Source organism: Paenibacillus rubinfantis (assembly GCF_001486505.1).
Classification (GTDB): domain Bacteria; phylum Bacillota; class Bacilli; order Paenibacillales; family Paenibacillaceae; genus Fontibacillus; species Fontibacillus rubinfantis.
This window is the reverse complement of sequence record NZ_LN909063.1, coordinates 57,672-114,859: the sequence shown is the minus strand read 5'-3', so window position 1 is coordinate 114,859 and position 57,188 is coordinate 57,672. Positions and strand designations below refer to the sequence as shown.

57 protein-coding genes and 2 pseudogenes (2 of these 59 cut by a window edge) are annotated in these 57,188 nt (G+C 51.3%); 22 read left to right on the top strand and 37 right to left on the bottom strand.

Features of this window, described 5'->3' with window-relative positions:
• The 3 genes from BN3277_RS25465 to BN3277_RS05560 form a co-directional block, all read right to left on the bottom strand.
• On the bottom strand, nt 1–95 hold the 5' portion of the coding sequence (locus tag BN3277_RS25465; protein WP_157688689.1) for a hypothetical protein. Its footprint begins 73 nt before the window's first position; 95 of the gene's 168 nt are visible here — the first part of the coding sequence; its start codon is at nt 93–95; its stop codon lies off the left edge, out of view.
• A gap of 22 nt (nt 96–117) precedes the next feature.
• Nucleotides 118–966, bottom strand: coding sequence for an SDR family NAD(P)-dependent oxidoreductase (locus BN3277_RS05565; RefSeq protein WP_059041301.1), 849 nt, complete (start codon nt 964–966; stop codon nt 118–120).
• 232 nt (nt 967–1,198) lie between these two features.
• Entirely contained in the window at nt 1,199–1,750 is a 552-nt protein-coding gene (locus BN3277_RS05560; protein WP_059041300.1) for a TetR/AcrR family transcriptional regulator, read from the bottom strand.
• 298 nt (nt 1,751–2,048) lie between these two features.
• Here BN3277_RS05560 and BN3277_RS05555 point away from each other — a divergent pair, with 298 nt between their 5' ends.
• A complete protein-coding gene (locus tag BN3277_RS05555) occupies nt 2,049–2,675 on the top strand; it encodes a DNA-3-methyladenine glycosylase I (RefSeq protein ID WP_059041299.1) in 627 nt (208 codons plus the stop codon).
• 88 nt (nt 2,676–2,763) lie between these two features.
• Here the strand turns inward: BN3277_RS05555 and BN3277_RS05550 are convergent, their stop codons facing one another.
• From BN3277_RS05550 to BN3277_RS05535, 4 genes are all read right to left on the bottom strand, one after another.
• Nucleotides 2,764–3,207 carry a cell wall hydrolase gene (locus BN3277_RS05550; protein ID WP_059041298.1) on the bottom strand — a complete coding sequence of 148 codons (444 nt, stop codon included), beginning with the start codon at nt 3,205–3,207 and terminating at the stop codon, nt 2,764–2,766.
• 69 nt (nt 3,208–3,276) lie between these two features.
• Complete coding sequence (locus BN3277_RS05545; RefSeq protein WP_059041297.1) at nt 3,277–3,630, bottom strand: DUF4260 domain-containing protein; 354 nt, start codon at nt 3,628–3,630, stop codon at nt 3,277–3,279.
• Nucleotides 3,620–4,057, bottom strand: a complete 438-nt coding sequence (locus tag BN3277_RS05540) for a MerR family transcriptional regulator (protein ID WP_059041296.1) — start codon at nt 4,055–4,057, stop codon at nt 3,620–3,622. The genes BN3277_RS05545 and BN3277_RS05540 overlap by 11 nt, the downstream gene beginning before the upstream one ends.
• Before the next feature lie 126 nt (nt 4,058–4,183).
• Complete coding sequence (locus tag BN3277_RS05535; protein WP_059041295.1) at nt 4,184–4,921, bottom strand: SDR family oxidoreductase; 738 nt, start codon at nt 4,919–4,921, stop codon at nt 4,184–4,186.
• Nucleotides 4,922–5,098: 177 nt separating this feature from the next.
• On the opposite strand from BN3277_RS05535, the gene BN3277_RS05530 reads away from it, so the two are divergent.
• Nucleotides 5,099–6,031 carry an AraC family transcriptional regulator gene (locus BN3277_RS05530; protein ID WP_187380037.1) on the top strand — a complete coding sequence of 311 codons (933 nt, stop codon included), beginning with the start codon at nt 5,099–5,101 and terminating at the stop codon, nt 6,029–6,031.
• 236 nt (nt 6,032–6,267) lie between these two features.
• Here BN3277_RS05530 and BN3277_RS24965 read toward each other — a convergent pair whose 3' ends face one another.
• Both BN3277_RS24965 and BN3277_RS05520 read right to left on the bottom strand, forming a co-directional pair.
• Nucleotides 6,268–6,672, bottom strand: a complete 405-nt coding sequence (locus BN3277_RS24965) for an SDR family NAD(P)-dependent oxidoreductase (protein WP_232436336.1) — start codon at nt 6,670–6,672, stop codon at nt 6,268–6,270.
• 22 nt (nt 6,673–6,694) lie between these two features.
• Nucleotides 6,695–7,144, bottom strand: a complete 450-nt coding sequence (locus tag BN3277_RS05520) for a YdeI/OmpD-associated family protein (RefSeq protein WP_059041293.1) — start codon at nt 7,142–7,144, stop codon at nt 6,695–6,697.
• Between the two features lie 425 nt (nt 7,145–7,569).
• Between BN3277_RS05520 and BN3277_RS05515 the strand changes: the two genes are divergently transcribed.
• The 4 genes from BN3277_RS05515 (at nt 7,570) to BN3277_RS05500 (ending at nt 9,748) form a co-directional block, all read left to right on the top strand.
• The gene (locus tag BN3277_RS05515; RefSeq protein ID WP_059041292.1) at nt 7,570–8,040 is read left to right on the top strand and encodes a pyridoxamine 5'-phosphate oxidase family protein; all 471 of its coding nucleotides are present in this window, start codon (nt 7,570–7,572) and stop codon (nt 8,038–8,040) included.
• Between the two features lie 235 nt (nt 8,041–8,275).
• Nucleotides 8,276–8,695, top strand: coding sequence for a MarR family winged helix-turn-helix transcriptional regulator (locus BN3277_RS05510; protein ID WP_059041291.1), 420 nt, complete (start codon nt 8,276–8,278; stop codon nt 8,693–8,695).
• Between the two features lie 20 nt (nt 8,696–8,715).
• Nucleotides 8,716–9,108, top strand: coding sequence for a rhodanese-like domain-containing protein (locus BN3277_RS05505; RefSeq protein WP_059041290.1), 393 nt, complete (start codon nt 8,716–8,718; stop codon nt 9,106–9,108).
• A gap of 163 nt (nt 9,109–9,271) precedes the next feature.
• Nucleotides 9,272–9,748, top strand: coding sequence for a PAS domain-containing protein (locus BN3277_RS05500; protein WP_059041289.1), 477 nt, complete (start codon nt 9,272–9,274; stop codon nt 9,746–9,748).
• 89 nt (nt 9,749–9,837) lie between these two features.
• Here the strand turns inward: BN3277_RS05500 and BN3277_RS05495 are convergent, their stop codons facing one another.
• Complete coding sequence (locus tag BN3277_RS05495; protein ID WP_082691368.1) at nt 9,838–10,359, bottom strand: TetR/AcrR family transcriptional regulator; 522 nt, start codon at nt 10,357–10,359, stop codon at nt 9,838–9,840.
• Nucleotides 10,360–10,509: 150 nt separating this feature from the next.
• Between BN3277_RS05495 and BN3277_RS05490 the strand changes: the two genes are divergently transcribed.
• Nucleotides 10,510–11,265, top strand: a complete 756-nt coding sequence (locus tag BN3277_RS05490) for an SDR family oxidoreductase (protein WP_059041288.1) — start codon at nt 10,510–10,512, stop codon at nt 11,263–11,265.
• A 38-nt stretch (nt 11,266–11,303) separates the two neighbouring features.
• Here BN3277_RS05490 and BN3277_RS05485 read toward each other — a convergent pair whose 3' ends face one another.
• Nucleotides 11,304–11,894 (bottom strand): TetR/AcrR family transcriptional regulator, encoded by a 591-nt coding sequence (locus tag BN3277_RS05485; protein WP_059041287.1) that lies wholly within the window; start codon nt 11,892–11,894, stop codon nt 11,304–11,306.
• Nucleotides 11,895–12,113: 219 nt separating this feature from the next.
• Here BN3277_RS05485 and BN3277_RS05480 point away from each other — a divergent pair, with 219 nt between their 5' ends.
• Entirely contained in the window at nt 12,114–13,286 is a 1,173-nt protein-coding gene (locus BN3277_RS05480; RefSeq protein WP_059041286.1) for an MFS transporter, read from the top strand.
• Nucleotides 13,287–13,348: 62 nt separating this feature from the next.
• Here BN3277_RS05480 and BN3277_RS05475 read toward each other — a convergent pair whose 3' ends face one another.
• Complete coding sequence (locus BN3277_RS05475) at nt 13,349–13,813, bottom strand: VOC family protein (RefSeq protein ID WP_059041285.1); 465 nt, start codon at nt 13,811–13,813, stop codon at nt 13,349–13,351.
• 99 nt (nt 13,814–13,912) lie between these two features.
• On the opposite strand from BN3277_RS05475, the gene BN3277_RS05470 reads away from it, so the two are divergent.
• Nucleotides 13,913–14,824: a helix-turn-helix transcriptional regulator gene (locus BN3277_RS05470; RefSeq protein WP_059041284.1), complete on the top strand. Its 912-nt coding sequence runs from the start codon at nt 13,913–13,915 to the stop codon at nt 14,822–14,824.
• Nucleotides 14,825–14,836: 12 nt separating this feature from the next.
• Here the strand turns inward: BN3277_RS05470 and BN3277_RS05465 are convergent, their stop codons facing one another.
• A complete protein-coding gene (locus tag BN3277_RS05465; RefSeq protein WP_059041283.1) occupies nt 14,837–15,667 on the bottom strand; it encodes a helix-turn-helix transcriptional regulator in 831 nt (276 codons plus the stop codon).
• 120 nt (nt 15,668–15,787) lie between these two features.
• Between BN3277_RS05465 and BN3277_RS05460 the strand changes: the two genes are divergently transcribed.
• Nucleotides 15,788–16,630, top strand: a complete 843-nt coding sequence (locus BN3277_RS05460; RefSeq protein WP_059041282.1) for an NAD-dependent epimerase/dehydratase family protein — start codon at nt 15,788–15,790, stop codon at nt 16,628–16,630.
• 23 nt (nt 16,631–16,653) lie between these two features.
• Here BN3277_RS05460 and BN3277_RS05455 read toward each other — a convergent pair whose 3' ends face one another.
• Both BN3277_RS05455 and BN3277_RS05450 read right to left on the bottom strand, forming a co-directional pair.
• Nucleotides 16,654–17,100 (bottom strand): DUF2269 family protein, encoded by a 447-nt coding sequence (locus BN3277_RS05455; RefSeq protein ID WP_059041281.1) that lies wholly within the window; start codon nt 17,098–17,100, stop codon nt 16,654–16,656.
• Nucleotides 17,093–17,821: an NAD(P)-dependent oxidoreductase gene (locus BN3277_RS05450; RefSeq protein WP_059041280.1), complete on the bottom strand. Its 729-nt coding sequence runs from the start codon at nt 17,819–17,821 to the stop codon at nt 17,093–17,095. Before BN3277_RS05450 ends, BN3277_RS05455 begins: the two co-directional genes overlap by 8 nt.
• Nucleotides 17,822–17,961: 140 nt before the next feature.
• On the opposite strand from BN3277_RS05450, the gene BN3277_RS05445 reads away from it, so the two are divergent.
• Entirely contained in the window at nt 17,962–18,312 is a 351-nt protein-coding gene (locus BN3277_RS05445) for a winged helix-turn-helix transcriptional regulator (RefSeq protein ID WP_198342948.1), read from the top strand.
• A 124-nt stretch (nt 18,313–18,436) separates the two neighbouring features.
• Here the strand turns inward: BN3277_RS05445 and BN3277_RS05440 are convergent, their stop codons facing one another.
• Both BN3277_RS05440 and BN3277_RS05435 read right to left on the bottom strand, forming a co-directional pair.
• The gene (locus BN3277_RS05440; RefSeq protein ID WP_232436335.1) at nt 18,437–18,667 is read right to left on the bottom strand and encodes a winged helix-turn-helix transcriptional regulator; all 231 of its coding nucleotides are present in this window, start codon (nt 18,665–18,667) and stop codon (nt 18,437–18,439) included.
• 273 nt (nt 18,668–18,940) lie between these two features.
• Nucleotides 18,941–21,121 carry an S-layer homology domain-containing protein gene (locus BN3277_RS05435; RefSeq protein ID WP_059041279.1) on the bottom strand — a complete coding sequence of 727 codons (2,181 nt, stop codon included), beginning with the start codon at nt 21,119–21,121 and terminating at the stop codon, nt 18,941–18,943.
• A gap of 363 nt (nt 21,122–21,484) precedes the next feature.
• Between BN3277_RS05435 and BN3277_RS05430 the strand changes: the two genes are divergently transcribed.
• Together BN3277_RS05430 and BN3277_RS05425 are read left to right on the top strand one after the other, a co-directional pair.
• Nucleotides 21,485–22,303: a helix-turn-helix transcriptional regulator gene (locus tag BN3277_RS05430; RefSeq protein ID WP_059041278.1), complete on the top strand. Its 819-nt coding sequence runs from the start codon at nt 21,485–21,487 to the stop codon at nt 22,301–22,303.
• Between the two features lie 103 nt (nt 22,304–22,406).
• Entirely contained in the window at nt 22,407–23,360 is a 954-nt protein-coding gene (locus BN3277_RS05425) for an aldo/keto reductase (protein WP_059041791.1), read from the top strand.
• A 97-nt stretch (nt 23,361–23,457) separates the two neighbouring features.
• Here BN3277_RS05425 and BN3277_RS05420 read toward each other — a convergent pair whose 3' ends face one another.
• Nucleotides 23,458–24,345 (bottom strand): LysR family transcriptional regulator, encoded by an 888-nt coding sequence (locus BN3277_RS05420; RefSeq protein ID WP_059041277.1) that lies wholly within the window; start codon nt 24,343–24,345, stop codon nt 23,458–23,460.
• Nucleotides 24,346–24,488: 143 nt separating this feature from the next.
• Here BN3277_RS05420 and BN3277_RS05415 point away from each other — a divergent pair, with 143 nt between their 5' ends.
• Nucleotides 24,489–25,508 carry an alpha/beta fold hydrolase gene (locus BN3277_RS05415; protein WP_059041276.1) on the top strand — a complete coding sequence of 340 codons (1,020 nt, stop codon included), beginning with the start codon at nt 24,489–24,491 and terminating at the stop codon, nt 25,506–25,508.
• Nucleotides 25,509–25,575: 67 nt separating this feature from the next.
• On the opposite strand, the gene BN3277_RS05410 is transcribed toward BN3277_RS05415, so the two are convergent.
• The 11 genes and pseudogenes from BN3277_RS05410 to BN3277_RS05375 form a co-directional block, all read right to left on the bottom strand.
• A complete protein-coding gene (locus tag BN3277_RS05410) occupies nt 25,576–26,400 on the bottom strand; it encodes an NAD(P)-dependent oxidoreductase (RefSeq protein ID WP_082691337.1) in 825 nt (274 codons plus the stop codon).
• A gap of 60 nt (nt 26,401–26,460) precedes the next feature.
• The gene (locus BN3277_RS05405) at nt 26,461–26,847 is read right to left on the bottom strand and encodes a MerR family transcriptional regulator (protein ID WP_059041275.1); all 387 of its coding nucleotides are present in this window, start codon (nt 26,845–26,847) and stop codon (nt 26,461–26,463) included.
• A 315-nt stretch (nt 26,848–27,162) separates the two neighbouring features.
• Nucleotides 27,163–27,348 carry a winged helix-turn-helix domain-containing protein gene (locus BN3277_RS25460; protein ID WP_148500982.1) on the bottom strand — a complete coding sequence of 62 codons (186 nt, stop codon included), beginning with the start codon at nt 27,346–27,348 and terminating at the stop codon, nt 27,163–27,165.
• A 67-nt stretch (nt 27,349–27,415) separates the two neighbouring features.
• The gene (locus tag BN3277_RS05400) at nt 27,416–31,468 is read right to left on the bottom strand and encodes a leucine-rich repeat protein (RefSeq protein WP_082691336.1); all 4,053 of its coding nucleotides are present in this window, start codon (nt 31,466–31,468) and stop codon (nt 27,416–27,418) included.
• 587 nt (nt 31,469–32,055) lie between these two features.
• Entirely contained in the window at nt 32,056–33,882 is a 1,827-nt protein-coding gene (locus BN3277_RS05395; protein WP_059041273.1) for an ATP-binding protein, read from the bottom strand.
• A gap of 270 nt (nt 33,883–34,152) precedes the next feature.
• The gene (gene rlmH, locus BN3277_RS05390; protein WP_059041272.1) at nt 34,153–34,632 is read right to left on the bottom strand and encodes a 23S rRNA (pseudouridine(1915)-N(3))-methyltransferase RlmH; all 480 of its coding nucleotides are present in this window, start codon (nt 34,630–34,632) and stop codon (nt 34,153–34,155) included.
• A gap of 132 nt (nt 34,633–34,764) precedes the next feature.
• Entirely contained in the window at nt 34,765–34,932 is a 168-nt protein-coding gene (locus BN3277_RS24960) for a CxxH/CxxC protein (RefSeq protein WP_082691335.1), read from the bottom strand.
• Between the two features lie 170 nt (nt 34,933–35,102).
• Nucleotides 35,103–36,524, bottom strand: a complete 1,422-nt coding sequence (locus tag BN3277_RS05385) for a CAP-associated domain-containing protein (protein ID WP_059041271.1) — start codon at nt 36,522–36,524, stop codon at nt 35,103–35,105.
• Nucleotides 36,525–36,661: 137 nt separating this feature from the next.
• Nucleotides 36,662–36,907, bottom strand: a pseudogene (locus tag BN3277_RS26395) (glycerol-3-phosphate dehydrogenase C-terminal domain-containing protein); the annotation flags it as partial.
• A gap of 353 nt (nt 36,908–37,260) precedes the next feature.
• Nucleotides 37,261–38,542: pseudogene (locus tag BN3277_RS05380) on the bottom strand (glycerol-3-phosphate dehydrogenase/oxidase); the annotation flags it as partial.
• A 105-nt stretch (nt 38,543–38,647) separates the two neighbouring features.
• On the bottom strand, nt 38,648–39,922 hold the full coding sequence (locus tag BN3277_RS05375; RefSeq protein ID WP_059041269.1) for a S1C family serine protease: 1,275 nt from the start codon (nt 39,920–39,922) through the stop codon (nt 38,648–38,650).
• A gap of 413 nt (nt 39,923–40,335) precedes the next feature.
• Here BN3277_RS05375 and BN3277_RS05370 point away from each other — a divergent pair, with 413 nt between their 5' ends.
• From BN3277_RS05370 to BN3277_RS05355, 5 genes are all read left to right on the top strand, one after another.
• Entirely contained in the window at nt 40,336–40,545 is a 210-nt protein-coding gene (locus BN3277_RS05370) for a hypothetical protein (RefSeq protein WP_059041268.1), read from the top strand.
• 558 nt (nt 40,546–41,103) lie between these two features.
• Entirely contained in the window at nt 41,104–42,096 is a 993-nt protein-coding gene (locus tag BN3277_RS05365; protein WP_059041267.1) for a LacI family DNA-binding transcriptional regulator, read from the top strand.
• A 6-nt stretch (nt 42,097–42,102) separates the two neighbouring features.
• Entirely contained in the window at nt 42,103–42,969 is an 867-nt protein-coding gene (locus BN3277_RS05360; protein WP_082691333.1) for an N-acetylglucosamine kinase, read from the top strand.
• A gap of 126 nt (nt 42,970–43,095) precedes the next feature.
• On the top strand, nt 43,096–43,227 hold the full coding sequence (locus BN3277_RS26210) for a hypothetical protein (RefSeq protein ID WP_262362865.1): 132 nt from the start codon (nt 43,096–43,098) through the stop codon (nt 43,225–43,227).
• A gap of 12 nt (nt 43,228–43,239) precedes the next feature.
• Nucleotides 43,240–44,553 carry a 6-phospho-beta-glucosidase gene (locus BN3277_RS05355; protein WP_059041266.1) on the top strand — a complete coding sequence of 438 codons (1,314 nt, stop codon included), beginning with the start codon at nt 43,240–43,242 and terminating at the stop codon, nt 44,551–44,553.
• A gap of 308 nt (nt 44,554–44,861) precedes the next feature.
• Here the strand turns inward: BN3277_RS05355 and BN3277_RS05350 are convergent, their stop codons facing one another.
• From BN3277_RS05350 to BN3277_RS05340, 3 genes are read right to left on the bottom strand one after another with little or no spacing between them, the layout of a single operon-like run.
• Nucleotides 44,862–45,707, bottom strand: coding sequence for a carbohydrate ABC transporter permease (locus BN3277_RS05350; protein ID WP_059041265.1), 846 nt, complete (start codon nt 45,705–45,707; stop codon nt 44,862–44,864).
• Nucleotide 45,708: 1 nt separating this feature from the next.
• Nucleotides 45,709–46,599 (bottom strand): carbohydrate ABC transporter permease, encoded by an 891-nt coding sequence (locus BN3277_RS05345; RefSeq protein WP_059041264.1) that lies wholly within the window; start codon nt 46,597–46,599, stop codon nt 45,709–45,711.
• A gap of 36 nt (nt 46,600–46,635) precedes the next feature.
• Entirely contained in the window at nt 46,636–48,003 is a 1,368-nt protein-coding gene (locus BN3277_RS05340; RefSeq protein WP_059041263.1) for an ABC transporter substrate-binding protein, read from the bottom strand.
• A gap of 262 nt (nt 48,004–48,265) precedes the next feature.
• Here BN3277_RS05340 and BN3277_RS05335 point away from each other — a divergent pair, with 262 nt between their 5' ends.
• Together BN3277_RS05335 and BN3277_RS05330 are read left to right on the top strand one after the other, a co-directional pair.
• Complete coding sequence (locus tag BN3277_RS05335) at nt 48,266–49,030, top strand: response regulator transcription factor (RefSeq protein WP_059041262.1); 765 nt, start codon at nt 48,266–48,268, stop codon at nt 49,028–49,030.
• Complete coding sequence (locus tag BN3277_RS05330) at nt 49,027–50,799, top strand: sensor histidine kinase (RefSeq protein WP_059041261.1); 1,773 nt, start codon at nt 49,027–49,029, stop codon at nt 50,797–50,799. Before BN3277_RS05335 ends, BN3277_RS05330 begins: the two co-directional genes overlap by 4 nt.
• A 24-nt stretch (nt 50,800–50,823) precedes the next feature.
• Here BN3277_RS05330 and BN3277_RS05325 read toward each other — a convergent pair whose 3' ends face one another.
• Nucleotides 50,824–51,705 (bottom strand): AraC family transcriptional regulator, encoded by an 882-nt coding sequence (locus BN3277_RS05325; protein WP_059041260.1) that lies wholly within the window; start codon nt 51,703–51,705, stop codon nt 50,824–50,826.
• Nucleotides 51,706–51,843: 138 nt separating this feature from the next.
• Here BN3277_RS05325 and BN3277_RS05320 point away from each other — a divergent pair, with 138 nt between their 5' ends.
• Nucleotides 51,844–53,241: a family 4 glycosyl hydrolase gene (locus BN3277_RS05320; RefSeq protein ID WP_059041259.1), complete on the top strand. Its 1,398-nt coding sequence runs from the start codon at nt 51,844–51,846 to the stop codon at nt 53,239–53,241.
• A gap of 302 nt (nt 53,242–53,543) precedes the next feature.
• Here the strand turns inward: BN3277_RS05320 and BN3277_RS05315 are convergent, their stop codons facing one another.
• The 4 genes from BN3277_RS05315 to walK form a co-directional block, all read right to left on the bottom strand.
• Entirely contained in the window at nt 53,544–54,350 is an 807-nt protein-coding gene (locus tag BN3277_RS05315) for an MBL fold metallo-hydrolase (protein ID WP_059041258.1), read from the bottom strand.
• A gap of 12 nt (nt 54,351–54,362) precedes the next feature.
• Nucleotides 54,363–55,112 (bottom strand): two-component system regulatory protein YycI, encoded by a 750-nt coding sequence (gene yycI / locus BN3277_RS05310; RefSeq protein WP_059041257.1) that lies wholly within the window; start codon nt 55,110–55,112, stop codon nt 54,363–54,365.
• Between the two features lie 538 nt (nt 55,113–55,650).
• The gene (locus BN3277_RS05305; protein ID WP_059041256.1) at nt 55,651–57,027 is read right to left on the bottom strand and encodes a YycH family regulatory protein; all 1,377 of its coding nucleotides are present in this window, start codon (nt 57,025–57,027) and stop codon (nt 55,651–55,653) included.
• On the bottom strand, nt 57,024–57,188 hold the end of the coding sequence (gene walK / locus BN3277_RS05300) for a cell wall metabolism sensor histidine kinase WalK (protein WP_059041255.1). Its footprint extends 1,659 nt past the window's final position; the window shows 165 of its 1,824 coding nt (coding positions 1,660–1,824); its start codon lies beyond the right edge, outside the window — the gene reads right to left on this strand; its stop codon occupies nt 57,024–57,026. Before walK ends, BN3277_RS05305 begins: the two co-directional genes overlap by 4 nt.

Sequence of the window (57,188 nt, the reverse complement as noted above, 5' to 3'; positions counted from 1 at the left end):
TTTGCGATTGAATTCGGATACCGCTTCATGGCGTCCATAATAGCAACCGTATCCTCAAGTGAGTCATCAAAGCCTGCGCCCGTCAACGCTGACATGACATCATTGGTCCTCCCGTTACTACAGGTTCATCTGGCTGCGGAGCATCCGATCGAGAAGTTTGTCTGGGAGAATACGGACCAGTCGGGTCAGCAGGGCCGAATCACGACCGACTGTATAGCGGGTGCGCGGCTTATTGATGTGGATTGCTCGTGAAACCACTGCCGCCACCTTCTCAGGGCGAATACCGTCTGTTGCCCATGCTTCGGCCTGAGCCTTCACGGCGTCAAAAAGACGATCATGGCGCCTATGCTGGTCCGGCGTCATTAACTTGGCCAACCGCTCCGCTGTCGCAATCCCTTGCTCCGATAGGCCCGTGCTGACACCACCCGGTGTGATCATGATGACCTTGAGGCCAAACGAGGACATCTCCCTGCGGAGACTGTCATTGATGGCTTCCATCGCATACTTTGCAGCCGAATAAATTCCGAAGCCGGGCATGGAGACCTTGCCCCCAAGCGAACCGATATTGACCACGCGCCCGCCGCTATTCAGCAAGGCCGGGGTAAGCGCCTGAATAACCGCGACCTGCCCGATCACGCTGACTTCGATCTGACGGCGAAACTCATCGAGGGGAACCATCTCAAGGGGTGCATTAACGGCGATGCCGGCATTGTTGACCACTGCCCTCAAAGGGCGACCAAGCGGATCTTGCTCCACCCGTTCGGCCAGCGCCTTTAGTGTGTCGACCTGGGTAACATCGACGATCACCGGCTCTATATTTTTGCGTTTGATTTTGTTGGCGTCTTCCTGACGACGAACCCCAGCTAAAACATGAAATCCTTCAGCGGCAAGCTGCTCTGCGGTAGCCCTACCGATGCCGCTCGACGTTCCTGTAACGACGACCAATCCTTGAGTTTGGAATGACATAGTAACCCTCCTAGGTTTGATAAGATACGGACCCCTCTATAGCACTGCTATACACGGATTATAGCACCGCTATACTCTGTTGTCTATAGCGGTGCTATATTTTTATTTTTCGAACAAAGCAATTTCATGGGATGTTATGCTCGCATCCACTTAACATAAAAAAGATCGCCCTCCTCCTGAAGTTCCAGGTTAGATAGACGATCCTTCTTATGCTTCCTTATTTTTTAAAGCTTCACTTCAAAATGATCTGCATTACGCTTTCTCGAATGAGATCAACAACTTCGGGCTGGGGTGGAGGTACTTTGCGGGTTTGGGCCGTTACATACAACCAAGAGGCTGTATTGGCAGAAGCCCAGACTAGATCTGCCGCAGCCTGCGTTGACACAGCCAATTTGCCTTCGTCGGCAACTCTGCGAACATTTTGCACTAGTACTTGGTACGACTGATCCGCCGCCTCGATATGAGCGCCCTCGAGCAACCGCCCCATCATCGCCGCATAAATCCGAGGACGGGCAGCCGCAAAGCGGACATAGTCATCCCATCCTTGCCGTAGAGCCACCTCAGGAACGGTGGACTCCACAGCGGTAATCTTACTTTCAAATAATTGCTTGAACGCTTCCACTATAGCTGCACTCAGGAGTCCATCGGCATTACCAAAATGGTGATAGAGCGTAGGAGCGGAAACTTGCGCGATCGCAGTTACGGCTCGAGTCGAAAATTGGGCTCCACCCTCCTCTTCGAGGACCTGAAGAGCAGCTGCTAATATTTTGTCATATGTGTTCATAGCTCCATTATAGCAGTGCTATATACAGGTGTCCATGACGAAGGTTGTGCGTATGGTTTTTTTAAATAACTAAAGCTTGAAATGATTATAAACATTGGCGGATCATTTTAAATGAGCCGATGGCCGTAACAAAGTGAGGCTGAAGCCAACGAATTTGCGATGCCCCTCCTTGCCCCTAGCTAAGGCGTCGCTACGTGGGCACAAGCTTTTCGGAACGAGAAGTTTATACGGTATGAAGTTGAACAGATGTGCGACTGGTTGAGCTCGCTGCTGGCACACTCGAATGAGGAGGAAGCCTATGAATACAATAATTGCAGAAACAGACGGCAGACCGCGTTGCAGATGGTGCGGCGCCGCCCCGGAATTTCTTGATTATCACGATACCGAATGGGGATTCCCGGTCGACGACGATCGCCGGTTATTCGAGAAGATCTGCCTGGAAGGCTTCCAATCGGGCCTGAGTTGGCGAACGATTCTTGTGAAACGTGAGAACTTCCGTGCTGCATTCCATGATTTTGACTTTAACCGAATCGCGGACTATACCGATCGCGACCTAGATCGTCTGCTCGGGAATAAAGGCATCATCCGCCATCCGGGCAAGATCGAGGCGGTCATCAACAATGCACGGAGGGCGCAAGAGATGGTCCAACGGGAGGGCTCGTTGGCCGCCTTCTTCTGGAAATACGAGCCAGACCGGAGTCAACTTGCGGAGCCGCAGACAGCATCCACTTCGACGCTATCGATCGCGCTGTCGAAAGAGCTCAAAAAGCAAGGCTGGAAATTCGTCGGCCCGACGACGTTGTACGCTTTCATGCAAGCGATGGGGTTGTTCAACGATCATGTTGAAGACTGCGTCATCAGGGCAGAGGTTGAGCTCGCGCGCCAACAGTTTCATCATCCCCGGACTGCAATGGGTAAACGTTAAGCGGCAACTGGCAAAACGCAGGCCGTCCCTGAAAAAAAGACAGTTAGGGCTACTCCGTGTGCCCTAACTGTCTTTTTGCTAACTAATTTTAAAACGTACTGTATACACTTGCGCATTCTTCCGCAGTCGGTTCATAGAAACAATGTTTCTTCCATCGACCTACAAACGGCTGGTTATACCAAGTTGGCGGACAGGGGCCGGGATTGTCATACGATCCTGGGCGGAAATACCATAGCGAAAATTTGGCGGGCCAACTCCGCTCCCCATTCACAACCCGTTGCGCCAGACGGCGTTCTCTATCTCTTGCTTTTTGATAGTACATCCCATGATGCAGCGCTTCGAACGCATGCGGCTGGTTAATCATTTGGGGAATGGTCCGGATTCCTGTAAAGTCGGAACAGTTCGCTCTGATTCGATTAATTCCCACAGCTCCAACATGGAGCATGCCCATTTCGCCTTCGGCCTCCGCCTCAGCGCGGAGCAACCTTGCCAACATATCGATATCCTGTTGCCTGGATTTTACGACTGCCATTTGCTCACCTCATTCGATTTCTAGACTCATCATATTTGAGGTGAAGCGGATATGTTCCCCAGGTATTCGTTAAAGCTTCTGGAGATGGGTGTTCCTAAATGAAGAATCCGGATATTTCAGCCCCGCACCAATGGCTCGATCCATACAGATATGAGCGATCCAGATCATCGACCCTAAGAGCAAATCGTCGTTTGACCAATATAAATAACCTAAAGCGAGGAGCAGCGGAAAAATCAGGGTATGACCGAGATTGTAAACCATCGCGCCTATTTTCTTATTTATGGTGAAACCCAACATAGTAAGATCCGGCACGAACAAAAGAGCCACAAACCACCATATCGGAAAGTGGAGATGCAGGTAAGTCAATAAGGCAAGCACAAAGGCAAGGGCATATTCAACATGGATAATTTGTTTATTCGTCATCCTCTCTCTCCTCCAAATCCTGTTGAAATAAACTAAGCAATCGCTCTTGAATATCGTCTATGTTTTCTAGATACTCCACTTCGCTGGCAAGTACCTTCATGGTTTGCACTACTTTTAATGCGCGTTGGTAAAACTGGATTTTCTCCTCGAGTCTCCTGATTTTCTGATTCAATAACGATACGGTTGTATCCTTACACTCAGTTGATAGGGATGGAATGACTCGTAATTGAAATAACTGCTGAATTTCTTTTATGGTAAAGCCTAATTGCTTTAATACGATGATCAGCTGGATCTGTTTTTCACAGGCATCATCATATTCCCGATACCCGTTTTCCCGGCGAATGGGGTTTAATAAGTTCTCTTTCTCATAATAACGAAGGGTATCCGTTTGAACTTGATATTTGCTCGCAAAATCCTTGATTTTCATATTAGCCCCCTTTCCAGTTCGATCATAACATTGGAGTAAGGTCCAGGGTCAATGGCTGCATCCTGATGATTCCGAAATTAAAAAAAGAGGAGAAAGATGACCCTTCTCCCCCTCTAACTTGACGATTCAATTGAACCCGCCGTTTACGCGGATCGTCTGCCCTGTGATCCAACGGGCCTTGTCACTGATGAGCAACTCGATCGCATTGGCAATGTCCTCCGGTTCTCCAAGCCGCCCAAAGGCATTCATTCGACGATAGGAGTCAATCAACTCCTCCGACTTCCCTTCCAGGAATAACTCGGTTGATACTTGCCCAGGCGCGATGCAATTCATGATGATATCCTTCGTCCCGAATTCTTTGGCTAATTGGCGGGTTAACTGCTCCACGGCACCTTTGGTTGCGGCATAGACGCTATAAGTCGGCAGCATGGCGCCCGACACCGAGGTCGAGAGGTTGATAATCGATCCGCCTTTTCTCATGTGCTTCATCGCTTGTTGGCAAGCGAAGTAGGTTCCTTTTACGTTAATATTAAATTGCCGATCAAACATCTCCTCGGTTACGTCCGGGATAGCCGCATTGAACATAGCGCCGGCATTGTTCACCAATATATCTATACCTCCGAATTGCTCAAGAGCCGCCGAAAATAAGGCTTCGACTTCGCTCACTTTACTTACGTCGCCTCGAACGGCTATCGCTTCGCCGCCAAGCGTCTCAATGATTTGGACGACCTCGTCGGCTTTCTCTTGGTTGGAGGAATAATTAACGACCACTTTTATACCTGACCGTGCCAATTGAATCGCCACTTGCCTCCCGATGCCCCGGGACGCACCTGTGACGATAGCCACTTTTCCACTCAAACTCATCTATATCTCTCCCTTATCCTCGCTTAGGCCGTAGGATGATCTAGCAACCTTATACCTGCATTGTAATCCATATCTGCATCATCCCGTTACATCATACCTATTCACTTCTTGCCTATTTCTCTTCCGATCGTTAATATATACAGCAAACCGCACCTTACGGGAAAGGAGCCTTCTGATTTGGAGGAATCACTGCATATTCAGCAACCTTTGCAGCAAATGGTTAGTTTGATACGTCGCCATGCCCCCTCGGGCGGTACGCATTCTACGCGGGTACCTTCTTTACAGCTCATGCATGCTACGGAGCTGGCAGAACCCTTAGAGTCGGTATATAAGCCATCCATTTGTGTCATTGCCCAAGGAGCCAAAACAGCAACGCTATCCAATGAAACCTACCGTTACGATCCATCCACTTACCTGGTCACTTCTGTCGAACTGCCCATTAAAGGCAGAATCACCGAGGCGTCGCTTGAAACTCCATTTTTAGGCGTAAAGCTAAGCTTTGATACCGATGTTATCCTGGATATGGTAAAAGGAATGGGGGACTCCCTGTTGATTCCCGATGAAACGTTACCAGGGATAACGATATCCCAGACGTCTCAAGACTTACTCCAAGCGATCGTGCGGCTCCTGCAGTTGCTGGACAAACCACGGGACATTCCTGTTTTGGCCCCTCTCGTTCTCCGGGAAATTCTATATCGCGTTCTCGAAGGCGAACACGGTAAACATTTTCACCAATTCGCGATCATCGGCAGCCATGCGCACAGAATAGCTCAAGCCATCCGACGGATCACCGAGCAATATCATCAACCCCTTGTCATAGAGCAGCTGGCCAAGTCCGTGAATATGAGCACATCGGCATTTCATAAACATTTCAAGCGTGTCACGACAATGAGTCCGTTGCAATATCAGAAAGTGATTCGTCTGCAGGAAGCTCGGCGATTAATGTTAACGGAATCGTTGCAAGCCTCCGACGCCGCGTTCCGGGTAGGTTATGAAAGCCCCTCCCAGTTTAGCCGAGAATACGCCCGTAAATATGGGAGACCTCCCATGTTAGATATTCAACAGCTTCTCAGCTCATCCAAAAGCAAACAAGCATTAGAGAACGATTAACGTCTCTAATGCTTGTTGCTTTTTTGACTCACTCATTTGGGAGGGTCGTTTATCACCAGGGAAGCGGACCATACACGTTTGAAAATGTGCCCGTTGGGCCATTCTCGTCAAGGAGCGCGAGGCGCACCGGTTCATGTGCGGCCTGTTCGACAGTTCGAGTCCCCGCGAAGTTATTAAAATCCGTCCCTGTAAAGCCCGGACATGCCGCATTTACCTTGATGCCTGTCGACTCCAGTTCAATGGGCAAAGGCAAGGGTTACAGCATTATGAGCCGCTTTGGAAGGGCTGTAAGTTGCGGTGAAAACCGAGCGATGCGGAAAATTCGGATCCGAGTTGGTCGTAAGGGATCCGGATTCGCTCGATATGTTGACGATCCTTCCTGCCGGTGCTTCACGTAGGAGCGGCAACATCGCTTGGGTAACGGCGATTACGCCAAATACGTTCGTCTCGAACACAGCTCGCACTTCATCGAGCTTCACAATACTTGGAAGGCTATCCTTTACTACCTCCTCTAGCGACTTGCCCGGCTTTCCGGCATGCGAGATGCCCGCATTATTGACAAGTACATCGAGAAAGGCCATCCGCTCTATTCTTAGGCTAAAAGGCCTTCTTGAAAGGTCCGGTATACGACTCGGTTGCATTCAAATCACACCCTATCCTCTTTCATTGTAGCTTGCCTTCGCGCAGCAATTCGATGGATTTTGCAATACGCCGCTGTCTGGTTTCGGGGCTTTTGGCCCCCTCAATATTCAATACGAACCGGCGCTTGTTGCTATAGGATAAGCCTTCGAAAAATGTCTTGGCCTCTTCATATGAATTTAGGGCCTCCTCGAAATCATTTGGCACGCTTAACTCACGTGGCGTGGTGTCAAGTTCAAGCTCAACCTCGATTTCATCACCCGCCTGAAGGCCCGCCGCTTCGCGATGCTCCTTACTAACCGGCAGCATGAATTTTCCACCCATCGTCCCAATCGTGCTGCGGTAGGTATAAGCACCAAGCGTCACTTTAACAGCCGGCTTCTTGCCTCCTCCGAGCGCCTCCACAATTCCTTCCGGGACTTCAATGCCGGTCGCAGTTTTCCGGCTGAGTTGAAGCGTCGCTTTAAATTTCATAAGGTTACCCTCCGTTTAATCACTTGCTATTCAAATAGCTGGCCGTATAGGCAACGAATTCATATAGCAAATAACCCTTGCTTCTCTTCCCATCGCCAATTATAACTGCGATTAAGTAACGTGACGTTACGTCACTTAAAAGACGAAGGTTCAGAGGGGATGAACTGTTACATGAATAATCAAAGGGTTGTCTTGGTCACCTGAGCATCAGCAGGGATCGGTAAAGCCAACGTGGAGTTGCTCTTTAGGACTTGGATGAAAAAGAGAAGACACCGGGGGAGGTGCCCGGCGTCTTCTTTGCGTTGTTGCGGATGACCAGCAAAAATGGCGACTTAGGATGTTTTCGTGTTATTTTTCACATGCACTAGAATTTTACAATGCTAAGTTAATATTGTATATCTTACCCTACTTTAGGAGGTAATAGAATGAGCAAGTACGATGAAGCCATGAAGTTGCTGGAAGAACAAGTGGGTAACAAGGACTGCCTGATCTCTCTGTCTACCATCGCACTGGAACCCGGGGCTAATGGCAACAGCCGTCCCGCCGCTCGCATTGTAGACGCCTATTATGAGGACGGTGCGTTCTTCACCGTTACCTACGCGACCTCAAACAAGATGCAGCAGATCGCCCAAAACCCCGAAGTTGCCATTTGTATTATCGTCGAGAACTTTACGGCTGATGGGATTGGTGAAAACCTGGGCTGGGTATGTGACGAGAAAAATGCGGAGATGATGACAAAGCTGCGCACAATATTCGCTACGTGGTACAACGAAGCCAATAACGACGATGACCCTAACACCTGCCTGCTGCGTATCCGCCTGACAAAGGGCCTGTGGAATGACGCCCATAAAGGGATCCGAACGGAGATTGATTTTGTCAATAAGACGGTAAATTAAGTAGACATTTGATAACAGACCCTATTAGCTCGAAGGGAGTGTGTGGACACTCCCTTTTTTTTGCCGTTTTTTATGATAGGGTTCCCGTGCTGGCCTGATATACTTCCAAGTGCGCTCGAATTAAGCGGCCCCGGTTTATCACAAAACGTCTTTTCCATAAACACTTGCTATTCGCAAATTAATCAGTTATGCTGATTATATAATAAACAGATTATTTATGGTGGTGATTATTAGGTTGAACAAATGGAATCAATCTTATGGTTTTCTGCTTGGAAAAGTTCTGCAACAAATGGAAAACAAGTTTGCGGAAGGACTGCTCCCCTTTCATATTAATGCAAGACAATATGGGGTGCTTTTATTTATCCAGGAAAACCCTCATTCGTCGCAAAAGGACATCTCAGACAACCTACAAATCGACAGGACTACGATGGTAAGCCACATTGACCATTTGGAATCTTTAGGATTTGTAGAGCGAGCAAAAAACCCTACGGATCGAAGATCCTATAGTCTTTTGATTACTGACAAGGGAAATGAAGTATTGGATTCACGTTGGGAGTTTTTAAGCCATATTGAATTAGGCGTTCTAGCCCCTTTAACTCTGCAAGAGAAGCAAATCCTTAAAGATTTGCTTGTTAAAGTTTGGAAATCACTATAAAGAAACGGAGTGTCGAGAAGATGAATGCACTTGATTATTTTAATGCACGGCTTGAAGCAACTATAAGCCCTATGGATTATATGAGATCCAAGCAAGCGGATCCGGAGAAATACTTCTTGATCGATGTTAGAAATGGTCCAACTCATGTGAGAAGTACAACCATTCAGGATGCTCATGTTATACCTGAACAAGAATTGGCAAACCGAGTAAATGAAATACCCAAGGATAAGGAAATTATCGTTTACTGCTGGGATGTCTGGTGCAATACTGCGGCCAAAGTAGCAAAGTCTTTGTTGGAACAAGGTTATACAGTTAAGGAGTTGACCGGAGGAATTGCGGCATGGCAAGAAATGAACTTCCCTGTCTCAGACACAACAAAGGTGGATCAAATATCTGATCATTGTGGATGTTAATTCAATGCACACGCACTCCTATTTGGAAGACGCCGGGCCCTTTCCCGGCGTTTCTTTTCGCAATTATTGTGAATCGAATCACAATTCGGATGATGATTAATGCTATCATTATTAACTATTAGATGCATCCCCTTAAGGGAGATTCCATAAAGGAGGCTTTTGCATGTCTACAGAAAAACTATCAGAACTAATTAGTCCTGATGCTGTCATAAATTTTGAAACGGGTGCGATTCAAGCAAGCACTTTGGATTCAATAATTAATCTATTACCGTTTGAAATGGGGTTTTGCGATGCTAACGATATTTTTCGCTGGTATTCCAATAATCCAAACCGTATCCATGGCCGTCGTAAAGAAGCCATTGGTCGCCATGTGCTTGAGCTTCACCCCAAAGTGGCCCATCACGTTGAAAAATTGTTGAATGACTTTCGTTCAGGAGCACGCGATGAATGGGAATTTTGGTTCCCCAAACGATCTGGGGAATCCGGCCAAATTTATCAAAAATTCATGGCTGTTCGGGATAAAAACGGAACCTATCTCGGCTGTATGGATGTTACCGTGAATATTGACCTTTTCCGAGGAAAAGAAGGTAAACATACGCCTGAAACGATTGACGAGTTTATAGCTGTTCATCCTAAATGAAAATAGCCGTCAACATCATAACTCTCGTGACCATTGCCGTTCGGATCCGCGACCGAATCGTCGATTGGATCCGATCGGTTTTGGTCACTTCATCCCTCGATTCCCGCCTCGATTAGCTTCCAGACACCCTCGAATTCCGCCTTGAAATCCATACGCGACCAATTGTCTGCATGAGCTGGCGAGGAAAAATAAGAAAAGGCCAGCAGAATAGCCTGCAGCCGTCCCATGTCTTCAATGCCGCTCGCCGCCTTAAGGCTGCGCAACAAATCACCGATGTGCCGAACGAGAGTTGCCGGATTTTGATCGATGTAGGTTGTATATAACTTAAACATTTCAGGCTCGCGAACATAGGCTTCATATTTTGATTGACTTAATACCCATAGCCATTCATGAACGATCTCCTTCTTGGACGAGTACATGCCCGTGTCAAATGGAAATAGCCGTGCCAGTTCATGGTCCAACCAGGACAGCGCAAGCTCAGTCCACAGTTCTTCCTTACCGGAAAAATACTTGTAGATCGCAGCATGCGTCGTCCCGAGCTCAGAGCCGACTTTGGACAGATTCACTTTCTCCATCCCGTGTTCAACAACCATTCGATGTGCGGTTTCCAAAATAAGTTCTCTGCTTAAAGTTTTCATAGCTTTATTATACAAAATGAAACCCTTGGTTACAAATGTTGACTTTTGTAACTCACCAATGTATATTTAGGTCATTCGCTAGTTACAAATTTCAAAAAACGTAACTCAAAAGGAGCGTTAATAATGAAGCTTTCGAATCGTACAATTGTTGTTACAGGCGGCACATCGGGTATCGGTCTTGCTTTCGCCTTGAACTTTTTGAATCGGGGGAATAAAGTTATCGTCATTGGCCGGAGCCAGGCAACACTTGATCAAGTGACGAGTAACCATAAAGGGCTTATCGGGCTGCAAGGCGATGTCTCGAATCCAAACTCCGTCCGTGAATTAGCCGCATTTCTTCGTGGACGCCATCCGGAAGTCTCTATTCTATTCAACTCGGCAGGTTTAATGCGCGCATTCGAAGTCCTGGACAATAACCCCGAATTGGAGCAAACTGTCGCAGAGGTTGAAACGAATTTAAACGGGACGATCTGGATGACGCAAGCGCTGCTCCCGCAATTGGCCCAACAAAACGAAGCCATGATCGTCACCGTAAGCTCAGGTCTTTCCTACGTCACTTCCCCCATTCATCCCATCTATTCAGCTACCAAAGCGGGAGTGCATATGTTTACCGATGCGCTGCGAATCCAACTCAAGAAATCGGGGCGTACTGTTCATGTGATGGAGCTTGTCCCACCTCTCGTTGCAGAAACCAATCTTCAACCTGACACGCAAAGCAACGCCGGCGTCCCCAATATGAGTCTAGATACACTTGTAAAGCAAGGGGTTCAAGGGATGGAGAAGAATAAAAAAAGGGTGGTTCCGGGTTTCTCCAAATTTTTGCGCTTTGCAGGAAAATATTTTCCGGATACCCTTTCAAATGCAATGGCGCGGCGCTAAGAACTAAGAACGTGCACGATACTTTTCATCATAAACGCCTATCCCAGCAGTTCTTTGGCTCCGTTCATCATTAAGGGCAGCGCCTGTTCAACGAACGATTCCGCACGGATTAGGCGCCCCTCCTTATTCCAATCATTAGCCGCACCATACATCCCCCAACTTAACAGAATAGAAGCGGTATTCATCAAGAATGGCACGTTGGGTTTCGATAGTATCTTGTCTTCGTCTAGCAAGGAAAGCAGGATCGTTTGAATTTTTTTCTTGATTTGAGTCTCGAATGCAGGCACAAGCGAGGGATTTCTTCTTTTGCATATTGTACCTAGTTCCTCATGAAATTCGCATAACCCCAGAAAAAGACTCCGAATGGTTTCCTCACTCAACCTTTCATGACCCCTGATTCTACGATCGATGATCTTCATAAAGGATTCCATGAGTCGGGCCTCAAGAATATCGTATTTATCTACAAAATGCGCATAAAAAGTCGCTCTGTTCACAGTAGCCCGCTCGGCAATATCCCTAACGGTTATCGTATCAAAGTCTTTTTCCTGAATTAAGGAATCAAAAGCGTCCTGAAGAAGCCGCCGCGTACGTATCACACGAGGATCGGCTTGATTCTTACTCATTGTCATGGTTAAGCCCCCAGTAAAACGACAGTTTAGAAGCGGTGTTGCCTATACAACGGATCATCGTGATTGATGATTGCGAACCGTTCCGTGGATAGTATAGCATACAAATACAACACGCGTTGTTCAGACGACAGTGTCGGTTTAACAAATGGAGGAGTGAACGGTGATGGTTTCTCGTTATCGACAAAAATATCATTTTTTACAACATCAGGAGTGTGAGTTATGAAGAGCACATGGAAAGTTTATGTTCTGGTCTTGATCACCTTTTTAGTGGGGACTTCCAATTATGTTATCTCGGGGATTTTGGACCGGATCGCAGAGGCATTAGGAACCAGCGTCGCGGCAGCAGGCCAGCTCATTACGGTCTATTCCCTGGCCTATGCGATTGGCACACCTATATTCATGGCACTGACGGCTAAAATGGACCGGCGTCAACTCCTCCTTTATTCGCTAGGCTTCTTCATTCTTGCAAATCTGCTGACATTTCTAGGGTCCGGCTTTGGCTTCTTCCTTACGGCGAGAATCATTACTGCGTTAGGCGCCGGAGTGGTGACGGTTAACGCGCTAAGTCTCGCCGCTAAAATCGCTCCACCAGGCAAGCAAGCCAGTGCGATCGCCAACGTCACCATGGGATTAACGGCATCGCTTATTATCGGAGTCCCGCTCGGCAGAATGGTCGCCTCGGCTTTTGGCTGGAAAGCTGTATTTCTGGCCATCGCCATCGTCGGGGTCATTGGGATGTTTGTTATTTCTGCTGTTTTCCCACGTATTCAGGGGGACAAGCCGGTTCGTTTGATCAAACAATTTGCCTTGTTAAAAAAACCTCCGGTTTTAATCGCCTTGGCGATTACTTTCTTCTGGTTAGGTGGATATTCTCTCGCTTATACCTATATCTCCCCATTCCTGCTAGAGGTGTCTCATTTAAATGAATCCTTGATCAGTGCAGCCTTGCTCGCGTTCGGTATTGCCAGCTTGATCGGGTCGAAAGTCGGCGGCTACAGCGCGGATCAACGCGGCATTCGATTCACACTCGTTTCAGGAATGGTGCTTCACGTCATTTCTTTGATTTTGCTATCCTTCGTCAGCCAATCGGTCATGGCCATATTCGCTATTTTAATCCTCTGGTCGGTTGCCGCTTGGTCGTCCGCTCCGGCACAGCAATTCAATCTGGTCACACTCGTTCCAGAATCCTCAAGCATTATGCTGAGCTTGAACAGCTCCATGATGCAGCTTGCCATGGCGGCCGGTGCAGGAATCGGCGGGCTGATCGTTGAGCAGACTTCTCTCGCATCCCTTACTTGGTTTGGGATACTCGGCGTACTCATTGCCATCATAGCCGTATTTGTCTTGTCCGCCATGTCCTCACGGTCATCGGCAGCGCAGTCAGCGAATTAAGAATGCAGAAAGAACTCTCCAAAGAGGGAGAGTTCTTAGTGTCCACGGGTGATGTGAGCCAACTACCGTTTGTTGGAGATGACATTGTCCAAAAACTGATCCGCATCACGATTAAACTTCCAGCAAACCCCAAATTTATCCACCAGCATCCCGAAGCAGGATGACCAAGGAGTACTGGATAACGGCATGATCACATAGCCGCCAACCGAGAGATGATTAAAGTAAGTCTCCAGTTTTTGTTTATCCTCATAGACCAAACTAATCCATACGTTGTTTCCTTTCACCAACTCACCTGTTGTGCTCTTCATAGAAGGCAACAAGTCCGACATCATGATTTTCCCACCTGCGAATTCGATTGAAGACTCCATAATCATATTTAATTCATTTTCGGGAAGCGGGTAGTTTGGATCTTGCGGGAAGTTCTTAAATTTAACTTTTTTCACTTCGGTAGCCTGAAGAGCCTCCGAATAAAATTCAATCGCTTGTTCGGCGACCCCATCAAAGTTCAAATATGCAATAGCAGACATCCAGTATTACCTCCTTTTTGTGATACCTGTAGTATAATAGACAAAAGGTGACATCTTATTGTCACCTTTCAGAAATGAAGTACAAAAAGAGGGCCCGCGATGGATAAAGTGGAAAGACTCATTTCGATAATCATGATTTTGCTAAAAAAAGAAGTTGTTTCGGCAACGGAATTTTCAGAGCTGTTCAATGTCTCCAAAAGAACCATTCTTCGCGATATGGAAACATTGAGCTTAGCAAACATCCCGATCTACTCGATCCAAGGGGTGAATGGCGGCTATGGCATCATGGATGAGTACAAGGTGGATAAACGCCTTTTAAGCAGCTCAGATTTAGAGAATATATTAACGGCGCTCGGTGGATTGGAACAAATTCTCTTGACCGGGGAAGTGGAAAGAACGATAAAAAAAATAGAGGCAATGGTCAGTCCATTGTCTCTACGTCGTTCCATTCAACTGTCGTTTTATGATTGGGAAGGTCGGTCCGAGATGCTTGAAACCTTAAAAATATGCCAAGACTCTATTTTGAAGAAAAGGCTGGTTTCGTTTGATTATACAGATAAAGACGGGGTTGTAACGAATCGAATGGTCGAGCCTTATGCGCTGCATTTTAGTGAATCGAGTTGGTACTTGAGGGGGTTTTGTTTACATCGACAGGGATATCGAACATTCAAATTATCACGGATCGATCATATCACTGTGGATGAACGTGGGTTTCAACCCAGAGACGATTGGTCAGAGCAAGGACACGAAGCCAATTATATCCCGCAGCTCGTCATGATTAAGGCATGGATATCGCCCAGCATAAAAGATCAAATCATCGAAAGGTATGGTCGAAAGAGTATTGAAGAGCCTGGTTCTGGACATTTCTTAGGCACCCTTTATGTCCCCCAAAACCCTACGGGCTTTCAATTTTTAGCAAGCTTCGGCACTCAACTTAAAGTTCTAGAGCCCACAACCTACGTAGAAGACTTTCGAAATTACCTATCTCAGATGATGGAGAACTATTCCTGAGGCGGTCTCGTCTTACAATCTGCTCTCCAATAGACTCCGCAAACGTACAGCCGTATCCGTTGAAGCGGTATAAATCATGATCTTCAGGTCCGGATGGGTCGGCGGCTGCAAGGTTACATGTTCGAATTCCATCTCTCCGATCCGAGGATCGTAGCTCCGTTTATGGCGATCCGTTGCGACCTGAACGTCATGCAGCGGCCAGAGCTCGCGAAACAACCGGCTGGTCTGCATAAATTCATCGATCAGCTCCTTAAACCTGGCATCATTCGGGAATTGCGCATAATCCGCACGAAAGTGGGCAATCAAGACGCGTGCCTTGACTTCCCAATCCTTGATTTTCGATCCTAGCTCGGGGTCCGACAAAAGATGTCTCATCCAATGAGGTCTCTCCCCTAGGTTATTTGAAAACACCGGCAATCGGAAAACGAGCTCGGCCGCACGGTTCCATAGCAATAAATCCCAATATCGACCGATAATGAATGCCGGATGCGGATCCAAAGCCCGTATCATCTGTTCCAAACCGGCCGTTAATTGCTGACTCTCTTCCTTCTCCTGGGGACTCGGTCTTGCGAGAAGATGGAGATGACGACGTTCATCCTCGGTTAATCGCAGCGCTTTAGCAATATTATTAAGTACATCCTCCGAGGGATTAACGCTTCGGCCTTGTTCCAGAGAGGTATACCATGATGTTCCGATGTGGGCTAGTTGTGCGACTTCATCCCTTCGAAGACCCGCAGTTCGTCGCCGTCCATAGGATACTAACCCTACCTCTTCCGGAGTCAGACGTTCTCGACGTGAACGCAGAAATTCGCCTAACGCCTTCCTAGAGTTGACCTCTTCCATATCCAACTCCTCCCTCCTATCCTGACACTTCCAATCGTACGATAAACGCAGGAAGGAAGCGGCTTGCTTATTTTATTATACTGCTCGTGTAGCATCTAATAAAACGCAGGAGGAAGGAAAATGAACGTTTTTGTAACGGGAGCCACTGGTAAAGTAGGAAGCCGATTTGTTCCGCGTCTGTTGCAGCGCGGTCATCACGTTAAACTGTTGGTTAGGGATGCTGCCAAGGCCGATGGGCTTCACCAGCAAGGGGCTGAAGTCATTGAAGGCGACCTTTTGCAGCCGGACCTTTATATTGAGGCACTCAAGGGTACGGATGTTGTCTTTCACTTGGCAGCCCAGTTTCGTGGAGTAGACGAGAACACCACTAGAACGGCAAACTTCGATGGAACCCTAACCCTAGCTCGTGCTGCTTTAGAAACAAATGTGCCAAGGTTTGTTTTCTCCAGTACCAATAATGTTTACGGTTCGGTGGTCCGTACGAGACCAAGTCGTGAAGATGACGAGCTCCGGCCTACCCATGCTTACCCTCAAAGCAAAGTGGAAGCCGAGAAGGCGCTGCTGCGGCTTCATCATGAACAGGGATTGGGCGTACGCATCGTACGGTTTCCATTTGTTTATGGCGAGCGCGATCCTCACATCACCGAGGTGTTGCCGATCTTCCGGAACTGGAATCCAGCCAAGCGAATTCATATGGCTCACCATGCGGATGTAAGCCAAGCCTTGATGCTCGCCGCATTCACGCCGGGGATTGATGGCCGAATCTACAACGTAGCCGACGATGCGCCGATTTCCGTTTTGGAGCTGTTTCAACTTCATCATAGCGAAGTGTCGCCGGAAGCGCTGCAACAGGATTATGATCCATGGGACATGATCGTGGATACGACGCGGATCAGAGAGGAATTACAGTATCGACCGATTTACCCGTCGTTCTATTCGGCAAGAGATGCCGGAGCATTATGATGCGGCCTCTATTCGAGTGATGCTTAGACAGGCTTAAATACCATCAGTACAATCAACATCATCACAACAATATTAGCGACAATCTCCAGGAGCAGGGAGCGCCGGCGGCTTCCCCGGTAGGCATCAGGCAATGCGCCGCTCTGAATCGGTTCCAGATTAGCCCGTTGCTGCTTAATACCAGTTGGAAGTAAGACAGCCATGATGACAACAATCACGACAAAGAGGGCAATCGCGACCCAATACCATAACTGTTGGAACAAATACGGCTGTTCGTACCCTAGCGCCAGCCCCGTAAGGAACATCAGCGTGCCTCCGATTTTCGGTAAGACTGCCAGCTTCTCCATCAGCGTCAAGCCGAACTTCGCCTGCTCCGTCGTCCGGACGCCACTCATGATGAGCGGATACCCAACAACGGGGACCGTAGCCGTTATCGCGGAGATAATGTGTAAGAACAACCAGTAGTTATACATCCATACCTTCTCTCCGGTAAGCGATCCCCACTCGTTTCTGTTTGAAGGGGCTGTCAGCCTCCAGATTGTTCAGCATACAGGCAACCACATCGTTATAAGCGATATCAAGCTCCTGAATTCGACTGAATATTTGACCCGCCAGTTCCTGCTCTGATAGATCCTTTACAGATTCCGAAAACGAAAGGGGAATGCGGTCGACCGTTATGATCAAACGATCGGCTGCATCTGCCCCTGGGGTCTCTATCATGGTGCCGGGGCACATAATGGACCAATCCAACTGGGTCTGGCGGAGCCGGTCTAGATTTCGCTGATGAATAAGGAACACGGGGGGTAAGCCTGGAAGCTCATTCCCAGTTAATCCGGTATTCGCAATCTCCAACAATCCCGCTCCCCCCATGATCCATATACGACCGGAGAAATGGGGATGACCCTCGCACTGAGTGACGATGTTGTCAACAATGCGGATGAACTCCTCACCTTGGCCCGCACTCCCGGCCGCAATGACGGCCGCATCCTGATGAGTCAGCGCCTCGTAGACACTTTGCGGATCGAGAATATCCTTCGCAGTTATTTTCACTTGCGCGGCAATTCTCTCGCCTTGCTGCTCGAGTAGCTTCTCTGGACTCCGAACATAAGCAGTCATTTCATGTCCCTTTTTTACCCCCGCCGCCAGTACCCTCTTCCCTGTATTCCCCGTTGCTCCAAACACAATGATTCTCATCGTACTCTCCATCCTCCTCCTCGTGATTTATTGGCGCTTGTTAATTGACCCCAATTTAGCATCCGTCATATAATCTTGTAAAGAACGCACCTTTATGTAGGGAACTTACTTTAATGTAAGTTGATGAGAGGAGGCAGCGTGTGGAAGCGAGAGAGCCGATTGCATCCGATGAACAATGCCCCATAGAAACAGTCATTCATGTTGTCGGGGGGAAGTGGAAGCCGACCATCATGTGGCATCTGCTGGATTCCACGATGCGCTTCAGCGAACTGGAGAAGAAGATTCCGAATGTGACACAGAAAATGCTGGCCCAACACTTGAGGGAACTGGAGAATCAGGGTATTGTTACGCGCACCATTTATCCCAGTGTTCCCCCAAAAGTAGAGTACTCCCTCAGCGAATATGGAAGGACGCTTGTACCGGTTCTGCAGTCTATGTGCGATTGGGGCAGGAACCACAATCGACTTGCCAGCGATATGCCGAATCGGTAAAGACGACTACGACAAGCCCATCAGCTTGGAATCTTTCTCGAGTTTCTGTCTATTTCAACCCATATACGGTTCCTCGCCGTCTGTAACGGCAAGATTAAAGGCCATCCCAAAGGATGGCCTTTAATCATGTCACCTTCTTTGCTTCTTCCCCAGCTTCCCTCGTCATGTTCCGTAGATATGCGCCATGCTCCTGAGTCCACGTCCACATCGCTTCAAAAATCGGTTGAAGCGCCTTCCCGCTCTCGGTAAGGTTATATTCGACATGCAGCGGTACGCCGGGATAGAGAGTACGAGTAACAATTCCCTTATCTTCTAATAGCCTCAATCGGTGGCTTGTAGACGAAGTGATTTTCAACGTGGCACCTGTATTGGAAGGCAGGGGATTGAATCTCTTAATTGACGAGGATAACTATTGTTTTAAGCATGTACGGCTGTTGGACTGCAAACCTCTCGGCAGCGGTGTCGTTCAACTGCGCTATTCGATTGATCAAATTAAATCCTAGAAAAAGCAACACTCATTCGTATACCTCTAATTGGCCTATAAAAACTTGCCGCTACTTATGCTTAGGTTCTCCGTAGAAGCTATAGAGCGAAATAAGGACGCCCGATTGGGCGTCCTTCACAGATGCTATTCAAGAGATTCTAGCAACATCTTCAACTCTGGGTTAAGTTTCAACACATTCAGGATGATCTGCAACGCCTCTGCACGTGTAGCGTGGCTCTTGGGACCGAATTTGCCTTCCCCTTTACCATTCACGATCCCTGCCTGTGCTGCCGCTGTGATCGCCTCTGCTGCATAAGCCCCCGCTAAGTCGTTGAACAAGCCTTTGGCAGCATCCTTGTCCACCCCATTCAGGTTCACGATACGCGACAGCATGACCACCATTTCTTCACGTGTAACCGTCTGATTCGGCTTGAACGTACCGTCCGGGTAGCCACTGATGACGCCTGCCGCCACGAGGTTCTCGATATCGCTTTGGGCCCAAGTACCGTCAATGTCCTTCAATACCTTACTCGTACTGCCGCCTTGGATTTGGAACACACGATTCAGAATCGATGCGAACTCCGCGCGAGTGATCGGACTGTTCGGTCTGAACGTACCATCTTCATAGCCATTAATCAGATTCAATTGGACGAAGATAACGATCGTCCCCTCCGCCCAATGCTCTTGGGTATCGCCAAAATGCGTCGTCGTAGCAGCATCCTTCGCTGCAGCGACTTGGGCAATGAGCTTCTCAACTAGGCTAGCGCTATTCACTATGTTGTTGTTAAATACTTCTACCGCAGGCTGCTGTGTCGGTGGTTCTGGTTCTGGTTCTGGTTGTGGCGATGCTGATGGTGCTGATGGTGTTGATGGTGTTGATGGTGTTGATGGTGTTGATGGTGTTGATGGTGTTGATGGTGTTGATGGTGTTGATGTGCCGCCGCCAGACGCTACCGTCTCCGCAAATGAATACGACAGCGTTACGGTCTCGCCCGTGTTGTTCGTCACAGTTGCGGTGTTGCCGTTAATTGTTGCCGCCGTTAGTGTAGATGGGAATACATAGCCACTATTTGCCGTCAGTATTACGGTTGCCGTGTATGACGTGCTCCCTGCGAACGTCGTCACCATCGGACTCCACGTTACAGTTCCCGCGGTGAAGTACACCGCTCCCACGACACTTGCTGTCGCATTCGGCGTGGCTCCCGTTACCGGAGCTGTAACCGTGATCGCTGGGCTTGTAATCTCCGTCGCCGTCTCTGCAAATGAATACGACAGCGTTACGGTCTCGCCCGTGTTGTTCGTCACGGTTGCGGCGTTGCCGTTGATCGTTGCCTCCGTTAGCGTAGATGCGAATAAATAACCACTATCCGCCGTTAATGTTACGGTTGCCGTGTATGGTGTACTACCTTCAAACACAGTTGCTGTCGGTGTCCATGATACAGCTCCTGCAGTGAAGTACACCGCTCCAGTGACACTTGCTGTCGCATTCGGCGCGGCTCCCGTTACCGGATCTGTAACCGTGATCGCTGGGCTTGTGATAAATTCAATTGAGATTAGTTTGACGTACCTAACATATCCTTTGAATATGCTACTACTATCACCGTTGAAAATGCCGCTCCCCGTCATCGAACTAGGCGCACTAACTGTATTACTCGTCCAATATCCGTAAGATCCATTGACAAAAATATTCGGACCAGTACCAGTACCAGAAGGGCCACGACCGATTCCCGCGCCGTCTACACCACCAATGGCTGTTATATCGCCGCCATTAATCGTAATCGTACCACCTGCACCAGAATAGCCACGGCCGATTCCCGCGCCGCCAGAACGGCCAGTGGCTGATATATCACCGCCATTAATTGTAATCGTACCGATAGAACTTCCATCGCTGCCACCGATTCCTGCAGAATATGAGCTACCGTTAGCAACTAGCTTGCCCATCCCTTCTCCAGTAGATTGCGCATAAATCGTCAAGCTGTTGCCATTAGTAACTTTAATTCCGGCTTCATTGGAAGAACCGGTCACTGTCACATCGCTGCCATCCTCAAGGATAATATGGACAGCGCCCGATGTTGCGATCGTGGTGTTGGATTGCCACGTACCTCTAAACAAGTACCAGCCAGCATTAAGTGTCGCATAGCTCCCGTAATTGTCCTGATCGATTATCGTTACGTCCTGCGTCTGCGTTACGCCGTGCTCGTCTATGTACACTACCCCCGTATCCGCCGATACAGTCAATGATATGGCCGGAAGCAGTGAAATGACCAATGATACAATTAGCAACACTCGAACTAACGACATCCATCCGCCAGTCTGTTTTCTCATCAGTAATCTCTCCTCGTTGTCAACGTGATACGAATCTTCAATCTTTGTGCTATATCAGACAGCAGACTGAATGGCCGCCAAAGGAAGAATTACCCCGCAGCAACTGATTCGACATATAATATAAGCATTCTAGCATGGTAGAGTTATCCTATATGTAAGTGTAAAGAAAACTTTAAAATTAAAATTGATGACGATGCTGGAAGCGAACGCACTTCTGACGGTTTCGCTTTGCAGATTTGAAAATTCTCTACTTATTAGCGAAGTGATAGATTAACTAGTAAAATGTAAGCATAACTCTAAGTCAATTATTTGTTATCAAATACATGGCTAAAAACACCAAATATTCAGGTGGTGATTCGAACTATGACTGTCACTAACAGCAAAGCAAAAGCGATGGGATCGTTTCTCAAATCACGCAGGGAGCGACTTTCGCCGGAAGGTGTGGGCCTGAAGATCGCCAACGGGCAACGGAAGACGCCTGGACTTCGACGCGAGGAAGTCGCCGTACTGGCAGGCGTAAGCGTTACCTATTATACGTGGCTGGAACAAGGACGGGATTTGACCCCCTCTAGAGATGTAATTGATAGCATTGCCCAAGCCCTCCGACTATCACCCGCCGAGAAGGGTCATTTATATCAGTTATGGAATCCTCATATATCTGAGATGCCTTCAGCGGCTTCGTCCGCAGCGGATCTGCAGATGCAGAAGATAATCGATCAGTTGACTTACCCTTCTCTTATCACGAATGAGAGGAGCGAAGTGCTTGCTTGGAACAAGGCAGCTCAAGTGATATTTTCCAACTTTGCTTCCATTCCTGTCCAAGAACGTTATTTCATTCGGTTGTTGTTCGAAGATGCGGAAATGCGCAATCGCATCGTGAATATAGAAGAATTCGCGAGTTACTCGGTGGCCGTATTCCGAACTTACTACGATAATCACCGGGGTGACCCTTGGTTTGAGACGACGGTGGAGCATCTTATCCAGAACAGTGCCGAGTTCGAACGAATTTGGAAACAATATGATATTCAACTCAAAAAAGTAAACCGGATCATATTACAGCCCCCCGGTGTCCTTCAACCTGTTCCTTATGATATCCACTCTTTGGTGAATCCGTCCGACCGCCCGGATATTCACATCTGCATATACACGCCGGTTACAGAGGTTCCAGATGCTGACCGTTAATATTTTTACTAGTAAAAACGTTGTGTGGTTGCCTCGGTAAGGATCCATTAGAATGAGCTCATATTCAAAATGGTCCTAAGGCCAGAAATGAGGGAGCCCCATGCTGCAACAAAGAAAACTAGGGAACGAAGGACTTGAAGTGTCGGCCATCAGCCTCGGAACGATGATGATGCCTGACAACGAAGAATCCGTACGCACCATTCAGGGAGCAATGGATGCGGGCGTAACGATGTTTGATACAGCCGACCTTTATGGGACAGAGTACCAACTTGGACGGTTCGGGGAAAATGAGAAGCTTGTCGGGCGTGCACTTAAAGGCAGACGCGACAAGGCTCTTGTAGCCACTAAATTCGGAATCACGCATAGTCAAGGTCCGAAGGGAGACCCCGCCTACATCAAGAAATCCGTTGATGCCAGCCTCTATAGCCTGGGACTGGATTATATCGATCTCTATTACCAGCATCGGCCCGATCCGAATACTCCCATCGAAGAAACGGTCAGTACGATGGCTGACCTCGTTAAGCAAGGGAAGATCCGATACATCGGATTGTCGGAGGCACCAGCCGATATGATCCGAAGAGCTCATGCGGTTCATCCGATTACCGCTGTCGAAACCGAATATTCGCTTTGGAGCAGGGAAGTGGAAGATGAAGTCCTCCCGGTTCTAAAGGAACTGCATATCGGCCTTGTCCCTTACAGCCCGCTTGGCCGCGGGTTCCTAACCGGTCAGATTAAGAAATTCGAGGATCTACCGATAGACGACTATCGGCGCTATTACCCGCGGTTCCAGGGCGAGAACTTCGCAAAGAACGTTGAAGTCGTCTCTCTAATCGAGAGAATGGCCTCCCTAAAAGGCTGCACCCCCGCCCAATTGAGTCTAGCTTGGCTCCTGGCTCAAGGCGAGCAGATTGTGCCGATTCCGGGAACAAAACGATTGGACCGCGTGCTGGAGAACCTTGGAGCATTGCAAGTGATGTTATCCGCCGACGATCTGGCGGAGATTGAGCGTATCTCCCCCAAGGGCGTGGCCGCAGGCAGTCGCTTCGGCACCTACTAACCATACATCCGACCCTTTTACGTTATGCGTAGAGGGGTCCCTTTTCTATGCGAGCACCTAAGCCTCAATTTTGAGAATATTGGTCAGGACAGGCCGGCTACTGCTTTAGCACATCCCTAGCTGCCTCTATGAAAGATAATATGATGGGTGATAGCCACTTATCTTTATGCCACAACATCTGTGTATACACGTGTAGGTCCGGAATTTGCCAAGGGAGGGAAACAAGTTCTCCTCGTTCAACCTCGGTTGCTGTAACGATTTCAGGAAGAAAGGCAATGCCGATTCCCGAAATTGCGCATTGTTTAATGGCTTCAGCACTTTGAAATTCTAAATAGGTAATACTATCAATGCCCTCTTTTTCAAATGATCGGTCAAACATGGTCCGATAAGGACAACCTTTTTCATTCGTCAGGAACACTTCACCATGAAAATCTTCCAGCTGCAGCACCGTTCGTCTCGCGAGCGGGTGGTCTGGAGCAGCGAACAAGCGGAAATTCTCTTCCACCAACGATTCAACGGCTAGACGATTTGAGCGGATGGGTTCATCCAACATATATACGACATCGGCCATTCCCTCAAAAAGGGTTTGCTTGAGCTCTTGATTGGAAACGGAGCGGAAAATTAGACGAACTCCCGGATGCTGCGAACGAAACTGCCGAAAGACAGCCGGAAGTCGATAGGCGCAAATCACCTCATTGGCGCTGATCGTTAGGGTTCCGCTTAGATTTTCATCGTTATGAACGTCGCTGCGAGCTTCGTCCAATTTATCAAGAACGCCTTGGATATGAGTTAAATAGCGCTTACCCGCGGATGTAAGAACGAGCTGCTTGCCCAGGCGATCAAAGAGACGAACACCGAGCTCAGCCTCTAATGCTTTAATTTGCATCGTGACGTTGGAGGGGACGTAATTAAGGACTTCCGCTGCCCGAGTGAAATTTAAGGTTGTAGCAACCGTGCGGAAGGTGTTCAGTTGGCGTAGCTCCATCCTTTAGTCCTCCTTAACCTTCAAAATTATTGAAGTCTATTGTGAATTTCATTCACTTTTATTGAGACTATCACGGATTTATACTAAGCACAAGAAAGTATCCGGTGAACATGTGGTTTCAATTTGAAGGGAGTGCTTCTAAGATGGATTATGAAATTTTTGATTTGGGAAATGTAGCCTTGCAATCAGGAGTGACGCTGCCCGGCGCTTTTCTCGCTTATAAGACTTACGGGAAGTTAAATGAACAGAAAGATAATGTTATCGTCTACCCCACTGCTTTTGGAGATCAGCACATTCAAAATGAATGGTTGATTGGCAGCGGAATGGCTCTGGACCCGGAGAAATATTTTATTATTGTTCCAAATCTGATGGGGAACGGATTATCTTCATCTCCCAGCAACACGCCTCCGCCATTTGACCGAGCTCATTTTCCGCAGGTAACCATCTATGACAACGTAAAATTCCAACATCGGCTGGTGACCGAGAAATTTGGCATCCAAAAAATTGCTCTAGTCGTTGGATGGTCAATGGGTGGGATTCAGGCCTTTCAATGGGGAGCCAGTTATCCGGAGATGGTGGAGCGCATTGCACCTTTCTCGGGAATAGCCAAGCCTTGGCCTCATACTTTCGTAGTTCTGGACAGCTTAAAAGCTTCGCTGCTGTCTGCCGTTGATTTCAATCCCAGCAGGCTGAACGAGCTGACTTCTGAAAACTTGCGGGCTGTTGGCCGCGTCTATGCGGGTTGGGGATTGTCTCAAGCGTTTTACCGAGAAGGTCGTTATCGTTCGCTAGGATTTGACACCTTGGAAGAGTTTGTGACTGGCGTTTGGGAAGATAGCTTTATGCAAATGGATCCGCACAATGTCCTGGCCATGTTATGGACAGGACAACATGCAGATATTAGCGCGAATTCCTCATATCATGGTGATTTCCACAAGGCACTGAAGAGTATCAAAGCTCTTGCCTGCATCATGCCTGGGAGCACGGATCTCTTCTGCACCGCGGACGACAATAAATATGAAGCTAACCTAATGCCTAATGCCGTTCTTAAGCCAATCCAATCGATCTGGGGTCATTTTGCAGGTCGTGGCATCAATCGTGCTGATAATCAATTTATTGATGATAACCTAAAACACTTGTTGGCACTTAGCCCAAACGTATAGATCTTCAATAACTGCTGCAACCTGGCAAGCCGGTTATACAAGCGTACGTATCACCTCGAACGCAGCTTCAGGGTCTGTTTCGATCTCCATTCTCTAACATGTCAAGCAACAGGCTGGCAAGCGGAGCCGGGAATTGTTCGCTTTGCGCCGCCGACAGCAGAAGACCGACATCCTTTTGCGGGATCTTGCTGTCAGATACGGCTGCTGACTTTTCGGCAATCATTTTGCCGTAGCTTTGATAGATTGGGGCGGTAAACAGGGTGCTGGTAAGCATATTAACCGCTGCTGTGGGATCAACCCCGCCTCGCTCTGCTATTCCTAGTGCTTCTTCCAGTGAGCGTGCGGCGGAGACGATAAGGAAGTTACCGATCAGTTTGACGATTACAGCCGAACCGGCTTCCTCGCCAAAATCAAAGATCCCTTTAGCTCCCATCGCTTCCAGCAGCGGCCGCACCCGCTCCTTTGCTTCCTTAGGACCCGCTATTGGAATCCACAATTGCCTAGCAGCGGCTGCCTCTGGCCGTCCAAAGATAGGTGCCTCAACATAAACGGAGCCATGCCGCGCATGCAGATCCGCCAGCTTCCTGCCCGTATCCGGCGACACCGTACTCATTGATACATGAATACCGCCCATGCCCAGACGTTCTAGGAAATCTTCGCTTTTGACGACGTCTTCCAATGCTTCATCGTCCCACACCAAGGTGACGACGATGCCACCGGTTGTCACGGTGTCAGCTGGACGGACCGCCTGCAGTGCACCTTGGGCCACGAGCGGCTCCGCTTTTTCCGGGGTGCGGTTGTATACAGTCAATGCATATCCTGCTTGGAGCAAATTGGCAGCGACTGGCATACCCAGCAATCCGAGTCCGATAAATCCAATGTTCTCTCCCATGAATTGAACCTCCTTAAGATGATAAACATTACGTTAACGTCATGTTTAGAGCAAAAAAAATTAATCGCTATCATTGGCTTCGAGCCATCGCTCGAAACGTTCTATATGTGACTGTAAATCGCTGCGAAACTGCCCGAGCGCTTCAAGCTTCTGGTCCGTGTCGGCCAAATGCTGGCGCAGTATGCTGAGGACTTTTCGCTTCGGCAGCACCCCGCTCGTGTCCGTAAAGTAAAGCTCAATTACGTCCCGAATTTCCTCCAAACTTAGGCCAATCTTCTTCAACTGATCGATCTTATGCAGACGAGCAACCGTTTCTTCCGTGTAGTAATGATGACCATTGCCTTCGCGCTCGCCGGATGGAAGCAATCCAATGCTCTCGTAATAACGAACCGTGCGCGGGGTTACCCCTGCTCGTTCTGTCAAATCTCCAATGCGCATACGGTTCATGATGTATCCCTCCTTTCTAGATATAACATGACGTTAACGTCATGTTTGCATGATAGCATTTGAGATGGAAAAAGTAAATACACTTGAAATTCAACCTGCTTGTGATACGGTTCACCGTAACCGTGTTAACGGTATAAAAACCGGTGTTCTCACACAGACTGGGGACCTTACAGTATAGAGCATTTAAAGTCTCGGTAGACATTTATCGCTCCCATATCAGCTTCATAGCAGTCCGAGCTCCTTCGCTCGCATCAGCACCTGCATGCGCCTATTAACCGAACTTTCATTAAATATGATGGATTTCAATCACACGTATCAATAATTGCCATGCTCCTCTTGCCAGCGAGCAGCTCGCGGGGGAATGCATCGCGCCAGCTGGCCGGCTACGGCGCCGGACAGAGGACCGTTCATGCGGCATAACGCGGACGTTGCCAGCATGAATTCGTGCAGCGAGTCCGGCAAATGCCGAAATACCTCCATTCCTGTCATCGCGACCGGCACGAAAAACCGACAGTCTCCACTTAAGGAAACTGCCGGCATTCAAGTGTCTGGGGGAATCCCCTTAGGTTTACCGTTGTAGTTGATCCTGTACTCGAATCAAGATCGTAACGGCTTGCGCTCTAGTCACTCGAGAGTCTGGGCTGAACAGGTTCTCTCCCATCCCCTCCATAACGCCAAGCTCTTGCAGCGAGGTCGCCGCTCCCTTCGCCCAAGCCGGAATGTCTGCGTCGTCAGCGAAGGTAGTCGCAACATCCGCTTGCCATGTCAGCTTCAGCGCATTCGCGATCAGTGCTGCCATCTCCGCGCGCGTAATCTCGGCGCCCGGCTTGAATGTACCATCCCCATAGCCGTTAATAATGCTCATGGAGACCGCTTGCGCAATAGCATTGCGCGCCCATACCGGGATCTTCGAGCTATCCTTGAACTCAAGTGCGGAGCCTTCTCCCGATGGCTTCAGCATATTCATTAGCATGACCGCGAACTCCGCACGCGTCACCGTCCGATTCGGCTTAAAGCTCCCATCCTCGTAGCCTGTCGCAATACCCGCATTGGCAGCTAGGTGAATCGCCGTTTCCGCCCAATGGCCGGCAATATCGCTGAATTCTGCTTCCGGCTCAGCCGGCGCATCTACGCCGAACACTGCGAAGTTCGTGAAGTGATCCACTTCGGCGGTAATTTGTTCGCCGCTCGTTATACCGCCGATCTCCACCCATTCTTTCATCGTCTCGTCGTAATAGAAGATCGCGGGCTTCTGTCCTTCGCCAAGCTTGCTTGGGTCATAACGGAAAGTGAGCTTGATCGGCGCCGAGAAATTCTCCGGGAAGTTCTTTAACACTTCGAACACCGAGCTGACCAAGTTCTCCTCGCCAGTCAGCAGGCCCTCCGCGGACAGCCGCTTCTCAATCTTCAACAGCAGTGCCTGGGTAATGGCGTTCGAAGGAATTTCGATGGATATTTCATCCCCCAGGCTGACCTGTCCCTCGCTGCCTGCCGGAAGCGACAAACTTCCATCCTTCGAGACAATAGGTCCCGTTGGTTGGACGGGGGTCTGATAGATCGGGTCGGGTCTGATGGGACTGCTGGGACTGCTGGGACTGCTGTAAGCCGGCAACCAACTCGCGTACAGCGTCACGTTCGCGCTCACCGTATCCGTGGCGAAGATCCACAGCGTCACGCCGCCCGCTTCCTTGTACCAGCCTGCGAAGGTATAACCTGCGCGCGTCGGAGCCGTCGGCTCGCTGATCTTCGCTCCCGCGCTCACATCCGTCGCGCTCGCTACCGCGCTGCCTCCCTGCGAGTCGAAGGTGACCGTATAAGTCTCCGGTTCGACCGGCGCTTCCGTCCATTTTGCGTACAGCGTCACGTTCGCGCTCACCGTGTCCGTGGCGAAGATCCACGGCGTCATGCCGCTCGCTTCCTTGTACCAGCCCGCGAAGGTGTACCCTTCTCGCGTCGGAGCCGTCGGCTCGCTGATCTTCGCTCCCGCGCTCACGTCCGTCGCGCTCGCTACCGCGCTGCCTCCCTGCGAGTCGAAGGTGACGGTGTAGGTTTCCGGCTCAACCGGCGCTGCCGTCCACTTCGCGTACAGTGTCACGTTCGCGCTCACCGTGTCCGTGGCGAAGATCCACGGCGTCATGCCGCTCGCTTCCTTGTACCAGCCCGCGAAGGTGTACCCTTCTCGCGTCGGAGCCGTCGGCTCGCTGATCTTCGCTCCCGCGCTCACGTCCGTCGCGCTGGCCACCGCGCTGCCTCCTTGCGAGTCAAACGTGACGGTGTAAGTCTCCGGTTCAACCGGCGCTGCCGTCCACTTCGCGTACAGCGTCACGTTCGCGCTCACCGTGTCCGTGGCGAAGATCCACGGCGTCACGCCGCTCGCTTCCTTGTACCAGCCCGCGAAGGTGTACCCCTCTCGCGTCGGAGCCGTCGGTTCGCTGATCTTCGCTCCCGCGCTCACGTCCGTCGCGCTGGCCACCGCACTGCCTCCCTGCGAATCGAACGTGACGGTGTAGGTCTTCGCGCGGAAGGGTTCGGAGCGTGCGAACCCGCTATCATACCCGTCTTTGGCCACACGAATATGCAAATACCATGTATTGGTCGAATTAGGAACACCCAGAAGGTCGCCGCTCGTAAATGCCGTCCAGTTTGAACCTTCGGAAGGCTGATCCGCTGACGTTGACCATTTATAGTCTAGTGTTGTCAATAAATCGGCGGGTATCGGATCACCAACCGTTACGGTTGTGTCCACCCCTTCGCCAGCTGACGCGCCATTTGGAGCAAAATGAACTCCAGCTGCCAAAAGATTGATAAAGGGATTGCCGGATTTCGTTGCATAATCCTTCGCCGAAGAGGGTGCCAATGCGGTTATTGTTGCGGCAGAACCTCCAGAGTTGTCAAATACTTTGTCCCCCAAAGACAACCCAGTACCTAAGATGATGACATTAGTCAATGGGTTATTACTGAAAGCAGAGTAATCAATTTTCGTTACGCCGCTTGGAATGGTCAGGCTCGTCAATTGATTAGTAAAAAAGGCGGATCCTCCGATCGTCCTCAGGCTCTCCGGAAAATTCAGGCTCGTCAGTTGGTTATTGCCGAAAGCATAGTCTCCGATCGTCGTAACGCTTTCTGGAAAATCCAAGCTCGTCAATGGATTGACTTGAAATGCGTAGCTTCCGATCGTCGTCAGGCTGTCTGGTAGGTTCAGACTCGTCAGTTGATTTCTCCGAAATGCGGCTTTTCCGATCGTCCTCAGGCTGTCTGGTAGGTTTAAGCCCGCCAGGTTGTTGGCATCGAATACGAACTCCCCGATCGTCGTCATATCGTCTGGAAAGGTAATGCTCGTCAGATCATTGTACGAAAATGCACCGGTTCCGACATTCAATTCGCCGGTTCCAATCGTCGTCAGGCTGTCTGGAATGGTCAGGCTCGTCAGTTGGTTTAGCCTAAATGACTCTTTTCCTATGTTAGTTATCCCCTCTGAAAGAACCAGGCTCGTCAGTTGATTGGAATCAAATGCAGAGTCTCCGATCGTCTTCACGCTTCCTGGAATGGTCAGACTCGTCAGATTGTTGGACTTAAATGCGCTAGTTCCGATCGTCGTCAAGCTATCCGGAATGGTCAGTTTCGTCAGCTGGTTGTTCTGAAATACCCCTTCGCCTACACTTATTACGCCATCCGAGAGAACCAGGTTTGTCAATTGATTGCCTTGAAATGCATCTTTCCCGATCGTCGTCAAGCTTCCCGGGATAGTTAGGCTCGTCAAACGATTTTTAATAAAAGCGGCTTCACCTATACTTATTTGGCCGTCTGAAAGGTCAAGGCTTGTTAATTGATTAGACGCAAATGCATAGCTTCCAATTAATTTTACGCTGGCCGGAATCGTCAGATCCGTCAGCTTATTCATCTCAAATGACCGCTCGCTTATATTTGTTACGCCGTCTGAAAGAGTCAGGCTTGTCAATTGATTGCTGAGAAATGCAGCCTTTCCGATCGTCGTCACGCTTCCCGGAATGGTCAGGCTCGTCAATTGGTTGCTCTGAAATGCGGCTTCACCTACACTTGTTACGCCTTCTGAAAGAACAAGGTTCGTCAATTCGTTGCCTTGAAAGGCGGAGTTTCCAATCGTCTTCACGCTTCCTGGAATGGTCAGGCTTTTCAGTATGTTGTCCTGAAATGCGGCTTCACCTATACTTGTTACGCCGTCTGAAATATACAGCTCCGTCATGGGATTGCCTTGAAAGGCGGAGTTTTCAATCGTCTTCACGCTTCCTGGAATGAACAAGCTATCCAGTAGGTTATACCCAAAAGCCCAGTCTCCGATTGTGGTCACAGTTGCAGGAAAGCTTACGTTACTCAGAAATTTACTATCGAACGCGTGAGCACCAATAGCGACAACCGGATTGCCGCCTAACGTATCGGGAATAACGACATCTCCCCCTGGGCCCGAATAGCTTGTAATCGTTGCCTTTCCTTCAGATACCGTGTATTCAAAATTTCCGCTTGTATCGGCGCTCGCCTGTCGAACAGCGGCTCCTGACCATAATCCTACCAACAAACAAAGGCAAATCAAAATTTTCCAAAAATGAATGATAGCCCTGATCTCCACATTATCTTCCTCCCGCATGAATTGAAATAATAGCTCGCTAAGCAGTTCAACTGTAATACAAATTGGAAAAGAAATAACCTCCCCAAAAGGGGAGGTTATTGATAAAAAAGGAGCAGGAGAGCACCTAAGTATCCTGCGCCAGAAGCTTTGATTTCGTTCAATGTTAACCCGCTTTCTTGCAGGACAGATTTTCTGAGAATCATCTTCTATTGTTAGTTCAAATAACGGCACACCGATCGACAAGCTCAATTATGGCTTTGGCTTGACCACGATGATGCATCAGTTTGAGCGGTTGGGAGGCAGCCTGCACTTATCTTCTGGGGAGCAAACTTCAGTGTCAAACGAAGTCAGATGCAAGAGTCCGTTGAACAAACCGCTCGCTCACGCCAAAATTGTAACAACGGTTACTCAATACTATGGATCTTGGGCTAAATTTCACCCTACTTATGGTACGGTTCTTCGTAACATCTAAAAAGCGAAATCGAAAGGCACCCCTAAATGGGTGCCCTTACAGTTATAGTTGGAGTTCGGAATTTACTCGATAGACAACTACAACGACAATGTAATCCTGAGCATGTTTCGAATAGAGGATAAAATCTACTATCTCATTTCTTTACAATTCTTCCGTATCGTCTCGCTTTGACTTTATTAGGTGGGCTATACTGACTTATCCTCAAAACTCTACCGTCTAAAATGCTTCCGTTCAATTTTAAGCCATTTTTTAATTCATCTTCAGTTTTAAACCAAATAAATGCAAAACCCCTGCCCTTATTTCCATTATGCTTGTCCCGCGGTACTATTAATCGTTCTATTGTTCCACAATGCCGGAAATATTGCTCTAGTGATTCCTCATCAATATTATCCGGCAAATTAGCCACGAAAATCGCCAATTCACTTACACTTGAAAACGAGGTATCTAGACTAGGAACCTCAATTTTGAATCTCGGTATTGCTTGTTTCTTTCTATTATTTACCCTTGCCATCTTACTAGCTTCTGCATTTGTTCTAATTTCTTTTAAGATACCAGTCACTCTAAGCGCAGTGACTTCCCTATCATAAATATTTCTATCGTTTGTATTTAAAGCCTGATATATATCACTAGGTGAGATGAGCCTATCATTCATCCCAAGTACAACTATTTTCTTTTGCAAGTTAGATAAATAAAATCTCTCAAATAAATTTAGCCATTCATTTTCCTTAGGTGAATAGACTGACCTGTGGTACAACGTTACGTTAAAATAATTGTCAACCGAAGCAATGGTAGGTCTGGATAATTCAAATTCCTCCATTAGTTCAAAGATGCGACGCATTCCTTCCCCGAGTTCACGCATTATTTTATTTTCTCGAAGTATCTTTGCAATTAATGAATTTCTAGATTCATGTACATTTTTTAATAGTAATAAATCAGTCAAGGATATAGTGGAAAGGAGGACCCCTGGACTCTTGATTTCCATTCTGTCATCAAAGATGAAAACATCTATACCATTTTGAATCACATAATCTCTATGTGCTATTGCATTAACAAGTGCTTCTCTACAAGCTAACTCTGGATAAATGTATTTTTGTTCAAATTTCGCATCTAATCCAAATTCAGTTTTAAAAGCTAAAAAGGGCCTGAGTGATTCCCACGATTTTACTAATAGTTCAAAAATGTTTCCAGAAACTATTTCATCAGATAACACATTGTATTTTTCCCCTGATTGAAGTTCAGTCCCATTGACCTTAATTATTCTAACTTGGGAACGAGGATGCCAACGTTGTATATCCTTTGCAAATAATAATAATGCTGCTCTTCTTAGTCTAAGACCATTACCCGTGTACTCGCCTAATCCAATTTGTTGAATATACTTTTCAACACTCATTCCTCTTAAGTATGTATCTGCCATAGACTGGACAAGGGACAAATCCAAATCTGTCGATAAAGCCCCGTCAACAAATTCCCGATCGAATTCTCTTGACTTTACTTCCTGTCTTTCAAATAAAATCTTATTCATTGGTGCAGGAACAGTACTTTTATCTTGTCGACGAACACATCTGCCATCTGGAAGTTGGTAAATCTCACTTGTGCCCTTTGCAACTGCAAAAAAAAGTATTAAATGTCCATCAATATTTAACTTAACATGATTTAACATCGGTAAGTTACTGTTTTCATGAACATGGGATTTAAAAGCATTCAACATCGTCTCTATATCTTCCTCTGAATGGGGGACTCCAGTAATATCACCGTTATCTTCCACACCTACAAGTAGTTCTCCACCATCGGCATTGGCAAAAGAAACTAGTGCCTCACCAATATCTTCACAAATCTTCTTGACCTGTCTTGGGACTTTTTTCTCTGGTCTTCCCTCTAGAGCACTTTTAAATTCACGAAAATGACTTTCGCCAAGCTGTATTGTATTTTTAACTCTCTCTGTTAGATTCAATATCTCCATAACCTTACTTCCCTTCCGTATTAAAAGTTTAAAAACAAATTAAAGGTATAACTTCAATATAGTTAAAATAATCAGTTGATATGGAAATATATGTAACAATCCGGATTATAACACAATTAGACATTTAGTTGAATTCCCTAATGTGACTTGTTTCTTAATAAATTTAATGTTGTTCAGTCATCAAACTTCCGAAGCCTGTAGAATGATTTTTTATTTCAACGGCTAAAAATAGGAGGAATGTATTGCGAACCACCCCCCAATTTTTCGCCGTCACTTATGATACGGTTCCCCCCGATTAATCTTCACCGCGCGATAAATCTGCTCGGTGAGCACCAGGCGCATGAGCTGGTGGGGCAGCGTCATGCGCCCAAACGACAGCCGCTGCTGCGCGCGGCTGAGCACCGCATCGGCGAGCCCGAGGCTGCCGCCGATGACGAACACGACATGGCTCGTCCCATAGGTGCCGAGCTGATCGAGACAACCGGCCAGCTCCTCCGAGCTCCAGAGCTGGCCGCCAATCGCGAGCGCAATGACATGCGCGTCGCTCTTAATCTGCGCGAGGATGCGTTCGCCCTCGCGCTCCTTCACCCCGATGAGCTCCGCGTCGCTCATCGTCTCCGGCGCTTTCTCGTCGGGCACCTCCACGACTTGAAACTTCACATACGGCGCCAGGCGCTTCGCGTATTCCGCAATGCCCTGTACCAGATATTTTTCCTTCAATTTGCCGACAGCCACGATTTGAATCAGCACTTAAGTTCATCCTCCGTTATCGTCCTAAACTCGTCACCCTATATAAAAAACAGCGGGGCCCGTCACCTGCATGCCGTCGCCCCGTTCCTTGTCCCTCATTCAATTGTGCAACCCAACACAACCACACTCCGCTTACACTACCAAAAACCGCGCCTCATGGTCGCATTCCTGACATTTCACCGGAGGCTCCCAATCAATAAACTTGGTGTGCTCCAAATCGACCACATCAGGCGCTTCCTCAAACTCATCCACGAACATATCGATGGCCAGTTCCACATGATCTTTGCATACGACGTACATAGTCCAAGCATCCTTTCTTATGCACCGCACTTCCGCGGCCGGCTTCCGTATTAACAGGTTGTCCTTTATCTTTTCTACCATACTCCGCGCAAAAAAGGAACCGCCCCGGTCACATCCCCCAGACGGTTCCTTCCACTATCAAACCTAGTCCCCCCGGCTCCCTAGCCGGTTTACAAAGGCGTATAGAAGTTTTGCGTATAATACGTATCGTAATCGCTGCTGTCCAAGCCGTCCACGGCACCAACACCCAGCATCGTAAACGCCGGCTCCAGCATATTCTCCCGGTGGCCCCAAGAATTCAGCCAGCCATAATGCCCGTCGATCGCATCGAGGTAGCCGGCGGCGATATTTTCACCCCAAGCCCGGAACTGCGGAATCCCACGGGACATCATGCGGTCGCCTGCGGACTTCCCTTCCGGATTATCATGTTCAAAATAATTCCGTTCCGCCATATCCCGACTATGCGAGCGCGCCACTTCAGCCACGGATTCGTTCCAGCTCAGCACGCCCAAGCCTTTTTGCACACGAAACGCATTCGTCAGGTCCAAAATCTCCCGTTCCGTCGCCTTCAGCGACTCCGGGGTAGACGGTGCGTATACATTCGTCTCCGTAAACTTCTTGTCCATCAGCAGCACCCCGTCCACGCGGTACTTCTCGTGCTTGTCCAGGTACAGATTGAGATACAGCCCTCTCGGCGTATACGTCTCCACGTACTCCCTTGGAGGATTCTCGCTCTTATCCCAAATCGCAGCCAGGCTGCTTCGCAACGTCTCCAGCCCTTTCTCCGCCTCGGGTCCAAACCGCCACTCCTCATGGTTGCCGAACAAGCCAACCACCCTGCCGTCCGCTACGCCAACCTGCGTATAATGCTTATAATCCTTATTATAGATGTACCATTCCAACCCGTAGTTGGTCACGTCCTTGCGCGCCGGTTCCCCAAGCAACTCAATCACGCGGTCCGTCGAATCCCCAATCCCAACGCCCTGCAGTTGGATCTCCGGCTTGATCAGATCCGGGCTGGTCGCTTTCGGCAGCGTCAGCTTTAGCCGATACAGGAACGTCTGCGCTTCGGCCCGCGACACCGGGTCTTTAGGTGCGAAGCCTTCCACACAGGCACCGGTTTTCCCTTGGGCCAAGCCTTGGGCGAGCACCCATTGGACCGCCTCATCTTCACCCAAACTCTGCCCATAAAAAGCCGCCATCAAGCGGGCCACCGACCCGCGCGTGATCGGCTCGTTGGGCTGGTCGCTCACCGGCCAGGTTAACTCAAACGCCAATTGGTAATAAGGCGTGTACCAAACCGCTTGCCCCTTCACCGCATCCAGCTTGATCTCCGGATATGCCCGCACCAGCATGCTCAGGAACTCCGCTTCCGTCACCGACTGCGCCGGGCGGAACGTTCCGTCCGGATACCCGTCCGTCACCCCGTTGTTCTTGGCCCACATCACCTTGTCATAAGCCCAGTGGGATGCCGGTACATCCTTAAAGTCCACCGCAGCGGCTTGAACCGCCGACCCCGCGGCCAGCCAGGCCGCTGTTAATCCCGCGAGAATCGCCAATCCACGAACCCCGCGCTTCCATCCATTTTTCATGACCCCTTGCCCTCTTTCCCCCATCGATATCGTTACTTGCTCTCTAAGTTCTAGTTCGACAGAAAAAGGACAAATTCCTTGTTCCTACAATAAAATCACATTATCTTCAAGTTTTAACCTTAGATCCCAGCTATTCCCTATCTATTTTCCGGACTTGTTGCCTCCGCCAACGCCCGGTCCAGCTCCTCCGTCCGCTGCCGCTTCACGTCCTCCGGCCAGTCGAAATACCGGGTCATCTCATCGATAACCGGCTCCTTCCACCGCCGTACCCAAGCGATGTCAAACAACAAAGCCCCCGTTCTCCGCACGAAAAAATCCACCGGTGTCATCGCCATCTCCGCTTCCAAGGCATACTGCAGCGGGACCGCCACCTCCAGCGGGAGTCGGGGTGAACCGGTCGGGGGCCGCAGTGCCCCCGGGCCGCCTTCCGCGTTTTCCGCGGCGAGTGCGCCAGCTTCGGTGCCCCGCCCGGCCAAATCGGGTTCCCTAACAGAGCCCGAAGAGGCCGAAGCCGGGGCCCCTGTCGAAGCCGCTGCTTCTGGTGGACCGGCAGCATCTAGCCACGGGCCGGCCCCCACGCGAACGATCGGCCCCTCCTTCGGCCGTCCCTTCGGATCGCCGGCCAGAGCCAGCAGCCGATCGACGTTCGCCCCATAGCGGGCCGCCCACTTGGCGGCAACCGCCTGCGGGACGCCGCGCTCGGCCGCTTCCTGCACCTTGCGCGCCGCGAACCCGGGTAGTCCCTGCGAGCCGCCCACCTGCCCGCCGGAGATCGGCATCGTTCGGGTGGAGCACGCAGCGAAGCTCCGCCCGAACTCCCGCTTCAACTTGGCGGACACACGGTCCACGACCAGCTCCGCCATCTTGCGGTAGCCGGTCAGCTTGCCGCCGGCAATGGTGATCAGGCCGGACGCCGACTCCCAAATTTCATCCTTGCGGGAAATTTCCGAAGGCGATTTGCCCTCTTCATAAATGAGCGGCCGCACGCCAGCCCAGCTGGATTCCACGTCCGCCGCCGTGAGGTCCAGCCCGGGAAACATTCCGTTGATCGCGCCCAGAATATAATCGCGATCGGCCTCCGTCATCCGCGGATGGGCAAGCTCGCCGTGATACACCGTGTCCGTCGTGCCCACGTACGTCTTGCCCTCGCGCGGAATCGCGAACACCATGCGGCCGTCCGGCGTATCAAAATACACCGCCTGCCGCAGCGGAAACCGCTCCTGATCGAACACCAGGTGCACGCCTTTGGTCAATTGCAGCATTTTGCCCTGCTTGGACCCGTCCATCTCGCGCAGCGCATCCACCCACGGTCCCGCCGCGTTGACGACCTTCCGGGCGCGCAGCTCATACGCCCGCTCACCGGCCAGATCCGTCACTTCGGCGCCCATCAGCCGCGCGCCTTCGTACCGGAATGCGGTCACTTTGGCATAGTTGACCGCCATCGCCCCGCGGGCCGCTGCTTCCTTGAGCACCTCAAGGGTCAAGCGGGCGTCGTCCGTACGGTACTCCACGTAGTACCCGCCGCCCAGCAGCCCCTCTTGTTTCAGCAGCGGCTCCCTCGCCAGCGTCTCCGCGGCCGACAACATGCTGCGCCGTTCCCCGCGCTTCACCCCCGCGAGGAAGTCGTACACGCGCAGCCCCAGCGACGTGCTGAACCGTCCAAACGTGCCGCCCCGATAGATCGGCAGCAGCATCCGTTCTGGAGTTGTCACATGCGGACCGTTCTCGTACACAATCGCCCGCTCGCGCCCAACCTCCGCCACAACGCCGATCTCCAGTTGCTTCAGATAACGCAGCCCGCCATGCACCAGCTTGGTCGAACGGCTTGACGTCCCGGCGGCAAAATCCTGCATCTCCACAAGTCCAACCCGCATTCCCCGCGCCGCCGCGTCCAGGGCGATTCCCGCCCCGGTGATCCCGCCGCCCACGACCAGCAGATCCAGCGGCTCGGCCAGGTTCGCCATTTGCTCCAATAGCAGTTGCCGAGATTTACCCGAAAAGGGATATGTCGCGCTCATGTCCATCCTCCTTCTTCCCCCCGCATACAAAAAGAGACCCCGACCCATTCCAGTCGTTTCAGTCTACGGCTGTCCTGTCTTCGGAATCTCTCCTGCAATCCTTGTTTATTTGTCTTCGTCCAAGCCTTGTTGGATCTCCGCTTCGGAAGGTTTATCCGTTAGCTTCAAGGTCGTCTTCTCCAGCTTCCCCTCCCGGTAGTACGTAACCTCCAGATCATCGCCGATCTTCTTGTTCTCGTACAAGTATCGGCGCAATTCCAAGGTCGATTGAATCGGTTGCTTATCGAGCTGAGTAATGACGTCATTCAGCTTCAAGCCCGCATCCTCCGCCGGTCCATGCGCCTCCAGGACGATGACGCCCTCCTTGACATGGTTCGGCAGCTTGAGATCCGCGCGCTGCTCGTCAGTGATCGGAGAAAAGCGGTTATTCAAATCCAACGTGTAGACGCCCATATACGGACGAACCACCTTGCCGTGTAACAGCAGATCATCCACCGTCTTCATCACTTCGTTGACCGGAATGGCGAAGCCCAGTCCCTCTACCCCGGTATCGGAAATCTTCATCGTATTGATCCCGATCAGCCGACCGTTTAGATCCACCAGTGCCCCGCCGCTGTTGCCCTCGTTAATGGCCGCGTCCGTCTGGATGACTTCCTGCTCCCAGTCGTACACGCCATCCTGGTTCAGCGACACCGGAATCATCCGCCCGTTATAGCTCACGATTCCAAACGTCACGGTCCCGCCAAGCCCCAGCGGGTTGCCGACGGCGATCACCGTTTCCCCCGCATGCAGCTTCTGGGAATCGCCCAGCTCGATCACCGTATCGATGCCTTGGCCGTCGATTTCCAGTACAGCGATGTCGTTAATGGAGTCTTGCCCAACAACCTTGGCCTCACGCGAAGCCCCGTCGCTCGTTACGATCTCCAGATCGCTCGCGTCGCTGATCACATGCGTATTCGTTATAATAAAGGCCTTGCCCTTCTCCTTCTTAAAAATCACGCCCGATCCCAATGCCGCCTGCTCCGGATCGCCGTCCGACAATTCCCCGTGGTTGAGGATGCTCACCACAGCGGGGGCTACTTTGGCCGCCGCTGTGGTGATCCGGTCATAGGGATCGCCGCCATCCGAGAGCAAAACAGCGCTGCCGGTTGCGACATGACGAGTTGATGAGGAAGGAAGCCCCGTGATAAAACTGAACAACAGCACGGCCACCACCGCGCTAAGAACGGAAGAGATTAAAGAGACCTGCAGCGTGGACAACCCCCGCCGGTGATGCTTCCGAGGCCCCCCGCGCCAACGCCGCAGGCTGCCGCCTTCGGACAAGCGCACGCGCCGCCCCGGAACCTTGGTGGAATAAAAGTCATCGTCAAACCATCCCATCTCTATTCTCTCCCTCCGTCGCTCTTCCCCAAAACCGCGTTGGCATCTCCTGTATGCCATCCGCCCCAAGCATAGGTCCCCTTCAACTTTATGCCGTGACGGCCTAGCCATATTCACGCGTTCCTTTTATTTCTTTAACGTCATGAACCGGAGAGATGTTGCCTGAACTTCGGGAAATTGCCGCTTTTTTTTCTGAAAATTGGAATGTTTGACCTCACCCATGACTACACTATATTAAAGCGATAGATTGATAGATTTATTTTACCATATTTTGATGGTTTAGAAGCAGAATTTGATCAGGGAATTAACGGGATTTTTATAGCGATCTCGCCGCCCCTATCCCGTCGCAGATAAGAAGGCAAGAAACACAAAAACCTGCGCTTTTCGCGCAGCCATCTGAGGGAGGTTATTTCATGGATTCCTACTACTCGACGCCGATGAACGAAGTCAATGTGCTCGCCAAACTGGCGGATATGAAGGAAGAGCATTATCACCAATTGGTGACCTTAAGCGCCATCATGGAGCTGCTTATCGATAAAGGGATCTTAACCCGGGAGGAAATTGAGAAAAAAGCGCTGGAGATCGACGGCTTCTTAACCCCGCCTCCGTACCCCACCGTCTAAGCTGACCCTTCTGCTAGGCCCACTAGGGGTTCGTTCTTCAAGGTGCCGGGGCGGCCAGCCGCCCAAGATTACCGTTAACGCTGACCAGAGTGCTTATTTGGGCATAAATCGATGATTTTCACATCTAACGCTTGTGAGCATGCTTATATTGGCCAAATTTCCCTCCTTTACCTCTAAAACGGGGAAATAAGCTCTCTGGTAAGCGTTACATCCCACACCTCCCAATTTTTGCCCATTTAGTGTGTCTCCTAAGCGTTAGCGAGACGACCGGTTTGAACGTTTCACTCAGCTCCCCTTACACATCCCGTTGCCCAATTTGATAGTACTCCTAACTTACTAACAAGAGGGTTGATTATTTATACTTGATCCTCTATGCTAGGGTTATTATTAGCAATAATTAATACGCTTTAATTTTACGACAACGATTGTCCCCTTTATTCACAATTAAATCTTACACCTATGCCCAAAAGTTAAAGCGCTTAAACTTTAGTAAGAAAGGTTGGTGGTTCTTAAGCCAATCTAAAAGCCGGGGCGAATATCACATGAGGAGATATCGAGATGAAGGTTAGTATTTTTGACGTCGCCAAAAAATCCGGGTTGTCCGTGGTCACGGTCTCCCGTGTCCTCAACGGGGCGGAAACCGTTCGGGAGAAAAATCGCCAAAAGGTGCTGGAGGCCATGAAGGAGCTGGACTACCGCCCCAATGCGGCCGCCCGCAGCCTCGCCAGCGGCAAAACCGGGATTATCGGCGTCATCGTGACGACGTTGCAGGACTCTTTTTTTGACCAAGTGGTGAAGGAATTAAACGAAGTGTTGGCGCTGCGCGGCTATTTCCTGGCGATCTCGATTACGACCGGAATTGGCAGTGACGGCAGCCACTATTTGATTCAGGAAGATCGCGTCGACGGCATGATTTTGCTCTCCCCGATGGAGGAGGACAATTACATCGTTGAGTTAAAGCGCCGCGGGATTCCCTATGTGTTAATTGACAACCAAAAGCCGGAGAATGACAGCTTCTCCGTGATGATTGACAACTTCAAGGGCGGTTATGCCGCCACTAAGCATTTGCTTGATCTGGGACATACGTCCATTGCCCATTTGTGTGGCGGGGAGATGTTTCGCAGTACCCGGGAGCGGCGCAGCGGGTTTTTGCAGGCGCTTTCGGAACAGGGGCTCGAGCCATTCGAGGTTGTGCACGGGGATTTTGGAATTGCCTTCGGTTACGATACGTGCAAACGCTGGATCAGCGAAGGACGCCTGCCCACCGCCGTGTTCGCCGGCGATGATAACATCGCTCTCGGCGTCATGAACGCCCTGATGCAAGCCGGTATCTCCGTGCCGGATCAGGTGACGGTCGTGGGGTTTGACGACCACTATATCGCATCAGAGTTGCGGCCGCGGCTTACCACCGTTCAGCAACCCGCAGACAGAATAGCGCTGGCTGCCGCCGACATGCTGCTGAAGCGGATCGACGGGCGCATGAAACGTGGCGCAGGACAGCGAATCGATCCGGTGCTGATGATCCGCGAAACTACCGTCCGTAAGGAGTGACGACGATTGACTTATTATATGGGGATCGATGGAGGCGGCACCAAAACCTACGCCCTGTTGACCGATGAGCATGGCCATGTGCTCGGCAAAGGCCACAGCGGGAACGGCAATCACCAGACAGGCGCCGCTACAGCGGCTGCCAGTCTTCGCGAAGCCGCGCTGATGGCCGTAGGCGAGGCGGGAATCCGCCTGGAGGATCTGCAGCATGCCTACCTGGGGCTGGCTGGTGCCGACCGTGAAGCGGATTACCGAATCCTCCACCCGATGGTTCAACAAATCGGGTTTACAACATATACGATCAACTGTGACACGATGATCGGGCTGCGCGCGGGCACGAACCGCCCTTACGGCGTCGCCCTGATCTGCGGGACCGGCACAAACGCGGCCGGTCGCAACCCGCAGGGCGAGCATGTTCAATGCGGCGGCTTCGATTATATGTACGGCGATTTCGGCGGTGGCGGCGCGCTGAACATCGAGGTGTTCCGCTCCGTCATCCGCGCCTGGGATGGCCGCGAGCAGCCGACCCGGCTGACCGGGTTGTTGCTGGAAATGCTCGGGTACACCACCGTGGACGATATGTTTAATGATTTCCTGGACCATGGAAAGCATGTCCCTGTGGACGCAACGCGGCTGTTGTTCCCGGCGGCGGCCGAGGGCGATGCGGTCGCGCTGGAGATTTTGAACCGTCAGGGGACCGAACTGGCCAAGTCCGCTGTGGCGGTGATTCGCAGGCTGGGGATGAAGGACGACGCGTTTGACGTCGTCTTGGCCGGCAGCCTGCTGACGCGAGGCGACCGCGGCTGGATCCGCGGGCCGATCGAGCGCGCTGTTCAGGCGGAAGCCCGGCTCTTTACCACCTCTAGATGCGTATAAGAGACCGGTGTTCCCACCGATCATCCCCCGTCTTCTCCACTTTCTTTCCCCGACGACCGCGGCTGGATCCGCGGGCCGATCGAGCGCGCTGTTCAGGCGGAAGCGCCGCGCGCCGCGGTGGTGACGTTGTCGACGGAGCCGGTTGTCGGCGCCGTCTGGGCAGCCATGGAGGAAGACGGTCTTACCGTCTCCGGTGAAATGCACGAGCGGATGGCGGCTTACCGTGAATTTGACGCTATCCCCTATACCCTAAGATAGGAGTGATTCATCTTGGCTACGACAAATCAAGGATTAAAGATCGCCGTTATCGGCGGCGGATCTTCTTATACACCCGAGCTGGTGGAGGGTTTTATTCGGCACCACCAAGAGCTGCCAGTGCGGGATCTGTGGCTGGTCGACATTGAGCCGGGCCTGCGTAAGCTGAACATCGTGGGGAACCTGGCCAAGCGGATGGTGGAGCAAGCCGGTGTCCCAATCGAAGTGCATCTAACGACGGATCGCCGGGCGGCCATCGCCGGCGCGGACTTCGTCAGCACGCAGATGCGTGTCGGCATGCTTGATGCCCGGGCTCGGGACGAGTCGATTCCGCCGAAGTACGGCGTCATCGGCCAAGAGACGACCGGCCCCGGCGGGATGCTAAAGGCGCTGCGTACGATTCCCGTGCTGCTGGACGTCTGCCGCGACATCGAGGAGCTGGCGCCAAACGCCTGGCTGCTTAATTTCACCAACCCGGCGGGCATGGTGACTGAAGCGATTCTCAAGTATTCCAAGGTGAAAAGCATCGGGCTTTGCAACGCGCCGATCGGTTTGATCAAGCAGGTCTCCGGCAAATATGGCGTCGCCGCGGACCGGGTGTATGCCGAATTCGTTGGGCTGAACCATCTGCATTGGATATCTCGGGTCGAGGTGAACGGGGAAGATAAGCTGGACGAAATGCTGGCCGACACGGCGGGCTACAGCGCCAAAAACGTGCCGGCTCGGGAATGGAACCCGGACTTCCTCCGCTCTTTGCGCGCCCTGCCCTCATACTATTTGAAATATTTCTACATGACCGATGCCATGCTGGAAGAGCAGCTGGAGTCCCTGAATCAGGGGCAAAACCGCGCCGAGGTCGTGAAACGCGTCGAAGAGGAGCTGTTCGAGCTCTACAACAATCCCGAGTTGAAGGAGAAGCCGAAGCAGCTGGAGCAGCGCGGGGGTGCGTATTACTCGGAGGCAGCGGTAAACCTGATGCGTTCGCTGTATAACGGCACCAACGACATCCAGACGTTGAACGTCGCCAACAATGGTATCCTCGACTTCTTGCCGGACGATGCCAGCATCGAGGTGAATTGCGTGGTCACGAAGACCGGCCCGCTTCCCCTCCCGCTGACGAAGATCCCGCCGATGGCTAAGGGCCTGATCCATGCGGTCAAAACCTACGAGCAGCTCGCGATCGACGCCGCCGTTACCGGCAGCCGTGACCTCGCCTTGCAGGCACTGGCGCATCACCCGCTGGTCCCATCGGTCGAAGTCGCCATCAAGCTGCTCGACGAGATGCTGGAGGCGAACAAGGAGTACCTGCCGAACTTCTTCCCGCAGTAAACCTTGCATCACATCATAAAGAACTCCCCTCCCGTGGTTTTGGGAGAGGAGCTCTTTTTTTGTTGCAAAAAGTGCAACATTTTTCTGGAGTTTGGGCGGCCACCGGCTAGAATGTTGCAGTTAGTACAACAATTTCAACCCCGCAGGCCAGTTTGGAGTGGAAGAAATGTTGTAGGAATTGCAACATTTCCGCCCTATTGGCTAGTTTCACCGTTCAAATGTTGTAGGAAATACAACAATTCCGCATCACGCCGGGCGAACCCCCCTAGAGCACCTCCAGCCTTGGGCCCCGCCGCCCCCTCTTTTCCCTACCCCTTCAACCCCGTCGTTGAAATCCCCTCAACGAAGTATTTCTGGGCCAGGAAAAACAGCAGGATACACGGTACGATGCTGACGACCGACATTGCGATGACCTGATTCCAGGAGACCGCGGACGAGGCATCCAGCGACAAGCGCAGCCCCAGCGACACGGTGAACTTCCGCACGCTGCTGATGTAGATAATCGAGTTGAAGAAGTCGTTCCACGTCCACATGAACTGGAAGATCCCCACAGAGAAGATCGCCGGTTTACACAGCGGCAGCAGCACCCGGGTCAACACCGTAAACGAGTTGCACCCGTCAATCGTCGCCGCTTCGTCCAGGTCCCGGGGCAAGCCGCGGATGAACTGGATCATCAGGTAGACGAAAAACGCGCCCGTCGCGAAGGCCGCCGGGATAATAAACGGCAGATACGAATCCAGCCACCCCAGCTTGTTAAACAGAATGTATCGCGGAATCATGATCGACGCATTCGGCAGCATCAAGGTGGCGATCATGATGGAGAACAGCAGCGTTTTCAACGGAAAATGGAATCGGGCAAACCCGTACGCCACCAACACGCTGGAGAGGATCGTAAACAATACGGTTGGCACGACGAGCATAAACGTGTTCATGAAGAAATCCTGGAATCCGTATTGACCCGTGCCCTGCCAGCCCAGCGAGTAGGCATCCCGCACGTAACTGCCCGGCAGCAGCTTCGTGGAGCCGAAGATGTCCGCATTTGTTTTGAACGAAGAAGCGAACAACCACAACAGCGGATACACCATGATGAAACCGAGCACGATCAGAAAGAGGTAGTTCGCCCATGGTTTTCTTAAAATTCCACTTGTCCTCATGTCATCGCCCCCCATCCTCATAATGCACCCAACTGCCCGAGCTCTTGAAAATAACCGCCGTCACGCCCATGATAATCACGAACAGCACCCAGGACAACGCCGACGCATAACCCATGTTGAAGAAGGTAAAAGCTTCCTCGTACAGCTTCAACGCATACAGATAAGTTGATTTCAACGGTCCCCCGCCGGTGATGACAAATGCGCCGGTAAACTCCTGGAATGCGTTAACCATCTGCATCACCAGGTTAAATAACACGATAGGCGTCAGCAGTGGGACGGTGATTTTGAAGAACATCCGCGTTTTGGAGGCGCCGTCGATGGATCCGGCTTCGTACAGTTCCGTTGGAATCTGCTGTAGGCCAGCGAGAAACAAAACCATTGAAGAGCCAAACTGCCACACGGTCAGCAAGCCTAGCGTGTATAAGGCCACATCCGGGCTGCCCAGCCAATCGACCGGACCGAGATGGAGCCGGGCTAACATGGCGTTCACGACCCCTTCCTTCATAAACAGGAAGCGCCAGAGGACGGAGATCGCCACGCTCCCCCCCAGAATGGAGGGGAGGTAATACACCGTGCGGAAGAGGTTGATCCCCTTCAGCTTCGCGCTCAGCAGCATGGCGATAAACAAGGCGAAGGCGAGCTTAACCGGAACGGCCAGCAGCACGTAAATGCCGGTGACTTTCAGGGACTGGTAGAACTCCGGATCCCCCGTAAAAATCTTGACGTAATTGTCCCAACCCGTCCATGTCGGGGCGCTGACCATGTTGTAATTCGTAAACGAGTAATAAAACGAAGACAAGAAAGGATACAGCTGAAACAGCAGCAACCCGATGATCCATGGTGAAATGTACAGCAGTCCGACATACTGATAGTTCCGTTTACGTTTGATCATGGCGGACCCTCTCCCCTCCTACCGCTAACAACCTGTTTATTGAGTACGGTCTTTAATCTCGGCCAATTTGGATGTTAAGCTGGCGATCAGCTCGTCGGCGGCCTGTTCCGGTGTGGCTTTGTTATAACTGACCTTCTGAATGACGTCCTCGAGAATTTTGGCGACCTCCGAGTTGTTGGAAATGCTGTTGTCCACCAGTCCTGCATTTTCCAGGCCCAGCTCAACCGCATTGGTGATCGCGGCGTCGATTTTGCCGGCTTCCACGGCGGCTTGCTGCGACGATTTCACCGGTGGAATCGAACGAACCCCACCCAGAATCACCGCCGCTTCCGGATCGTTCATCAACCAATTAAGGAACTTCACCGCTTCTTCTTGGTGTTGGCTTTTTTGGCTGACGGCGAATAGCTGCGAAGGACGGACCACGACGCCGGTGTTTTTGGCATCCTTGGCGATCGCTGGCAGCGCCGTTACGATTTCGGTTCCCTCCGGCAGCACCGTCTTCAACGTCGGCAGCGTACTGCTCATCGATGTGGTCATCGGCATTTCTTGATTGATCCATTTCGGGTTCTGATCCAGCTTGCCGAAGAACAGGTCCGCTTCACCGATCGGCTGATATACGCCGGCTTCCATCGCCTTTTGCAGCCAGTCGAAGCTAGCCGCAGCGTCTTCTTTCGTGAAGCCAACAGTGTAGTCTTCCTTGATCCATTGCTCACCCGTACGTTGCTTCAGCATCGTGCGGAAATCCTGAGTTAACGCCGCGTGGTCGGCGAGCAGCAGGTATTTGCCACTATCGGCTTCATGCAGCTTTTTACCTTGCTCATAGAGCGTATCCCAATCCCATTGAATGTCCGTTGGAATACCCAGTTGGTCGGCCAACGTCTTGTTGATGATCAAGCAGTAGGCATTAACGCCGGTTGGCACCGCCACCAGCTTGCCGTCATAGACGCCGAAGTTGTCCAGGAACGTGGGGTCAAACCCGCTGGCATTAAAGTCCCCCATCGTCTTCAAATCAACGAAGAAGTCACCTTTCGTCACCAGTTCCTGCACCCACGGCAAGTCCAGCTGCATGATGTCGGCCGAGGTCCCGCTGGTCAGCTGGGTTTTGATCTTTTGCTCGTACCCGTCAAACCCTTGATATTCCGCCTCAATCGTGACATTTGGCGCAATTTTCTTATACGCCTCGATCGCCTCGAGCGTGGCCGCATGACGATCCTCGCCGCCCCACCAGCTAAAGCGCAAGGTCACCGGCTTCCCGGCATCCGCGGTAGTTTCGCTGGGTTCATCTTTGACTGTAGTAGAGGTATTCTTTGCCGCCTCGTTCCCCCCGGATGAGCAGCCGTTCAGAAGTGCGAGAAGGAGTGCCATAGTCAAGCCTAGCGCCCAAACCTTTTTTCTTCCCATCATTCATTTCCCCCTTAAGGACTCACTAAATTTGTAAGCGCTCTTATTATAGAATCAGTTTGGGTCTCCCGATAAGGTAGCTGTCCTTAGAAAAAGGTATCCCATTTCGCGGAAATTCTACCCTAAGGTATCTTCTTGTTATAAAAAGAATCGTTTTTTCAGATGTTTTCCGTCGAATGATAAAACGCTTACAACCCATTTTAGGCGATCTGTTATAATCAATGTAAGCCATTACATTTGACTGCATAGAAGCCGGGGTGAGCGAATGTATAACCTATTGATCGTAGATGACGAAGCGGAGACGCGCGAAGCGTTGTCGAGTTATTTTCCGTGGAATGAAGTGGGCTTTCAGGTCGTCGGCCAGGCTAATAACGGACAAGAAGCGCTCCATTTCATCGCTGAGGGCGAGCGCGTGGACATCGTGCTGACCGACATTAAGATGCCGGTGATGTCCGGGATCGAGCTGGCCGAGCAGCTGTACAACCGGCGGCGACAGATCAAGGTTGTCTTCCTTAGCGGCTACCGGGATTTTGAATATGCCCAGCAGGCTTTGCATTACCGCGTCATCAACTATATCCTGAAGCCGGCCAAATACCACGTGCTCCTGGAGGTCTTCAGCAAAATCAAAGAAGAGCTGGAAGCGGAAGCCGCTGCGGAAACGCCGGAGCTGGGGACGGACCCCTCCGCACCTGGACCAGGCAGCGGAGAAAGTCTCATGATCCAGAAGATTAAGGAATACGTCCAAACCAACTACAAAGATGCCTCCCTGGAGGAGGTCGCACGGCTCGTGCATATGAACGCCAACTACTTGAGTTTCTTTTTCAAGCAAAAGACCGGGCAAAACTTCTCCGATTACGTGCTGCAAACCAAAATGGAAATGGCCGTCAGCCTGCTTCGCGATGTCAGCTACAAAACGTATGAGATCAGCGAGAAGGTCGGCTACAGCAACGCCAAAAATTTCACGCGGACGTTCAAAAGCTATTACGGCCAAACGCCCAGCGAATACCGGAACGGCCCCGCCAACGGATGAGGGACAAATATTTCGCCAAACAGCTGACCGCATTTCTCGTTCCGCTGCTTGTGCCGATCATCCTGCTTGGCTCGCTGTCCTTCCTGACGACGCAGCACGACGTCAAGAAAGACATCAATCAGAACAGCAGCTTCCTGCTTCATCAGTCGCAAACCCAGCTGGAGATGATCCTGAACGAGATCGATACGCTGTACTTGGCGCTTTACGACAATACTGCGATCTTCAATGAACTGTCGTCCGTGCTGAAAAATCCGCATTACACCTACGAAAGCTCCACCTCTTACCGGATTATCTCCAGCTTCCTAAACGGGTTCACCAGCTCCAAGCCGTATATCCAATCGTTCTACCTGTACGTCGACAACCCATATCAACGTTTCCTGTCGTCGGTGGGGGGATTGGTGACGCTGGACCATTTTTACGATACCGCTTGGTACGATGCCTTTATGGGCTATACCGGACCGCCGGCCAAATGGACGTCGCGCCGGAATATTAAATTTTACGACTTCGAATCGGATGCAACGCCGATCGTTACCTTCTATAACGTGCTGGTTCCGCAAAAAATCGCGATCATCCTGAACATTAAGCCAAAGTATATCGAGAGCATTTTGGACGACATCACCAAGTACCCGGATCAACAGCTGTTTGTGCTGGATGAGGAGAACCACGTCATTTTCTCCAACCATCACGGCGGGCGGCTGCAGGAGGATCAAACCCGATCTATCGCCGGAAATCCGGCATCCTTCTTTGATATGGACACTCCTGAAGGTAGAGTGAACGTGACCAAGGTCGAGTCCGAACGATATAAGTGGAAATACGTCTCGGTGATCCCGCACAGCGAGTTGTACAAAACGCCAACGCGTATTTTCAACTACACGCTGGTATTCGCTATGATCGCGGTGGCCTGCGGATTCTTACTGACCTTTTACCTGATCCGCCGCAACTACAAGCAGCTGAAGATGATTCGCACGTTGATCAAATCGGCCGACGACAGCCGGGTGCCGCTGAAACCGCCATTGAAGGTGCGGGACGAATACTCCTACATCATTCAGAACATGATCACTCATTTTATCGAACACCGGTACATCAAAACCCAGCTGCTGGAGAAAAAATACCGCCTTCAAGTCATGGAGCTGCTTGCCCTGCAATCGCAAATCAATCCGCATTTCCTGTACAACACGTTGCATTCGGTGTACTGGGAGTCCGTGGCCTTGACCGGCAAGCCGAACAAAGCCAGCGAGATGATCGAGGACTTGTCCGATATCCTGTCCTACTCGTTTAGCGACCCAACCAAAATCGTCACCTGGGGCGAGGAAATTGCCAACACCGTCAGCTACGTCAATATCCAGCGAAAAAGGTACAAAAACAAGTTCGACGTCCAGTTCGACTACGAAGAGGATATCACTCGCCTGTACACGATTAAGCTGGTGCTGCAGCCTTTGGTGGAGAACAGCATTTACCACGGCATCAAGGAAAAAGACGGACAAGGCCTCATCAAGGTGAAATTCCGGCGGAAGGAAGAGCGGCTGCACATTACCGTGATCGACAACGGCTGCGGCATCCCGGCGGAGGAGCTGCGTCAGATCGTGGAGCGGCTGCATTCCGACGAGGAGCGGACCGAGCATGTCGGGCTGTACAATACATGCAAGCGTTTGAGACTCACCTACGAGCACGAGTTTACCTTCCGGATGCGCAGCAAGCCGGGGCTCGGTACGATGGTGGAGTTGTCCGTGCCCGCAGTGGAGGAGCGGCCATTGTCGGAGCGTGAGTGAATGTGAGTGAATCCTTCTTAGTCCTTATTTATCGCGCCGGTTGCCGCTAAACATACGTTGCTCACGCCGGTAGCTTTGCGGCGAGACCCCTTTGGCCTTCTTAAACATGCGGCCGAAGTGGGTTACGCTTTGGTAGCCAACGCGGTAGGCAATATCGGTCACAGGCAGCTCCGTGCCACTCAGCAGTGCGGAGGCTTCCTCGATCCGGACGCGGTTGATGTAGGCGACCAACGTCAGGCCCGTGACTCTGGGGAACATATGACTCAGGTAATACGAACTGAGGTGGAAGCGGCCGGCCAATTCGCTTAAGCTTAGATTCTCTTCGTAATGCGCATTGATGTAGCGGGCTACTTCGGCGATTTCCCGGTAAGGGCGCTTCCCGCCCCCTTCTTCCCCATCGTGGTTCGGCCGTGTATGAGCCATACGGAGCAGGTTCAGCAGCAGCTCGGCCAACAGCAATCGGCAGTAATCCTCGTAACCGCTGGCCTGCTCCTTCTGCTCCGCCAGCATCCGAGCCAGCAACGGCTGTACAAGGTGCTGTTCCTCGGCGTTTAAGCGCAGCACCGGATACCGTTGAAAAAGCCGCTCCAGCTCTTCCTCCCTCCCGGGAAGCAGCGTGCTCACTGCCTCGGTGCGGAAGTTCACCAGCAGCCGCTCATGGGGTTGCGACAGCTTCCCCGAAGGCGATGTCTTATGCAGCACATTCACCGGGATGAGTACGAGGTCGCCCGCGCAAATGCGGTAGATTTGATCTTTGATGAAATAACACCGTTCCCCGGATACGAGATAATAAATCTCCCAGGCATCATGAAAATGCTCCCCCTCCATCGAGAACCGTCCCGGCTGCTTCGCCGCCTCGATGAACAGCATCCGGCGAATCGGCGCTAACTGTCCTTCCATCTTCATTCCGCTCCCTCCCCTACGCTAACGTCTCACAACAGCAATAAATGTAGAATATCAGCTCAAATTAACAAAATCCGTGCGGTAACTTTTCTATTTTTGCTCTATGTTTATTGTAACATCATTTAAGGGAGTGAACGAGCTATGACAGAAGCAACAACGGTCAAAAATTTGAAGATCGCTTATATCGGCGGCGGTTCGCGCGGTTGGGCATGGGGATTGATGAGCGACTTGGCTTTGGAACCGGCGCTCTCCGGGCAGGTGGCCTTATATGATATCGACTTTGCGGCGGCGCAGGCGAATGAGGTAATTGGTAACCGTCTGCAGGATCATCCGGATGCGGTGGGCCGCTGGCGTTACGAAGCGGTGAAGACCTTGCCGGAAGCGCTGAAGGGTGCCGACTTCGTGATCATCTCCATCCTCCCCGGCACGTTTGAGGAAATGCGCTCGGACGTACATACGCCGGAAGCTTACGGCGTCTATCAATCCGTCGGCGATACCGTCGGCCCGGGCGGCGCGATTCGCGCGCTGCGCAGCATTCCGATGTACGTGGAGATCGCCGAAGCCATCCGTGACCACGCGCCCGGCGCCTGGGTCATCAATTACACGAACCCGATGAGCGTGCTGACCCGCACCTTGTACGAGGTGTTCCCGGGCATCAAAGCCTTTGGCTGCTGCCATGAGGTGTTTGGCACGCAGGAGCTGCTCGCGGAAATGCTGCAGGATATGGAGGGACTTACCGAAGTCCGCCGTCAAGACATCGAAGTGAACGTGCTGGGGATCAACCATTTCACCTGGCTGGATCGCGCCTCCTATCGCGGCACCGATCTGTTCCCGATCTACCGGGCTTTTGCCGAGAAATATGCCGAAGAAGGGTTCAACGCCCATGGTCAAAAAGACCACTGGATGAACAACAGCTTCACGTCGGCGAACCGCATCCATTTCGATCTGTTCCGCCGCTTTGGACTGATCGCTGCCGCGGGTGACCGCCACTTGGCCGAATTTATGCCCAACACCTGGTATCTGCGTAGCCCTGAGCACGTGAAGCAGTGGAAATTCGGCCTGACAACCGTGGCTTGGCGCATCGACAACCTGCAGAAGCTGCGCGATCGCAGCCGCCGGCTCGTTGCCGGCGAGGAGTCGTTCTCGCTGAAATCGAGCGGCGAGGAAGGCATCGCCATGCTGCGCAGCTTAACCGGCGCCAGCGCCCCGATGGTCACCAACGTCAACCTGCCAAACCGCGGCCAGATGGCCTCGCTGCCGCTGAACGCCGTTGTCGAGACGAACGCCGTGTTTGGCGCGGACAGCGTTCAGCCGGTGCTGGCGGGCAGCCTGCCGGAGGACATCAACAACCTCGTCACCCGGCATGTCTACAACCAGGAGGCACTTCTCAAGGCAGCTATCCACAAGGACCGCGACCTAGCCTTCCGCGCCTTCTCGAACGACCCGCTGCTCTCCGGCCTCACGCCGGACCAGGCGGAAGAGCTGTTCGCGACGATGCTAAACAACACCAAGGCGTATTTGCCAGGGTGGGAGCTGTAAAAGAACGACCGCCCGGGGAGAGATGATCCCCGGGCGGTCTGTTTGTCTATCTATGAGGGTAATGTATGCGAAAAACCGAATACATTTCGCCGCTTTCGGCGATTTCAACCGAATCTATTCGATTTTTCATATATATTTCCGTCTCCGAAGCTCCATCGACCCAATTCTATATGAAAAATCGAATACAATGCAGACTTTAACCCTTCAGCAATAGAATTGTATTCGAAAAATCATATCCATTCACCAAATGAGCTACTTTAGGTAACAAGCCTTTCCCACCGCCACCACCTACTACCTACCACCTACCGCTCGCTCAACACATCCCACGGCGTCGGCCGGTCGTAATACGTTTCGCAGAGCTTGAACTCGTTGTCCTTGAAGAAACAACCGCGGTCCTCCATGGCGCTGCGAACCGACATCTTCGCCAGGTCGAGCATATTGTGCTCACGGCTAAGGTGAGCCAGATACGTCCGCTTCAAGCGGCCGTTCAGGATCTCGCTCATCAGCTCCCCAGTTGCGTCGTTGGACAAGTGGCCCAGGTCGCCGAGAATACGCCGCTTAATATTCCACGGGTAACGTCCCATCCGCAGCATCTCGATATCGTGATTCGCCTCCAGCACCAACACGTCGGCGTCACAGATCGCTTCCTTCACCTTGTCGCTGGCGTATCCGAGGTCGGTGCATACGCTCAGCTTCTCCTTGCCGTCGTAGAAATTGTAGCCTACCGGCTCGGCGGCGTCATGCGAGATCGCAAACGACTCCACGCGGAGCGAGCCGAAATCGCGGGTTTCCCCAGTGCCCAGGATACAGCGTTGGTCGTCCGCCAGGTTCCCGATCGCTTTTTCCATGGCCGTCCACGTCTTCTCGTTCGCATAGATCGGCAGATTGTATTTTCGCGCCACCGCGCCTAAGCCCTTGATATGGTCCGAATGCTCATGCGTGACCAGAATGCCCGTCAACTCCTGCCCGGTTACCCCGCGCTCCATCATCAGCTCATCAATGCGTTTGGCGCTAAAGCCGGCATCAACCATCAACGTGACTTCCCCATTGGCAACCAGCGTTGCATTACCCGTCGAACCGCTCGACAGCACCGAAAATCGTATCCCCATAAAATCCTCCCATTACTCCTTCGTTTTCTCTGTGTTCGGACTGATGACATCGCCGCTGATGCCCTGCACGTAATACTCCTTGCCGCTCTCCAGCATAAACCGCCATGCCGGCGCGGCCGGAAGATGGGCGTCCGAATCGAACACCTCGCCGTAATACCCCAACTCAACTTCGGTCACAACCGAACCTTCCGGCAAGAAGTTCTCGATGAGGTTACCCAGCGCCTTCGTGGCCGACAACACGCGCTGCGGCTTCTCCTCCTCCGGATAGGTGATCTCAATCGCTCGGCGCTGGTACGAAATGATCTTCTGATTGCTGTTAAACAGCTTGAGCTCGATTTTAAACAGCGGCCATTTCCCATCAACCAGCGGATGCAGCACAAACACTTCCGAGCTGCTCGCCACCTCGTCATACCGGTAATCCCCGATGTCCGGCAGACTATTCTTCAGCGCGGCCGTTAAATCCCGCGGCGCAAAGATCAACCGGCTGTCGACCGGCACCGGCAGGTCGGTCAGCTTGCCGCTTTGTGCGTCATCCACGAACCGGTAGGCGATCTTAGGCAACTCCGGCGTTTCCGTCGGAATTTTGGCGAGCACGCGAATGCCCTTCTCTTCCATCGTCTGCTGCGTATTATTCTCCAGGGCGGTGATATCCAGGTTGGAGTCGGCCTGCTCGCGCAGATCGTTCCACAGCTGATAGCCCAACACCAGATTCAGCAGCAAAAAGGCGTAAATCAACACGTTTTTCGCCCGACCCCAATCCATGGTTTATCCCCCTTTCGTCTAAATCCGTCTCCTCTGTAACCCTAACGGACCGTAGAGACGTTATTGATGAATTTCCCGGCGATTTCCCAACCTAACGGACTCCAGAGACCTTATTGCGCCCCAAGTGGAGGTATTTGTAGCCACGTAGACCAAATAGCGTCTTCTGGGTCCGTTAGCGTGGAGATCCCCTAAATTTTGTCCCTATAACGGCACCTGAGTCCGTTACCGTTACGAAGAAGCGTTTGTCGCAGTAGGGGTTACTCGTTTCCGTTGGCAGTTGGGTTTGCAGTTGGGTTTGCAGTTGTGGTTACAGTAGAGTTGGCACTACATTTGCTGTCATGTTCACAGTAGAGTTGGCACTACATTTGCTGTCATGTTCACAGTAACGTTGCCTTTGCATTTGCAGTTACGTTTGCAGTTGTGGTTACAGTAGCCTTTGTAGTCTCATCTACCTTTGCAGTTGCGACCGCTCTGGCAACTGCACTTGCAGTTACGTTTACACTCCCGTCTGCCTCTGCATCCCACAACTCCCCGCACCCTACTTCGTAGCCGCGTCCGAGCTGCCGGCCTCCTCGTCCTCCCCTGCGTCCGCGTCCGCACCGGGCTTATCCACCGGCCCCAGACCCAGCACCCTGGTAGCGCCGTTGCTCAGCTCAACGACCCACGTCGGCTTCAGCAGCAAGCCCTTCTCGGTAAGCGTCGGCAGGTACGCGGGGTACAAGCCAGCGATGCTGGCCTCCGTTTGGAGCGACGCGATGCTTTCCCGCAGCGCCTTGCCGCCCGGCAGGGAGACCACCTTCTTCTCCCAGCTGCCGCCGGAGCCGTAAATCAACGAGCGCTCATAGCCGGTAATCGTGCCTTGACGCATTTCAAGCGTAATCGCCCCGTAATGGAACGTCGACAAGTCGATGATCGGAAAAGAACCGAACTGCCCGGTCCCATAGTATTGCTGGAACACAATCCGATGCTGGTCTTCCTCCAGGCCATCGCTCGTTTGCTCCAACCGGTAGTTCCCGTTCCAGCCGCCGTGTTGGTTAACGAAGTCAATGGCGGACAGCACGTTTTTGCTTGGACTGTTCTCCCCTGCCGACGGTGCGGCTGGATCGGTGAAGTTGATCCAATTCCGATTCTGCTTCACCTGAAGGCTGCGTTTACTGTCGGTATAAATCTCGGAGCCGTCCTTTTCCCGGATATAACGGGTATTGCTCAGATCGGAGAACAAGCTTCGCTGCATCTGCTCCGCCGTATATAACCCGATGTTCAGGCCGGTTTCCACTAGGTCCACCGGTTCCTCGGGAACGTAATACCCGTCGGTTAAGGTATACGGCACCCAATCCTTGCCGAAATCCACCTGCTGCTGTACGTCCTGCACCGTTAAATCCGCTTTGGTCGCTTCGTACACGACGTCGCCCCGCGAGCTGAAGAAAAAGACGCGTACCTGATCATCGGTTCCTGTATTAAAAATAAGCAGCCGGTTGACGTTCTCCGCATCAAACAGCGAGTCCGGCGCGATCTGCATCACCTTTTGCAGCAGCTCCACCGGCACCCCGCCGCCGAATTCCAGCTCCACGCCGATATCCTTGCCGCGAATGTCCGACCAGTTGATATTATCGATGTCATACCGCTGGAACCCGTCGAACTGACGGCCCTTCAGCCGGTTGTAGATCAAATTGTAAAACGTCGAGTCCGGGTAAAACACGGTGTGTCGCTCCTCGCCCAGATGAACGGCGATTTGCGACGGATAAAGCATCGCATCCGCCTCTAGGGTCGTCCCCATATTCTCCGTGCGAATGTAGTCGCTCTCCGACTTGACCACCGGATTGCTGCCCGGCAATTGATAGATGAGAAAATAACTCTGCACCAGGCTGCACGCGACCAGCAAGGCCAGCGTCAGCGATTTGACCCTTTCCTTCACCGTGCCTCGCCTCCTTGCTTCTCCGCCGGCAGCGTAAAAGTCACCTTCGTGCCTTTGCCGAATTCCGACTGCAGGGAAATGGTCCCGCCGTGCGCCCGCACAATTTCCCGGGCAATGGATAAACCTAAGCCCGTCCCGCCCATATTCCGTGAACGCGCCTT

Coding starts and splice junctions, on each gene's coding strand:
- BN3277_RS05555 (WP_059041299.1), top strand. CDS start 2,049: ATGAATACAATAATTGCAGAAACAGACGGCAGACCGCGTTGCAGATGG.
- BN3277_RS05370 (WP_059041268.1), top strand. CDS start 40,336: ATGGATTCCTACTACTCGACGCCGATGAACGAAGTCAATGTGCTCGCC.
- BN3277_RS05520 (WP_059041293.1), bottom strand. CDS start 7,144: ATGAAATTTAAAGCGACGCTTCAACTCAGCCGGAAAACTGCGACCGGC.
- BN3277_RS05430 (WP_059041278.1), top strand. CDS start 21,485: ATGACTGTCACTAACAGCAAAGCAAAAGCGATGGGATCGTTTCTCAAA.
- BN3277_RS05325 (WP_059041260.1), bottom strand. CDS start 51,705: ATGAAGATGGAAGGACAGTTAGCGCCGATTCGCCGGATGCTGTTCATC.
- BN3277_RS05565 (WP_059041301.1), bottom strand. CDS start 966: ATGTCATTCCAAACTCAAGGATTGGTCGTCGTTACAGGAACGTCGAGC.
- BN3277_RS05340 (WP_059041263.1), bottom strand. CDS start 48,003: ATGATGGGAAGAAAAAAGGTTTGGGCGCTAGGCTTGACTATGGCACTC.
- BN3277_RS05420 (WP_059041277.1), bottom strand. CDS start 24,345: ATGGAGCTACGCCAACTGAACACCTTCCGCACGGTTGCTACAACCTTA.
- BN3277_RS05400 (WP_082691336.1), bottom strand. CDS start 31,468: ATGCGGGAGGAAGATAATGTGGAGATCAGGGCTATCATTCATTTTTGG.
- BN3277_RS05395 (WP_059041273.1), bottom strand. CDS start 33,882: ATGGAGATATTGAATCTAACAGAGAGAGTTAAAAATACAATACAGCTT.
- BN3277_RS05415 (WP_059041276.1), top strand. CDS start 24,489: ATGGATTATGAAATTTTTGATTTGGGAAATGTAGCCTTGCAATCAGGA.
- BN3277_RS05460 (WP_059041282.1), top strand. CDS start 15,788: ATGAACGTTTTTGTAACGGGAGCCACTGGTAAAGTAGGAAGCCGATTT.
- BN3277_RS24965 (WP_232436336.1), bottom strand. CDS start 6,672: ATGCAACCGAGTCGTATACCGGACCTTTCAAGAAGGCCTTTTAGCCTA.
- BN3277_RS05405 (WP_059041275.1), bottom strand. CDS start 26,847: ATGAACCGTATGCGCATTGGAGATTTGACAGAACGAGCAGGGGTAACC.
- BN3277_RS05410 (WP_082691337.1), bottom strand. CDS start 26,400: ATGGGAGAGAACATTGGATTTATCGGACTCGGATTGCTGGGTATGCCA.
- BN3277_RS24960 (WP_082691335.1), bottom strand. CDS start 34,932: ATGTACGTCGTATGCAAAGATCATGTGGAACTGGCCATCGATATGTTC.
- BN3277_RS05315 (WP_059041258.1), bottom strand. CDS start 54,350: ATGGGGATACGATTTTCGGTGCTGTCGAGCGGTTCGACGGGTAATGCA.
- BN3277_RS05470 (WP_059041284.1), top strand. CDS start 13,913: ATGGATAAAGTGGAAAGACTCATTTCGATAATCATGATTTTGCTAAAA.
- BN3277_RS05320 (WP_059041259.1), top strand. CDS start 51,844: ATGACAGAAGCAACAACGGTCAAAAATTTGAAGATCGCTTATATCGGC.
- BN3277_RS05350 (WP_059041265.1), bottom strand. CDS start 45,707: ATGAGGACAAGTGGAATTTTAAGAAAACCATGGGCGAACTACCTCTTT.
- BN3277_RS05435 (WP_059041279.1), bottom strand. CDS start 21,121: ATGAGAAAACAGACTGGCGGATGGATGTCGTTAGTTCGAGTGTTGCTA.
- BN3277_RS05335 (WP_059041262.1), top strand. CDS start 48,266: ATGTATAACCTATTGATCGTAGATGACGAAGCGGAGACGCGCGAAGCG.
- BN3277_RS05385 (WP_059041271.1), bottom strand. CDS start 36,524: ATGAAAAATGGATGGAAGCGCGGGGTTCGTGGATTGGCGATTCTCGCG.
- BN3277_RS05455 (WP_059041281.1), bottom strand. CDS start 17,100: ATGTATAACTACTGGTTGTTCTTACACATTATCTCCGCGATAACGGCT.
- BN3277_RS05485 (WP_059041287.1), bottom strand. CDS start 11,894: ATGACAATGAGTAAGAATCAAGCCGATCCTCGTGTGATACGTACGCGG.
- BN3277_RS05475 (WP_059041285.1), bottom strand. CDS start 13,813: ATGTCTGCTATTGCATATTTGAACTTTGATGGGGTCGCCGAACAAGCG.
- BN3277_RS05500 (WP_059041289.1), top strand. CDS start 9,272: ATGTCTACAGAAAAACTATCAGAACTAATTAGTCCTGATGCTGTCATA.
- BN3277_RS05375 (WP_059041269.1), bottom strand. CDS start 39,922: ATGGGATGGTTTGACGATGACTTTTATTCCACCAAGGTTCCGGGGCGG.
- BN3277_RS05560 (WP_059041300.1), bottom strand. CDS start 1,750: ATGAACACATATGACAAAATATTAGCAGCTGCTCTTCAGGTCCTCGAA.
- BN3277_RS05505 (WP_059041290.1), top strand. CDS start 8,716: ATGAATGCACTTGATTATTTTAATGCACGGCTTGAAGCAACTATAAGC.
- BN3277_RS05550 (WP_059041298.1), bottom strand. CDS start 3,207: ATGGCAGTCGTAAAATCCAGGCAACAGGATATCGATATGTTGGCAAGG.
- BN3277_RS05515 (WP_059041292.1), top strand. CDS start 7,570: ATGAGCAAGTACGATGAAGCCATGAAGTTGCTGGAAGAACAAGTGGGT.
- BN3277_RS05330 (WP_059041261.1), top strand. CDS start 49,027: ATGAGGGACAAATATTTCGCCAAACAGCTGACCGCATTTCTCGTTCCG.
- BN3277_RS05465 (WP_059041283.1), bottom strand. CDS start 15,667: ATGGAAGAGGTCAACTCTAGGAAGGCGTTAGGCGAATTTCTGCGTTCA.
- BN3277_RS05365 (WP_059041267.1), top strand. CDS start 41,104: ATGAAGGTTAGTATTTTTGACGTCGCCAAAAAATCCGGGTTGTCCGTG.
- BN3277_RS05490 (WP_059041288.1), top strand. CDS start 10,510: ATGAAGCTTTCGAATCGTACAATTGTTGTTACAGGCGGCACATCGGGT.
- BN3277_RS05535 (WP_059041295.1), bottom strand. CDS start 4,921: ATGAGTTTGAGTGGAAAAGTGGCTATCGTCACAGGTGCGTCCCGGGGC.
- BN3277_RS05450 (WP_059041280.1), bottom strand. CDS start 17,821: ATGAGAATCATTGTGTTTGGAGCAACGGGGAATACAGGGAAGAGGGTA.
- BN3277_RS05345 (WP_059041264.1), bottom strand. CDS start 46,599: ATGATCAAACGTAAACGGAACTATCAGTATGTCGGACTGCTGTACATT.
- BN3277_RS05540 (WP_059041296.1), bottom strand. CDS start 4,057: ATGAAAATCAAGGATTTTGCGAGCAAATATCAAGTTCAAACGGATACC.
- yycI (WP_059041257.1), bottom strand. CDS start 55,112: ATGGATTGGGGTCGGGCGAAAAACGTGTTGATTTACGCCTTTTTGCTG.
- BN3277_RS05545 (WP_059041297.1), bottom strand. CDS start 3,630: ATGACGAATAAACAAATTATCCATGTTGAATATGCCCTTGCCTTTGTG.
- BN3277_RS05480 (WP_059041286.1), top strand. CDS start 12,114: ATGAAGAGCACATGGAAAGTTTATGTTCTGGTCTTGATCACCTTTTTA.